This window comes from Pseudomonas sp. ICMP22404, assembly GCF_006227205.1.
In the GTDB taxonomy this organism is placed as follows: Bacteria; Pseudomonadota; Gammaproteobacteria; order Pseudomonadales; family Pseudomonadaceae; genus Aquipseudomonas.
Map to the genome: position 1 here is coordinate 285615 of NZ_VCNG01000001.1, position 55974 is coordinate 341588.

At 61.3% G+C, this 55974-nt stretch carries 56 protein-coding genes and 1 other RNA gene (2 of these 57 running past the window's edge); 23 read left to right on the forward strand and 34 right to left on the reverse strand.

The features are described from left to right. Window positions 1-497 carry the 3' end of a dihydroxy-acid dehydratase gene (gene ilvD / locus FGE05_RS01305; protein ID WP_139640934.1) on the forward strand. It extends 1345 nt beyond the left edge of the window, so only the last 497 of its 1842 coding nucleotides appear in the window; its start codon lies beyond the left edge, outside the window; its stop codon occupies window positions 495-497. Window positions 498-671: 174 nt separating this feature from the next. Here the strand turns inward: ilvD and FGE05_RS01310 are convergent, their stop codons facing one another. Continuing rightward, window positions 672-1727 (reverse strand): haloacid dehalogenase-like hydrolase, encoded by a 1056-nt coding sequence (locus FGE05_RS01310; RefSeq protein ID WP_139640936.1) that lies wholly within the window; start codon window positions 1725-1727, stop codon window positions 672-674. A 242-nt stretch (window positions 1728-1969) separates the two neighbouring features. Here FGE05_RS01310 and FGE05_RS01315 point away from each other — a divergent pair, with 242 nt between their 5' ends. Beyond that, on the forward strand, window positions 1970-3361 hold the full coding sequence (locus FGE05_RS01315; protein ID WP_139640938.1) for an L-cystine transporter: 1392 nt from the start codon (window positions 1970-1972) through the stop codon (window positions 3359-3361). Between the two features lie 139 nt (window positions 3362-3500). Here FGE05_RS01315 and FGE05_RS01320 read toward each other — a convergent pair whose 3' ends face one another. After that, on the reverse strand, window positions 3501-4013 hold the full coding sequence (locus FGE05_RS01320; RefSeq protein ID WP_139640940.1) for a dihydrofolate reductase: 513 nt from the start codon (window positions 4011-4013) through the stop codon (window positions 3501-3503). Between the two features lie 96 nt (window positions 4014-4109). Here FGE05_RS01320 and FGE05_RS01325 point away from each other — a divergent pair, with 96 nt between their 5' ends. Then, on the forward strand, window positions 4110-5477 hold the full coding sequence (locus FGE05_RS01325; RefSeq protein WP_373682425.1) for a DUF2868 domain-containing protein: 1368 nt from the start codon (window positions 4110-4112) through the stop codon (window positions 5475-5477). After that, the gene (locus FGE05_RS01330) at window positions 5470-6843 is read left to right on the forward strand and encodes a GTPase/DUF3482 domain-containing protein (protein WP_139640944.1); all 1374 of its coding nucleotides are present in this window, start codon (window positions 5470-5472) and stop codon (window positions 6841-6843) included. The genes FGE05_RS01325 and FGE05_RS01330 overlap by 8 nt, the downstream gene beginning before the upstream one ends. Window positions 6844-7016: 173 nt before the next feature. Here the strand turns inward: FGE05_RS01330 and FGE05_RS01335 are convergent, their stop codons facing one another. Together FGE05_RS01335 and FGE05_RS01340 are read right to left on the reverse strand one after the other, a co-directional pair. After that, window positions 7017-7520, reverse strand: coding sequence for a DUF523 domain-containing protein (locus FGE05_RS01335; RefSeq protein ID WP_139640946.1), 504 nt, complete (start codon window positions 7518-7520; stop codon window positions 7017-7019). A gap of 2 nt (window positions 7521-7522) precedes the next feature. After that, window positions 7523-8155, reverse strand: coding sequence for a 2OG-Fe(II) oxygenase (locus tag FGE05_RS01340; protein WP_139640948.1), 633 nt, complete (start codon window positions 8153-8155; stop codon window positions 7523-7525). Window positions 8156-8295: 140 nt separating this feature from the next. Between FGE05_RS01340 and FGE05_RS01345 the strand changes: the two genes are divergently transcribed. Then, entirely contained in the window at window positions 8296-9039 is a 744-nt protein-coding gene (locus FGE05_RS01345) for a DUF2059 domain-containing protein (RefSeq protein ID WP_024780467.1), read from the forward strand. A 131-nt stretch (window positions 9040-9170) separates the two neighbouring features. Here FGE05_RS01345 and FGE05_RS01350 read toward each other — a convergent pair whose 3' ends face one another. Next, a complete protein-coding gene (locus tag FGE05_RS01350) occupies window positions 9171-10118 on the reverse strand; it encodes an alpha/beta hydrolase (RefSeq protein WP_139640950.1) in 948 nt (315 codons plus the stop codon). 107 nt (window positions 10119-10225) lie between these two features. Between FGE05_RS01350 and FGE05_RS01355 the strand changes: the two genes are divergently transcribed. The 3 genes from FGE05_RS01355 (at window position 10226) to FGE05_RS01365 (ending at window position 13674) form a co-directional block, all read left to right on the forward strand. Then, window positions 10226-10810: a DUF6436 domain-containing protein gene (locus FGE05_RS01355; protein WP_139640952.1), complete on the forward strand. Its 585-nt coding sequence runs from the start codon at window positions 10226-10228 to the stop codon at window positions 10808-10810. Between the two features lie 9 nt (window positions 10811-10819). Then, the gene (locus FGE05_RS01360) at window positions 10820-13228 is read left to right on the forward strand and encodes a penicillin acylase family protein (RefSeq protein ID WP_139640954.1); all 2409 of its coding nucleotides are present in this window, start codon (window positions 10820-10822) and stop codon (window positions 13226-13228) included. A gap of 104 nt (window positions 13229-13332) precedes the next feature. Then, window positions 13333-13674 (forward strand): carboxymuconolactone decarboxylase family protein, encoded by a 342-nt coding sequence (locus FGE05_RS01365; RefSeq protein ID WP_139640956.1) that lies wholly within the window; start codon window positions 13333-13335, stop codon window positions 13672-13674. 1 nt (window position 13675) lies between these two features. On the opposite strand, the gene FGE05_RS01370 is transcribed toward FGE05_RS01365, so the two are convergent. After that, the gene (locus tag FGE05_RS01370) at window positions 13676-14641 is read right to left on the reverse strand and encodes a GlxA family transcriptional regulator (protein ID WP_139640958.1); all 966 of its coding nucleotides are present in this window, start codon (window positions 14639-14641) and stop codon (window positions 13676-13678) included. Between the two features lie 192 nt (window positions 14642-14833). Between FGE05_RS01370 and FGE05_RS01375 the strand changes: the two genes are divergently transcribed. Then, on the forward strand, window positions 14834-15472 hold the full coding sequence (locus FGE05_RS01375) for an HD domain-containing protein (protein ID WP_139641641.1): 639 nt from the start codon (window positions 14834-14836) through the stop codon (window positions 15470-15472). A 108-nt stretch (window positions 15473-15580) separates the two neighbouring features. Here the strand turns inward: FGE05_RS01375 and FGE05_RS01380 are convergent, their stop codons facing one another. The 7 genes from FGE05_RS01380 to FGE05_RS01410 form a co-directional block, all read right to left on the reverse strand. After that, window positions 15581-16468, reverse strand: coding sequence for an ABC transporter permease subunit (locus tag FGE05_RS01380; RefSeq protein WP_139640959.1), 888 nt, complete (start codon window positions 16466-16468; stop codon window positions 15581-15583). Continuing rightward, window positions 16465-17385, reverse strand: coding sequence for an ABC transporter permease subunit (locus FGE05_RS01385; protein ID WP_139640961.1), 921 nt, complete (start codon window positions 17383-17385; stop codon window positions 16465-16467). The genes FGE05_RS01380 and FGE05_RS01385 overlap by 4 nt, the downstream gene beginning before the upstream one ends. Next, window positions 17382-18524 (reverse strand): ABC transporter ATP-binding protein, encoded by a 1143-nt coding sequence (locus tag FGE05_RS01390; protein WP_139640963.1) that lies wholly within the window; start codon window positions 18522-18524, stop codon window positions 17382-17384. Before FGE05_RS01390 ends, FGE05_RS01385 begins: the two co-directional genes overlap by 4 nt. 60 nt (window positions 18525-18584) lie before the next feature. Next, window positions 18585-19682 carry a polyamine ABC transporter substrate-binding protein gene (locus FGE05_RS01395; RefSeq protein ID WP_139640965.1) on the reverse strand — a complete coding sequence of 366 codons (1098 nt, stop codon included), beginning with the start codon at window positions 19680-19682 and terminating at the stop codon, window positions 18585-18587. 184 nt (window positions 19683-19866) lie between these two features. Continuing rightward, the gene (locus tag FGE05_RS01400) at window positions 19867-20964 is read right to left on the reverse strand and encodes a polyamine ABC transporter substrate-binding protein (protein WP_139641643.1); all 1098 of its coding nucleotides are present in this window, start codon (window positions 20962-20964) and stop codon (window positions 19867-19869) included. Window positions 20965-21144: 180 nt separating this feature from the next. Next, window positions 21145-22509 carry an aspartate aminotransferase family protein gene (locus tag FGE05_RS01405; RefSeq protein WP_139640967.1) on the reverse strand — a complete coding sequence of 455 codons (1365 nt, stop codon included), beginning with the start codon at window positions 22507-22509 and terminating at the stop codon, window positions 21145-21147. A 59-nt stretch (window positions 22510-22568) separates the two neighbouring features. Beyond that, window positions 22569-23927 carry a glutamine synthetase family protein gene (locus FGE05_RS01410; RefSeq protein ID WP_024780478.1) on the reverse strand — a complete coding sequence of 453 codons (1359 nt, stop codon included), beginning with the start codon at window positions 23925-23927 and terminating at the stop codon, window positions 22569-22571. Window positions 23928-24543: 616 nt separating this feature from the next. Here FGE05_RS01410 and FGE05_RS01415 point away from each other — a divergent pair. Next, window positions 24544-25920, forward strand: coding sequence for a glutamine synthetase family protein (locus tag FGE05_RS01415; protein ID WP_024780479.1), 1377 nt, complete (start codon window positions 24544-24546; stop codon window positions 25918-25920). Window positions 25921-26131: 211 nt separating this feature from the next. Beyond that, window positions 26132-26767, forward strand: coding sequence for a TetR/AcrR family transcriptional regulator (locus FGE05_RS01420; RefSeq protein WP_139640968.1), 636 nt, complete (start codon window positions 26132-26134; stop codon window positions 26765-26767). Between the two features lie 63 nt (window positions 26768-26830). Here FGE05_RS01420 and FGE05_RS01425 read toward each other — a convergent pair whose 3' ends face one another. The 7 genes from FGE05_RS01425 to FGE05_RS01455 all read right to left on the reverse strand — a co-directional run bounded on the left by FGE05_RS01425 (window position 26831) and on the right by FGE05_RS01455 (window position 32424). After that, entirely contained in the window at window positions 26831-27046 is a 216-nt protein-coding gene (locus FGE05_RS01425) for a molybdopterin-binding protein (RefSeq protein WP_024780485.1), read from the reverse strand. Between the two features lie 25 nt (window positions 27047-27071). Next, window positions 27072-27878 carry an aliphatic sulfonates ABC transporter ATP-binding protein gene (gene ssuB / locus FGE05_RS01430; RefSeq protein ID WP_139640971.1) on the reverse strand — a complete coding sequence of 269 codons (807 nt, stop codon included), beginning with the start codon at window positions 27876-27878 and terminating at the stop codon, window positions 27072-27074. Then, window positions 27875-28657 (reverse strand): aliphatic sulfonate ABC transporter permease SsuC, encoded by a 783-nt coding sequence (gene ssuC, locus FGE05_RS01435; protein ID WP_139640972.1) that lies wholly within the window; start codon window positions 28655-28657, stop codon window positions 27875-27877. The genes ssuB and ssuC overlap by 4 nt, the downstream gene beginning before the upstream one ends. A 7-nt stretch (window positions 28658-28664) precedes the next feature. Continuing rightward, window positions 28665-29813: an FMNH2-dependent alkanesulfonate monooxygenase gene (gene ssuD, locus FGE05_RS01440; RefSeq protein ID WP_139640974.1), complete on the reverse strand. Its 1149-nt coding sequence runs from the start codon at window positions 29811-29813 to the stop codon at window positions 28665-28667. 24 nt (window positions 29814-29837) lie between these two features. Continuing rightward, window positions 29838-30803, reverse strand: coding sequence for a sulfonate ABC transporter substrate-binding protein (locus FGE05_RS01445; protein ID WP_139640977.1), 966 nt, complete (start codon window positions 30801-30803; stop codon window positions 29838-29840). 88 nt (window positions 30804-30891) lie between these two features. Continuing rightward, on the reverse strand, window positions 30892-31485 hold the full coding sequence (gene ssuE / locus FGE05_RS01450) for an NADPH-dependent FMN reductase (RefSeq protein ID WP_139640979.1): 594 nt from the start codon (window positions 31483-31485) through the stop codon (window positions 30892-30894). 300 nt (window positions 31486-31785) lie between these two features. Beyond that, a complete protein-coding gene (locus FGE05_RS01455; protein WP_024780487.1) occupies window positions 31786-32424 on the reverse strand; it encodes a peroxiredoxin in 639 nt (212 codons plus the stop codon). Between the two features lie 333 nt (window positions 32425-32757). Here FGE05_RS01455 and FGE05_RS01460 point away from each other — a divergent pair, with 333 nt between their 5' ends. Both FGE05_RS01460 and FGE05_RS01465 read left to right on the forward strand, forming a co-directional pair. Continuing rightward, a complete protein-coding gene (locus tag FGE05_RS01460; RefSeq protein ID WP_139640981.1) occupies window positions 32758-33153 on the forward strand; it encodes a nucleotidyltransferase domain-containing protein in 396 nt (131 codons plus the stop codon). Then, the gene (locus FGE05_RS01465; protein WP_139640983.1) at window positions 33143-33565 is read left to right on the forward strand and encodes a DUF86 domain-containing protein; all 423 of its coding nucleotides are present in this window, start codon (window positions 33143-33145) and stop codon (window positions 33563-33565) included. The genes FGE05_RS01460 and FGE05_RS01465 overlap by 11 nt, the downstream gene beginning before the upstream one ends. Window positions 33566-33627: 62 nt before the next feature. Here FGE05_RS01465 and FGE05_RS01470 read toward each other — a convergent pair whose 3' ends face one another. The 3 genes from FGE05_RS01470 to argE all read right to left on the reverse strand — a co-directional run bounded on the left by FGE05_RS01470 (window position 33628) and on the right by argE (window position 38020). Next, complete coding sequence (locus tag FGE05_RS01470) at window positions 33628-34947, reverse strand: OprD family porin (protein ID WP_139640985.1); 1320 nt, start codon at window positions 34945-34947, stop codon at window positions 33628-33630. Window positions 34948-35428: 481 nt separating this feature from the next. Then, entirely contained in the window at window positions 35429-36727 is a 1299-nt protein-coding gene (argA, locus tag FGE05_RS01475; protein WP_139640988.1) for an amino-acid N-acetyltransferase, read from the reverse strand. 132 nt (window positions 36728-36859) lie between these two features. Continuing rightward, on the reverse strand, window positions 36860-38020 hold the full coding sequence (gene argE, locus FGE05_RS01480) for an acetylornithine deacetylase (protein WP_139640990.1): 1161 nt from the start codon (window positions 38018-38020) through the stop codon (window positions 36860-36862). 158 nt (window positions 38021-38178) lie between these two features. Between argE and FGE05_RS01485 the strand changes: the two genes are divergently transcribed. Beyond that, a complete protein-coding gene (locus FGE05_RS01485) occupies window positions 38179-39546 on the forward strand; it encodes an inorganic triphosphatase (protein WP_139640991.1) in 1368 nt (455 codons plus the stop codon). A 126-nt stretch (window positions 39547-39672) separates the two neighbouring features. Here the strand turns inward: FGE05_RS01485 and FGE05_RS01490 are convergent, their stop codons facing one another. Then, on the reverse strand, window positions 39673-40143 hold the full coding sequence (locus FGE05_RS01490; protein ID WP_024780492.1) for an Lrp/AsnC family transcriptional regulator: 471 nt from the start codon (window positions 40141-40143) through the stop codon (window positions 39673-39675). Window positions 40144-40268: 125 nt separating this feature from the next. Between FGE05_RS01490 and FGE05_RS01495 the strand changes: the two genes are divergently transcribed. The 3 genes from FGE05_RS01495 (at window position 40269) to FGE05_RS01505 (ending at window position 42932) form a co-directional block, all read left to right on the forward strand. Continuing rightward, window positions 40269-40598 carry a hypothetical protein gene (locus tag FGE05_RS01495; protein ID WP_139640993.1) on the forward strand — a complete coding sequence of 110 codons (330 nt, stop codon included), beginning with the start codon at window positions 40269-40271 and terminating at the stop codon, window positions 40596-40598. Window positions 40599-40742: 144 nt separating this feature from the next. Further along, window positions 40743-42527: a GspE/PulE family protein gene (locus FGE05_RS01500; protein ID WP_139640995.1), complete on the forward strand. Its 1785-nt coding sequence runs from the start codon at window positions 40743-40745 to the stop codon at window positions 42525-42527. Between the two features lie 84 nt (window positions 42528-42611). Beyond that, window positions 42612-42932 carry a DUF2388 domain-containing protein gene (locus FGE05_RS01505; RefSeq protein ID WP_173668678.1) on the forward strand — a complete coding sequence of 107 codons (321 nt, stop codon included), beginning with the start codon at window positions 42612-42614 and terminating at the stop codon, window positions 42930-42932. A gap of 162 nt (window positions 42933-43094) precedes the next feature. On the opposite strand, the gene gcvH is transcribed toward FGE05_RS01505, so the two are convergent. The 8 genes from gcvH to FGE05_RS01545 all read right to left on the reverse strand — a co-directional run bounded on the left by gcvH (window position 43095) and on the right by FGE05_RS01545 (window position 52251). Beyond that, window positions 43095-43481, reverse strand: a complete 387-nt coding sequence (gene gcvH, locus FGE05_RS01510) for a glycine cleavage system protein GcvH (protein ID WP_139640997.1) — start codon at window positions 43479-43481, stop codon at window positions 43095-43097. 52 nt (window positions 43482-43533) lie between these two features. Further along, window positions 43534-44616, reverse strand: coding sequence for a glycine cleavage system aminomethyltransferase GcvT (gene gcvT, locus FGE05_RS01515; RefSeq protein WP_139640999.1), 1083 nt, complete (start codon window positions 44614-44616; stop codon window positions 43534-43536). Window positions 44617-44812: 196 nt separating this feature from the next. Next, the gene (locus FGE05_RS01520; RefSeq protein ID WP_139641001.1) at window positions 44813-46426 is read right to left on the reverse strand and encodes an iron ABC transporter permease; all 1614 of its coding nucleotides are present in this window, start codon (window positions 46424-46426) and stop codon (window positions 44813-44815) included. A gap of 196 nt (window positions 46427-46622) precedes the next feature. Beyond that, window positions 46623-47627 (reverse strand): extracellular solute-binding protein, encoded by a 1005-nt coding sequence (locus FGE05_RS01525; RefSeq protein ID WP_139641003.1) that lies wholly within the window; start codon window positions 47625-47627, stop codon window positions 46623-46625. A 238-nt stretch (window positions 47628-47865) separates the two neighbouring features. Further along, complete coding sequence (locus tag FGE05_RS01530) at window positions 47866-49083, reverse strand: 2-octaprenyl-3-methyl-6-methoxy-1,4-benzoquinol hydroxylase (protein ID WP_175385260.1); 1218 nt, start codon at window positions 49081-49083, stop codon at window positions 47866-47868. Window positions 49084-49150: 67 nt separating this feature from the next. Continuing rightward, window positions 49151-50338 (reverse strand): 2-octaprenyl-6-methoxyphenyl hydroxylase, encoded by a 1188-nt coding sequence (gene ubiH / locus FGE05_RS01535; RefSeq protein ID WP_139641008.1) that lies wholly within the window; start codon window positions 50336-50338, stop codon window positions 49151-49153. Next, a complete protein-coding gene (gene pepP, locus FGE05_RS01540; RefSeq protein WP_139641010.1) occupies window positions 50335-51669 on the reverse strand; it encodes a Xaa-Pro aminopeptidase in 1335 nt (444 codons plus the stop codon). Before pepP ends, ubiH begins: the two co-directional genes overlap by 4 nt. Window positions 51670-51696: 27 nt before the next feature. Next, on the reverse strand, window positions 51697-52251 hold the full coding sequence (locus FGE05_RS01545; protein ID WP_041024470.1) for a YecA family protein: 555 nt from the start codon (window positions 52249-52251) through the stop codon (window positions 51697-51699). Between the two features lie 128 nt (window positions 52252-52379). On the opposite strand from FGE05_RS01545, the gene FGE05_RS01550 reads away from it, so the two are divergent. From FGE05_RS01550 to FGE05_RS01565, 4 genes are all read left to right on the forward strand, one after another. Further along, on the forward strand, window positions 52380-52589 hold the full coding sequence (locus FGE05_RS01550) for a TIGR02449 family protein (protein ID WP_003177365.1): 210 nt from the start codon (window positions 52380-52382) through the stop codon (window positions 52587-52589). Next, a complete protein-coding gene (locus FGE05_RS01555; protein ID WP_024780504.1) occupies window positions 52586-52903 on the forward strand; it encodes a cell division protein ZapA in 318 nt (105 codons plus the stop codon). Before FGE05_RS01550 ends, FGE05_RS01555 begins: the two co-directional genes overlap by 4 nt. A 30-nt stretch (window positions 52904-52933) precedes the next feature. Beyond that, window positions 52934-53113: non-coding RNA, 6S RNA (gene ssrS / locus FGE05_RS01560), on the forward strand. 106 nt (window positions 53114-53219) lie between these two features. Next, a complete protein-coding gene (locus FGE05_RS01565; RefSeq protein WP_139641012.1) occupies window positions 53220-53825 on the forward strand; it encodes a 5-formyltetrahydrofolate cyclo-ligase in 606 nt (201 codons plus the stop codon). 35 nt (window positions 53826-53860) lie between these two features. Here FGE05_RS01565 and FGE05_RS29750 read toward each other — a convergent pair whose 3' ends face one another. Then, on the reverse strand, window positions 53861-54007 hold the full coding sequence (locus tag FGE05_RS29750) for a hypothetical protein (RefSeq protein WP_175362779.1): 147 nt from the start codon (window positions 54005-54007) through the stop codon (window positions 53861-53863). Between the two features lie 195 nt (window positions 54008-54202). Between FGE05_RS29750 and FGE05_RS01570 the strand changes: the two genes are divergently transcribed. Beyond that, the gene (locus FGE05_RS01570; RefSeq protein ID WP_139641014.1) at window positions 54203-54655 is read left to right on the forward strand and encodes an EVE domain-containing protein; all 453 of its coding nucleotides are present in this window, start codon (window positions 54203-54205) and stop codon (window positions 54653-54655) included. Window positions 54656-54773: 118 nt separating this feature from the next. Here FGE05_RS01570 and FGE05_RS01575 read toward each other — a convergent pair whose 3' ends face one another. Beyond that, window positions 54774-55190 carry a flagellar basal body-associated protein FliL gene (locus FGE05_RS01575; RefSeq protein ID WP_041024473.1) on the reverse strand — a complete coding sequence of 139 codons (417 nt, stop codon included), beginning with the start codon at window positions 55188-55190 and terminating at the stop codon, window positions 54774-54776. A gap of 150 nt (window positions 55191-55340) precedes the next feature. Between FGE05_RS01575 and FGE05_RS01580 the strand changes: the two genes are divergently transcribed. After that, window positions 55341-55974, forward strand: partial view of an NADPH:quinone oxidoreductase family protein gene (locus FGE05_RS01580; RefSeq protein WP_139641016.1) — the 5' portion only. 344 nt of this gene lie beyond the right edge of the window; only the first 634 of its 978 coding nucleotides appear in the window; it begins with the start codon at window positions 55341-55343; its stop codon lies beyond the right edge, outside the window.

The window sequence follows — 55974 nt, forward strand, 5'->3', positions numbered from 1 at the left end:
ACGCCAAGATCTTCGAAAGCCAGGACAGCGCCGTGCGCGGGATCCTTGCCGATGAAGTGAAGGCCGGCGATATCGTGATCATCCGTTACGAAGGTCCGAAAGGTGGTCCGGGCATGCAGGAAATGCTCTACCCCACCTCCTACCTCAAGTCCAAGGGCCTGGGCAAAGCCTGCGCCCTGCTGACTGACGGTCGTTTCTCCGGCGGCACCTCGGGCCTGTCCATCGGCCACGCTTCGCCTGAAGCGGCCGCTGGCGGCGCCATCGGCCTGGTGCGTGACGGCGACAAAGTGCTGATCGATATTCCGAACCGCTCGATCAACCTGTTGATCAGCGACGAAGAACTGGCCGCGCGCCGCGTCGAACAGGACAAGAAAGGTTGGAAGCCGGTGGAAGTGCGTCCACGTAAAGTGACCACCGCACTCAAGGCCTATGCCCTGCTCGCCACCAGCGCCGACAAGGGCGCGGTGCGCAACAAGGCGATGCTGGACGGGCTGTAAGCGTTTAGCGCCGCAATAAAAAAGCCCCGCAAGTGCGGGGCTTTTTTATTGCCTGTGGCAAATGGTGATCAACTGTGGGAGCGAGCCTGCTCGCGATGGCGTTGGATCAGTTGCATCGATGTGCCTGACACACCGTTATCGCGAGCAGGCTCGCTCCCACAAGGGTTACTGGGCTTACTGAATGTCCTCAGGCTTCACGATCACCCAGTTCTTGTCCGCCGTAACCGTCAGCCCTTCCTTGGCCTGGGCGGCAGCGTGCTTGGCCATCATGCCGTTGATCTGGGTCATGTACTTGTCCTTGCGGTTGACCCACAGGTGGATGCCGCCCTTGGCCACATCCACATCGTGAAACAACATGTAGCCGTCGCTGCTCGGCGTATCGCCACCCACCAGGACCGGTTTCTTCCACTCATCGATGTACGTCAGGATCGCCGCATGCTTGCCGGCCATCCAGGTCGCCGGGGTCCACAGGTAAGGTGTGTATTCCAGGTCCAAGTTGGCCTTCTCGTCATACTTGCCGGCGGTGATCTGCTTGCGAGCGGTGGTCAGCTCGCCGGTCTTGCGATCCTTGAGCAGCGTGGTCACGCCGATGACGTTCTGCGGCTTGAGGTTGTAGCCGTATTTCGGATCGGCGGCGACCATGCGCACCAGCTCTTCCGACGCCGCGGTCATGACATAGACCTCGATGCCGTTTTCCATCAGTTTGTTGTACAGCTCGGCCTGGCCAGTGAAGACTTTCGGTGGGTTGACGTTGTAGTTGACCACCTTGTCGCCGTCGTAATACGTGGTCGGTACAGGCTTGCCGGACGCCATCAGCTCGTCGACGTAGCCCTTGAGTTCCTTGAGAGTGAAGCCGGAGAACACCTGGGCTACCCATGGGTAGCAGACCATGTCGTCCACTTCGCAGAGGCGGTAGTAGTAACTGAACAGGCTTTCCTTGTGATCAGCGGTGTCCTTGAACGGAATCAGCTTCAGGGAAGGATCCAGGCTTTCCCGGGTGATGAGGCCCTTGTTCTCCATGAACGGCAGCAACGACTCTTCCAGGTCATAGCGGTAACTGGTGTTGTCCATGTCGAACACCGCAAAGTTACCCTTGTTGGCGTTGGCCGCGATCATCGCCTCCAGCGCCTTGGCCTGTTCCGCAGGCCAGTGCTTGAGTTCGGTGGCAAGTGCCTGGCCGGCGAGACCAAGGCTCAAGGCAACAGCGAGAAAACGAGGTACGAGCTTCATCGGCATTTCTCCCAGGTTCAAAGAACCCGACGCTAACAAATGCTTGTGACAGTCCTCGCCTGTCCACGACCGCTTGCGTCTCGATAACGTCAGCGACGTGTCTGCAAACGCCACGTCCTTATTCCATAAACGACATTCAACATGCTTTTTTAATATTAATTCATTAGTTTTCAGGCTGTTAGGCTTCCCTGCTCGCAGTCGCAGCTTCAGGCGACTGGCAAGTCTTAACGGAGCTCTTTTTGATGAATCTGCCGCTGTTCCTCAATCTGCTGGTGTTCCTCGCCTTGCTGTTCGGCCTGGCGCAAACCCGTCACCGCAACTGGAGCCTGGCGAAAAAGGTGCTGCTGGCGCTGGTGCTCGGGGTGGGGTTCGGGATAGCCCTGCACACGGTCCATGGCGCTGGCAGCCCGGTGCTCAAAGCCTCCATCGGCTGGTTCGACCTGGTGGGCAACGGTTACGTACAGTTGCTGCAAATGATCGTGATCCCGCTGGTCTTCGCCTCGATTCTCAGCGCCGTGGCCCGGCTGCATAACGCCTCGTCCCTGGGCAAGATCAGCTTCCTGACCATCGGCACCCTGCTGTTCACCACCGCCATCGCGGCCCTGATCGGTATCGGTCTGACCAACCTGTTCGGTCTCACTGCCGAAGGCCTTGTGGCTGGCACCCAGGAATTGGCACGACTGCAAGTGATCCAGAGCGATTACGCCGGCAAGGTCGCCGACTTGAACGTCCCGCAATTGCTGCTCTCGTTCATTCCGCAGAATCCCTTCGCCGACCTGACCCGGGCCAAGCCAACCTCGATCATCAGCGTGGTGATCTTCGCGGCATTCCTGGGTATCGCGGCACTGCAACTGCTCAAGGATGATGTCGAGAAAGGTCAGAAAGTGATCAATGCCATCGACACCCTGCAAAGCTGGGTCACGCGCCTGGTGCGTCTGGTGATGAAGCTGACTCCGTATGGTGTGCTGGCGTTGATGACCAAGGTGGTGGCCGGCTCCAACCTGCAGGACATCATCAAGTTGGGCAGTTTCGTGGTGGTATCCTACCTGGGCCTGGGCCTGATGTTCGTGGTCCATGGCCTGCTGGTGTCCGCCGCCGGGATCAACCCCCTGCGCTTCTTCCGCAAGATCTGGCCGGTGCTGACCTTTGCCTTCACCAGCCGCTCCAGCGCCGCGACCATCCCCCTGAGCATCGAAGCCCAGACCCGTCGCCTTGGCATTCCTCGAGCCATTGCCAGCTTCAGCGCATCATTCGGTGCCACCATCGGCCAGAACGGTTGCGCCGGCCTCTACCCCGCCATGCTCGCTGTGATGGTTGCGCCAACGGTGGGCATCAACCCGTTGGATCCGGTGTGGATCGCAACCCTGGTTGCCATCGTGACCTTGAGCTCGGCCGGTGTGGCCGGCGTCGGTGGTGGCGCGACGTTCGCCGCGTTGATCGTGTTGCCGGCCATGGGCTTGCCGGTTTCGCTGGTGGCGTTGCTGATTTCCGTCGAGCCTCTGATCGACATGGGCCGCACGGCATTGAATGTCAGCGGCTCGATCACCGCAGGGGCGATTACCAGCCAGGTGATGCAGCAGACCGACAAGGCGCTGCTGGATTCCGATGAGCATGGGGAGTTGGTGCACGCTTGATGCCTGATGCCTGATACCTGTGGGAGCAAAGCTTGCTCGCGATGACGGTTATGCGGTTTGACCAATAGACCGCATCGCCTGACTCGCGGGCAAGCCTTGCTCCCACAACCAGCTCGGCACTTTGCTTGGAGCCTGAACTTTAAAGCTTCTCCCACACCTCAAAACTGTACGCCGGCTTATCCCCCTCTGCCGGGTTCGGCAGGTTCGAAACCAGTTCCCACCGGCTCGAATCAAACTCCGGAAACCACGCATCCCCTTCCGGGCTTAACGCCACGCGGGTCAGGTACAGCCGATCCGCCTGCTCCAGGGCCTGGGCATACAACTGGGCACCGCCGATCAACATCAGCTCATCGACGCCTTGCGCCAGCGCCCACGCCTCGGCCCGCTCCACCGCTGCCTCCAGCGAGGGGAAGACTTCCGCGCCTTCGAGCGTCAGGCCCGGCTGACGACTGACCACGATGTTCAAGCGCCCCGGCAGCGGTCGGCCGAGGGAGTCCCAGGTTTTGCGACCCATGATGATCGGCTTGCCCAGGGTGGTGGCCTTGAAATATTTGAAATCCCCCGGCAAGTGCCAGGGCATGCTGTTGTCGATGCCGATCACACGGTTTTCACCGAGGGCTGCGATCAGGCTTAAGGGGAGAGTTTTTTTCATGGTGCCGAGGATAGCAGAGGCTCAACGTACCCCGACAGGCGCTCCAGCGGTTATCCTCAACCCTCATTTGCGACGGAAGCGCCTGTGACTGCTCCCCTGACTGAACTGCAGACCCTCTGGCTGACCGAGACGGTACGCCTGCGTGAAGAACACGCAGGTCCGCTCCAAGACCAGGAAGCCAATCGCCAGGCCCGCGCGGCAGGCGGCGATCTCTCGACCCGCATTCACCATCGTGCCCACCGGTTGGCCGAGCGCGACGGTCTCACCAAAGCCCTGCGCCACTGGCTACAAGGGGCACGCCTGGCGCTGATCGTCTTGGCAGTCTTCGCCCTCATCAGCGGCGCCGGCCTGGGGTTTGCCGCGCTTGGCGACGGTCGAACCCCCGTCAACGTATTCTGGGCCCTTGGCAGCCTGTTGGGGCTGAACCTGATCCTGCTCGTCGGCTGGGCCCTGGGCCTGATCTTCGCCGGGGAACAAGGCGCGGCCCTGGGACGCCTGTGGCTGTGGCTCAGCGAAAAACTCGCCCGCGATGCCAAGGCTGCCCAACTGGCGCCGGCCTTGCTGCTCTTGCTGCAACGACACAAGCTCAATCGCTGGGCCCTCGGCATGCTGGTCAACGGCCTGTGGCTGCTGGCGATGCTCAGTGCGCTGGTCATCGTACTGCTGCTGATGGCGACCCGACGCTATGGTTTTGTCTGGGAAACCACCATTCTCGGTGGCGAAACCTTCGTCACCCTGACCCGCACCCTTGGTGCCTTGCCGGCGCTGTTGGGTTTCAGTGTCCCGACCGTCGAGATGATCCGCGCCAGCGGTGATGGCGCCCTGAACATCGAAAGCGCCCGTCAGGCCTGGGCTGCGTGGCTGGTGGGCGTGGTGCTGGTGTATGGCGTGCTGCCGCGCCTGAGCCTGGCACTGCTGTGCCTGTGGCGTTGGCGCCGCGGCCGCGTCTCCCTGCGCCTGGATTTGAACCTGCCGGGCTACGCACAATTGCGCGAACACTTGATGCCCAGCAGTGAACGGCTGGGGATCAACGACGCCGCGCCCGGACAATTGCATCAGATTGAGCGCTCTGTCGGCACGATGGACAGCGCAGGGGCGCTGCTGGTGGCGATTGAACTGGACGAGCGGCCCTGGCCGCCGAAGCTGCCGGATTCAGTGAAAAACGCCGGCGTCCTCGACAGCCGCGAGTCACGTCACAAACTCCTCGAACAGCTGTCGCGCTTTCCTCCGGCGCGCCTGGCGATTGCCTGCGACCCACGGCGCTCTCCCGACCGCGGCAGCCTGGCGTTGATCGCCGAACTGGCCCGCAGCGCCAGTGCGACCCGTGTCTGGCTGTTGCAGGCGCCCCCCGGCGAGGCCCTGGACGCCGAGCGCCTGGGCGACTGGCACAACGCATTGCAACAGTTGCAGTTGCCCTTCGCCGACTGTGCGCCCTTGAACTGGCTGGAGACCGGCCATGACTGAGCCCATGAAACCGCTGAAGTTGGCCGTGGTCGGCCACACCAACGTCGGCAAGACCTCACTGCTGCGCACCCTGACCCGGGATGTCGGCTTTGGCGAAGTGTCCCATCGCCCGAGCACCACCCGGCACGTCGAGGGGGCGCGCCTGTCGGTGGACGGCGAAGCACTGCTGGAGCTGTACGACACGCCGGGCCTGGAGGACGCCATTGCCTTGCTCGATTACCTTGAGCGCCTGGAACGTCCCGGTGAACGCCTCGACGGCCCGGCGCGTCTGGCCCGTTTCCTGGAGGGCAGCGAGGCGCGACAACGTTTCGAGCAGGAAGCCAAGGTGCTGCGACAACTGCTGGCCAGCGATGCCGGGCTCTATGTGATCGATGCCCGGGAGCCGGTGCTGGCGAAATACCGCGATGAACTGGAAGTCCTCGCCAGCTGCGGAAAACCGCTGCTGCCGGTGCTGAATTTCGTCAGCAGTACCCACCACCGCGAACCCGATTGGCGCGAGGCCCTGGCCCGGCTGGGGCTGCACGCCCTCGTGCGTTTCGACAGCGTGGCCCCGCCCGAAGATGGCGAGCGGCGCCTGTATGAAAGCCTTGCGCTGTTGTTGGAAAACGCTCGCGGCCAGCTGGAACGGTTGATCGCCGACCAGCAAGCCCAACGTCTGGCTCGCCAGCAGAGCGCGGCGCGCTTGATCGCCGAGTTGCTGATCGATTGCGCCGCCTGCCGACGCAGCGTGACCAGCGACACCGAGCTGGAGCGCCAGGCCATCAGCGAGCTGCGTCATGCGGTGCGCCAACGGGAACAGCGCTGCGTCGAGGCCCTGCTCAAGCTCTACGCCTTCCGTCCCCAGGACGCCGCGGCCAGTGACCTACCGCTGCTCGATGGACGCTGGGGCGATGACTTGTTCAACCCGGCCACCCTCAAGCAACTGGGCGTACGGGTCGGCGGCGGAATCGCCGCCGGTGCTGCCGCCGGTGCCGGTGTGGATTTGCTGGTGGGCGGCCTGACCCTCGGCGCCGCCGCCCTGGCCGGCGCCATTGCCGGCGGCGCCCTGCAAACCGCCCGCGGCTATGGCAACCGATTGATGGGCAAGCTGAAGGGGCAGCGGGAACTGACTGTGGACGACAGCGTGCTGCGCCTGCTGGCCCTGCGCCAACGGCAACTGCTGCAAGCGCTGAACCAACGCGGCCATGCGGCGCTGGACAGCATCAGGATCGACACGTCCCAGGACAAGAGCTGGCGCGAAGGCAAACTGCCCGAAGCCTTGAACAAGGCTCGGGCGTATCCGCAGTGGTCATCGCTCAATGCCCATCCAAGGTTGAGCCAGGCCGAGCGGCAGGAGCAGATCGAGCAGTTGGCCGCGCAGTTATAGGCGATCCGGTCCCTGTGGCGAGGGGATTTATCCCCGCTGGGGTGCGAAGCGCCCCCAAAAGGATTGAGGCGGTCTACCTGACGCACCGCGGTGCCAGTTTTTAGGGGCGCTGCGCACCCCAGCGGGGCGGTGCGACGGTTCGCTAAATCCCCTCGCCACAAAAAGCGGTTGTGTCAGGTAGGGATTCTGCCATCGAGCAAGATTTCGAGCGCCGCCGCAGCCTCAGCCAATTCCAACTCGCTGAACACCCGCACCCCGTGACGCTTGAGCAACGCCGCCGTCACGCCTTCACCAGGGACCTTCACGCCGCCGAACGTCCCATCATAAGTCAGCAGATTGCCGCAGGAGGGGCTGTTGGCCTTGAGCACGGCGATCCGGATACCGTGTTCACGCACCAGCTCCAGGGCCTGGTACGCACCCGACAGGAACTGCGCACTCACATCCTCACCCTCGGTGGTCATCACCGCCGCCTGGCCATCGAGCACCTGTGCGCCCTGCCCGCCGGGAATTTCCGCCGCCGCCCGAGGCGTGGGCAAGCCCCCCGCGACTTCCGGGCACAGCGGCACGACACGGCCCTCATCGACCCACGACTGAAGTTGTTCGAACGGCCCGCTCGCACCTGCGTCGTAACGCACGCGGTGTCCGAGCAGGCAACGACTGACCAGGATCTTTTCCATGCTCAGAACAACTCGTTGCCACGACGTCGGAACCAGCCGGTCAAGGACAAGCGATCCCGGGTGGCCGGCAGGACTTCATGGGGGATGTTCCCCGACAGGAATACCACCAGGCAGCCGCCAGTGGGCACCACGTCCTGCTCCCTCCCTTCATCCAGGTACATGCGCAACTGGCCGCCATGCTCCGGCAACCAGGCGTCATTGAGGTAGAGCACCGCGGACACCATACGCCGGTCATCATCGCGAAAGCGATCGACGTGCTTGAGGTAGAACGCGCCGGGCGGGTACAGGGCGAAGTGGCTTTCGAAATCCTCAAGGCCCAGGAAGAGACCACGGTTCAGCGCCTCGCGCAGGCTGTCCATCAGCTTCAGGTAACGATCGCAGGCCTCGGCCTGGCCGGGTTCGATCCACTGGATGCGATCACCCCGTATGCCTTCGCGGATCTCCGAAGACAAGCCGCGCCCGACCGCAGCCGGGGCCAGTTCGCCTTCGGCAGCACGCTGGCGACACTCGGCCGCCAGGGCACGGGTCAGCGCATCCGGCAGGAAGATGTTCTGCTGCGACCAGCCGCGCTCGGCCAGGTCGTCGACGATACGTAACAGCAACGGGTGATCAGAAGGTATTTGCATGGCGCGCATAGTATGCCTGTACCTGCAAAACCGACAGCGCCACGCAGCGGGTTTGCGGCGCCAGGTGGCACCGCAGTACGAACTTGATACGAATTCTCGACAAGTCCCCACACCCCACGGAGAATAGTCGGCTGCTGACAGGAGTCCCTATGCGCCGTTTGCTTTTCTCACTGTTGATGTTCTGCGTTTTGCCCGCCTGGGCAGACAGCTACGACCAGTTGTACAAGGTCGCCGGCTGGCCGGAACAGCGGGCGCATTTCAACGATGCCTTGAGCGCCGCGCAGCAGCGTTACCAGAACAGCCTGCCGCCGGCGGTGTTCCAGGCCCTGGTGAACAACAGCAATCAGCGTTTCGCCCCCCAGGCCATGGACCAGCGGGCCGAGGCGCAAATGCGCAGGAATCTTCGTGATCCGAACCCGGCCCTGACGTTCTTCCAGTCGCCGCTGGGACGCAAGGTCGTGGCCGCCGAGCTACTGGCGACCCGTCGCGACCAATTGGCAAAGAACGCCAAGGGCCTGCCCAAGATGCAGGCCAGCGATAACCGCCTGCTGATCATCGGCCACCTGGCCCAGGCCCTGCCCGCCCGCGAGGCTGGCGCCGAAGTCAGCCTGGCCATCGCTGGCGTGGCGGCCGACAGCCTCAGCTCGATGATCCCCGGCCTGCTGGGCGGTGGCCAGGCCCAGGGCATGCTGAACGGCCAGCGCCAGCGGCTGATGGATCAGATCGGCGCCGACCTGAACAACACCCTGCTGTACGTCTACCGTGACCTGACCGATACCGAGCTGGAGGAGTTTTCCACGTTTGCCGAATCGGCCGAGGGCCAAGCCTATTACCAGGCGGCCCTGGCGGCGATCCGGGCGGGGTTGGCGGTGGGGCAGAACCTCGGGCAGTAGATACTTCAGCGCCTGATGTTCCGCCATCGCGAGCAGGCTCGCTCCCACAGGGGATCGGCTGTGTACACGGATTTTGTGACCCGCCGAGGTTCATTGTGGGAGCGAGCCTGCTCGCGATAGGGCCCTTGAAGTCACCGCCGGACCCGGCTCATCCGCTTGGTCAGGAACCCAAACATCTCCTGCCGCATCGCCAGCACTTCATTGGCCAGGTGATGCCGGCCCTCGGGCAGCATCAACACTTGGGGCCGGTCGAATTTGCCGCGCAGCACTTGCAGATTGTGTTTCCAATCCACCGTCATGTCCGCCTGCCCCTGCACGATCAGCGGCTGGCGCGGGCTGCTCGGAGCGGCTTCGATACGCTTGATCCAGCGCCCCAGTGCGCCCACCCAGGCGGTAGGCAGGCGTAGCGGTTGCAGCGGGTCGGCTTGCAGGAACGGCAGGAACTGCGGATCGGTGGAGTTTTCGCTGAAGCGCCGGGCGATGCCGGTCACGAAGGGCTTGAGCAGGTAATAACTCAGCCGTGACCAGCCCCAGGCCCGAGGGCGCACCAGGGGCGACAACAGGATGACCTGGCCCTGGGCCGGGCTGCTCGCCCCTTGGTTGAGCACATGATCGACCACGATGGCGCCGCCGGTGCTTTGTCCGCAGAGGTGCCAGGGCTGTGGCAGGTCCAGCGTCCCGGCCTCAGCCAGCAGCTTCTGCAGCGTGGCCTGGTACTCGGCGAAATCACCGATGCTGGCGCGTTCGCCGCTGGACAACCCATGGCCCGGAAGGTCGCAGGCGATCACCGCGAACTGCTGCTCCAGCGCCCACTCGATCAGGTGCCGGTAAAGCCCCATGTGATCGTAGTAACCGTGGAACAGGAATAACGTCGCCACGGCTTTTTCCGGCCACCAGACCTGGCCGACCAACTCATACCCCTCGATTTCGAAACGCCCAAGGCCCTTGCGCAAGGTCCGCTGGGGGAAATCCAATCCGTAGAAACGCTGATAGGCCTGCGCCTGCGCAGACAACGGTTGCCACTGGGCCAACGGTTGCAAGCTGGCACGCAGGCGATCGGGGTCGAAAGTGGCAGGCATCGATATTTCCAGGCAAATGCGCAAGGCGCGAAACAGACTTTGTAGACCTGCGATATTCATCTGTCGCGACAGGCATGGCAAGCTAGGCGGCTTAAGAGGATGAATCCATGCGCCCGTCCCACCGCACAACGCTGCTTGCCGGTCTGCTTGCCCTTGGGTGCGCCGCCGTATTGTGGATCGCCTACGACTGGTTCCAGGGACGTTTCCTGCGCGCTTTCAGCCAACACACGGCGGTATTTTCCGGCGACCCTCTGCGCCTGCCGCCCGAGCTGGCAGGGCCCGGCCCGATCCGCCTGGTGCACTTCTGGGATCCGGCCTGTCCGTGCAACGTCGGTAATCAGCAGCACCTGTCCGAACTGGTCGACAAATATGCCCCACAAGGTGTCGAGTTTTATGCGATACAGAAAAGCGGCACTCAAGGCCAGCTACCGGCCACACTGAGCAGCCTCAAGCCGCTTCCGACATTGCCCGGCTCGGAGCAGATTCCCGCCAGCCCCGCCGTGGCGATCTGGAATCGCACCGGCGAACTGGCTTACTTCGGTCCCTACAGCGAAGGCTTGACCTGTAATTCGAGCAACAGCTTCATCGAACCGATTCTGGAGGCCTTGAACGTCGGACGCGCAGTCAATGCCACCCACACACTGGCGGTAGGCTGTTATTGTCCGTGGGGCAAGGATGCATCATCCAAATAAGGGAACACCATGAAACGCAGCCTCATTGCCTTTCTGTCATTGGTCGTCACCGCTATTATCGTCACCGGCGGCTATCTCTACAGCAAGCAGCCCACCCGCCAGGGCACAGTGCAGTTGCAGGGGCTGCAAGGCTCGGTGACCGTGCGCTACGACGAACGCGGCGTGCCCCATATCCGCGCCGAGAACGAAACCGACCTGTACCGTGCGCTGGGTTATGTCCATGCCCAGGACCGGTTGTTCCAGATGGAGATCATGCGTCGCCTCGCCCGTGGTGAGCTCGCCGAGGTGCTGGGGCCGAAACTGCTCGACACCGATAAACTGATGCGCAGCCTGCGTATCCGCGAGCGCGCCGCCCGCTACGTGGCGGAACAGGACCCACAATCTCCGGCCTGGATCGCGATGCAGGCTTATCTCGACGGCATCAACCGTTACCAGGACAGCCACGCCCGGCCAGTGGAATTCGATGTCCTGGGCATCCCCAAGCGCCCGTTCACCGCTGAAGACACGGTGAGCATTACCGGTTACATGGCCTACAGCTTCGCCGCCGCCTTTCGTACCGAACCGCTGCTGACCTACGTGCGCGATCAACTGGGCGCTGATTACTTGAACATATTCGACCTCGACTGGCAGCCCAAGGGTGTGCTGGGCGAGCACCACAAGACCGCCCTGCCCCTGGCCGACGCCGATTGGAAAGGCCTCGACGCCCTGGCCCGTTTGAGCGAACAGGCCCTGGTCGGGAGCGGCCTGCCACAATTCGAAGGCAGCAACGCCTGGGCCGTTGCCGGAAGTCATACCCGCAGCGGCAAACCTTTGTTGGCGGGTGATCCGCACATCCGCTTTTCCGCCCCCTCGGTGTGGTACGAGGCCCACCTTTCGGCACCGGGCTTCGAACTCTACGGGCACTACCAGGCATTGTTGCCGTTTGCGACGCTGGGCATGAACAAGGATTTCGGCTGGAGCATCACCATGTTCCAGAACGACGACCTGGACCTGATTGCCGAGAAGATCAACCCGGACAACCCCGAACAGGTCTGGTATCGCGACCAATGGGTGGACATGACCCGCAGCGAACAGCAGATCGCGGTAAAGGGCCAGGCACCGGTAACGCTGGTACTGCGCCAGTCACCCCATGGCCCGATCGTCAACGATGTGCTCGGCGCCAATGCCGGTCACACGCCGATTGCAATGTGGTGGGGCTTCCTGGAAAGCCGTAATCCGATCCTCGAGGCCTTCTACCAGCTCAACCGTGCCGACACACTGGCCAAGGCGCGCGGAGCGTCAGCCAAGATCCACGCACCGGGGCTGAATATCGTCTGGGCCAATGCCAAGGGTGATATCGGCTGGTGGGCCGCAGCCCAACTGCCCAAACGGCCGGCGGGAGTGAAGCCCGGCTTCCTGCTCGATGGCAGCAGCCCAGAGGCTGAGAAGGAAGGCTTCTACCCTTTCAGCAACAATCCCCAGGAAGAGAACCCTGCCCGCGGCTATATCGTTTCGGCGAATGTCCAGCCGGTTTCACCCGGTGGTATCGAGATTCCGGGCTACTACAACCTCCCCGACCGTGGGCAGCAACTCAATCTCCAGCTCAGCGACAAACAGGCAAAGTGGGACATCGAAACCGCCCGCAAGCTGCAACTGGGCACCACCACCGCCTATGGCCCGCGCTTGCTGGCACCTTTGCTGCCGGTGTTGAGGAACGTGGTCAGCGATCCGCAGGAACGCAAGTGGGTGGAACAACTGGCGCAGTGGCAGGGTGATTACCCTCTGGATTCCGTCAGCGCCACGCTGTTCAACCAGTTCCTGTTCAACCTGGCGGATGCCGCCCTGCACGATGAACTGGGGGACGTTTTTTTCGACACCGCCCTGTCCACCCGAGTGATCGACGCCGCACTGCCGCGCCTGGCCGCCTCGGCGGATTCGCCCTGGTGGGACGATCGCACAACCCTGAGCAAGGAAACCCGTAGCAACATCGTCAAAACAGCCTGGAACAAGAGCCTGGCGCACCTGAAGACCACCTTCGGTGACGATGCCACGCAGTGGCAATGGGGCAATGCCCATACCCTCACACACGGGCACCCATTGGGCATGCAAAAACCGTTGGACCGGATCTTCAATGTCGGCCCGTTCGCCGCACCCGGCACCCATGAAGTGCCCAACAATCTTTCCGCCAGGATCGGCCCGGCTCCCTGGCCGGTCACCTACGGCCCGTCCACCCGGCGCATCATCGATTTCGCCGACCCGACCCACAGCGTCACCATCAACCCGGTCGGCCAGAGCGGCGTGCCGTTCGACAAGTATTACGCTGACCAGGCCGAGGCCTACATCGAGGGCTTGTATCACCAGGCGCACCTGGCCGAGGAAGAAGTGACCGCCAACACCCATGACACCCTGAAGCTGTTGCCGGCCAGGGCAGCGCCCTGAGTCGGCCGGCCTTCAATTTTTTCCGTCACCGACAGGCTTGATCGGCATTGTTGGTCAAGACTACAGAGGGTTCCTCTCCGTCCACCCCCAATGGAGTCATCGCGATGTTCAATAACTGGTCCGAACTGCTGCCCACCATCAAGAGCGCCTTTGGTGCCCTGGGCAAGAGCAACCCGAAAATGGTCAAGGCCTACATGGCCCTGGATGAAGCCGCGGCCGAGAACGACGTGCTCGATGCCAAAACTCGGGAGCTGATTTCCATCGCCGTGGCGATCACGACCCGCTGCGACGGTTGCATCGGCGTGCACACCGACGCCGCCATCAAGGCCGGTGCCACCCGCGAAGAAATCGCCGCGACTCTGGCTACCGCAGTGTCCTTGAATGCCGGCGCGGCCTACATCTACTCGCTGCGAGCGCTGGAAGCCCATGACACGCTGAAGAAATGACCTAGGCCATTGCTGCGAAATTGAGTCTGAACTGTTGCGGCGTCACGCCCAGCCTGCGATTAAAGACATTGCGCATGTGTTGAGCATCGCGAAAGCCGCATTGCCAAGCCACGGTCTTGAGCGGGGCCCGGGTGCTTTCCAGTATTACGCGCGCTGCGTCTACCCGGGCCCGCTCGACGAATTCCGCCGGGGTGACCTTGGCCTCCCGAGTGAACACCCGGGAAAAGTTGCGCTGGCTCATGTTCGCGGCATTGGCCAGATCGGCGAGTCCCAAGTCACCGTTCAGGTTCGCCAGCACATAGGCCTGGACCCGGGCCACGGCAGACGTCGGCGCGGCATGGGGCGCAAGAAAAGGACTGAACTGCGATTGCCCGCCTGAACGCTGGGTAAATACCACCAGCCGCTTGGCTACACTCAACGCCACGTCCGCCCCATGATCCTGCGCCAGCAGGAACAACGACAGATCGATCCCTGCGGTGACACCGGCCGAGGTATAAAGCGCGCCGTCCTGCATGTACAGGCGATCCGCTTCGACCCGGGTCGAAGGACACAATTGCGCCAGCGCCCCGGCATCGCCCCAATGGGTAGTGACGGTCCGCCCCTCCAGCAAACCGGCCCGGGCGAGCATGAACGCGCCGTTGCAGATCGAGCCAAAGCGCCGCGCCCGCCCACAGGCCCCACGTAACCAGGCATCGAACGTCGCGCCGAAATCCATGAACGGCAAATGCGGCCCGCCAGCCACCAACAGCAGGTCATACGCCTGTGTAGCTTCACTGAATTGACGATGGGCATTGAGGGACAGACCGTTGGAACAGGGAACCGCCCCCGGCTCGATCCCGATGACCTCAAGCCGATAGTGATCCTCCGGCGCCAGAAACCGATTGGCCTCACAGAACACGTCCATGGGACCGCTCACGTCCAGCGACTGGACGCCAGCGAATACCACGACCGCAACTGTTTTTTCCATGGGTGCCTGCTTGCCTTCGAGTTGAACGAGATCACAGCCTACGCTAGCCAATCCATCAGCAGGACGCCACCTGGCACGAAACCGAGGTTCATTGGCATGGATCGCAGCCGCGGGGAGATTGTTGCCGTGTATCCCGGCGACCAGACTTGTACCCTCGGCGCCGCCCTGGCGCATCGTCAAGAGGAGAGCAGCATGAACAGCATCGCCGGCGTCAAGATCCCCGACAGCACCCTTGCCCGCGCCACTACCGAATACATCCGCGACGTTGAGTCCGATCTGCTGTACCACCATTCCCGGCGGGTATTTCTGTTCGGCGCCTTGAGCGGCCAGCGTCGGCAATTGGCCTACGAGCCGGAGTTGCTGTACGTCGGTGCGATGTTCCATGACATTGGCCTGGTGGAAGGCCATCGCAGCGACGATGAGCGCTTTGAAGTGGATGGTGCAAATGCTGCCGCAGCGTTTCTCAAACCCTATGGGCTGAGTGATGACGATATCGAACAGGTGTGGCTGTCCATCGCCCTGCATACCACGCCGGGCATACCGAAACACCTGCGTCCTACCGTCGCCCTGGTGACCGCCGGGGTGGAGATGGATGTATTGGGCATGGACTACGCCGCCTTCCCGGCAGCGCATCGCGAAGCCGTGGTGCATGCCCATCCACGTGGGGAGGGGTTCAAGGAGTGCATCATCTGCGCATTCGCCAACGGCTTGCGGCATCGCCCGCAGACGACCTTCGGCAATGTGAAGACCGATGTCCTGATGGATCAGGAGCCGGGGTTCAAACCGACGAACTTCGTGGAAATCATCCGCACATCCCCTTGGAACTCATGAGCCTTGTGGGAGCGAGCCTGCTCGCGATGACGGATGGACAATCGACATTTTTGTCGACTGTCACACCGCCTTCGTGAGCAGGCTCGCTCCCATAAGGCCTGCGTGCGGTCAGACTGGCTCAGCCACCGCCCGGCGGACTTCCGGCTGCTTCCAGGAGTCGGCGGCGCTTTCTTCGATAGCTTGCTGGATCGCCCGCTTGCGGTTTTCTTCAGCGCGGCGGCTGAAGTACCAGACCAGGAAGGTCACCAGCGACACCGCCAGCAGGATCAGGCTCGCCACGGCGTTGATCTCCGGCTTCACGCCCAGGCGCACCGCCGAGAACACTTCCATCGGCAAGGTCGTCGACCCGGGGCCCGACACGAAGCTCGCCAGTACCAGGTCATCCAGCGACAGCGCGAACGACATCATGCCCCCCGCCGCCAGCGATGGCGCGATCATCGGGATGGTGATCAGGATGAACACCTTCCACGGCCGTGCACCGAGGTCCATGGCCGCTTCTTCGATGGACAGGTCCAGCTCACGCAAGCGTGACGAGACCACCACCGCCACATAGGCCGCGCAGAACGTGGTGTGGGCAATCCAGATCGTGACGATGCCACGCTCCTGAGGCCAACCGATCATCTGCGCCATGGCCACGAACAGCAGCAACAGCGACAGGCCAGTGATCACTTCCGGCATCACCAGCGGCGCGGTGACCAGGCCACCAAACAGCGTGCGCCCCTTGAAGCGGGTGATGCGGGTCAGCACGAAGGCCGCCAGCGTACCCAGGGCCACCGCGGCCACCGCCGTGTAGCAGGCGATTTCCAGCGAACGCACCACCGAGCCCATCAATTGGGTGTTGTCCAACAGGCCGACGTACCACTTGATCGACCAGCCGCCCCACACCGTCACCAGTTTCGAGGCGTTGAACGAATAGATCACCAGGATCACCATCGGCGCATAGATGAACAGCAATCCCAGCACCAGCATCAGGCTTGAAAAACTGAAGCGCTTCATTCCTTGCCCTCCATTTCTTTGGCCTGACTACGGTTGAACAGGATGATCGGCACGATCAGGATCGCCAGCATCACCACCGCCAGGGCGGACGCCACCGGCCAGTCACGGTTATTGAAGAATTCCTGCCACAGCACTTTACCGATCATCAGGGTTTCCGGGCCGCCCAGCAGTTCCGGGATCACGAACTCGCCCACCACCGGGATGAACACCAGCATGCAGCCGGCGATGATGCCGTTCTTGGACAACGGCACGGTGATTTTCCAGAAGCTGTTGAAGGTGCTCGAACCCAGGTCGGAGGCAGCCTCCAGCAGGCTGGGGTCATGTTTGACCAGGTTGGCGTACAGCGGCAGGATCATGAATGGCAGGTACGAATAGACCACGCCGATATAGACCGCCAGGTTGGTGTTGAGGATCTGCAGCGGTTCGCTGATCCAGCCCATGCTCATCAGGAAGCCGTTGAGCAGGCCGTTGTTGCTGAGGATGCCCATCCACGCGTAGACGCGGATCAGGATCGCGGTCCAGGTCGGCATCATGATCAGCAGCACCAGTACCGTCTGCGTCTCTTTGCGCGCATTGGCGATGGCGTAGGCCATCGGGTAGCCGATCAGCAGGCACAAGGCGGTGCTGATCAGGGCCATTTTCAGCGAGCCCAGGTACGCGGCGATGTACAGCTCGTCCTCGCTGAGCATCGCGTAGTTGGCGAGATTGAGCAGGATTTGCAGCTTCTGGTCGACGTAGCTATAGATCTCGGTGTACGGCGGAATGGCCACGTCGGCTTCGGCAAAGCTGATCTTCAGGACGATGAAGAACGGCAGCATGAAGAACAGGAACAGCCAGATGAAGGGCACCCCGATGACCAGTTGACGGCCACCGGGCGTTATTCGATCCAGTCGGCGTTTGAATTTGCGCATGTTCATGAGCGAAGCACCACGCCGCTGTCATCTTCCCACCAGACGAACACCTGGTCGCCCCAGGTCGGACGCTGGCCACGGCGCTCGGCGTTGGCGACGAACGACTGCACCAGCTTGCCGCTCGGCAGTTCGACGTAGAACACCGAGTGTCCACCCAGGTAGGCGATGTCATGGACCTTGCCGCTGGACCAGTTGTGCTCGCAGGTCGGTTGTTCGGCGGTCACCAGCAATTTTTCCGGGCGAATGGCGTAGGTCACCGACTTGTCCTGCACCGAAGTGCTGATGCCGTGGCCCACGTAGATGTTGCGGTCCAGGTCCTTGCAGGTCAGTACCGCGTGGCCCTCGGCGTCGTCCACCACTTCGGTTTCGAAGATGTTGACGTTGCCGATGAACTCGCAGACCAGGCGGCTGGTCGGGGTTTCGTAGATATCGATCGGGCTGCCGATCTGGGCGATCCAGCCCAGGTGCATGATCGCGATACGCTCGGCCATGGTCATGGCCTCTTCCTGGTCGTGGGTCACCATGACGCAGGTCACGCCGACTCGCTCGATGATCTCGACAAGCTCAAGCTGCATCTGCGAGCGCAGCTTCTTGTCCAGAGCACCCATCGGTTCGTCGAGCAGCAACAGCTTCGGACGCTTGGCCAGGGAACGGGCCAGGGCCACGCGCTGACGCTGGCCGCCGGAGAGCTGGTGCGGCTTGCGCTTGGCGTACTGGCTCATCTGTACCAACTTGAGCATTTCGGCCACACGGGCTTCGATGTCGGCCTTCGGGATCTTGTCCTGTTGCAGGCCGAAGGCAATGTTCTGCGCCACGGTCATGTGCGGGAACAAGGCGTAGGACTGGAACATCATGTTGATCGGCCGCTCATAGGGCGGCATGTCGGTGATGTCCTCACCGTCGAGAAAAATCCGCCCCTCCGTGGGCCGCTCGAAGCCGGCAAGCATGCGCAGCAAGGTGGATTTGCCCGAACCCGAACCGCCGAGCAAGGCGAAGATTTCGCCTTTCTTGATTTCCAGGGACACATCGTCCACGGCAATCGTCTCGTCGAACTTCTTCGTGACCCGGTCGATTTTGACCAGCACCTGCTTGGGTGTCTGGTCGCCCTCGAGGGCTTTCTTATAGGCGCCGGAGGCAACAGCCATTTACGAAACTCCCACAGAATTTACAGTTCGCCCCATGCGGGCGAACCTTGGTTAGAGCGGTTATTTACCCGACTTGACCTTGGTCCAGCTGCGGGTCATCAGTCGTTGAATCTTGGGCGGCAACTCGGAGTTGACGTAGAGCTTGTCGACGACCGCTTGCGGTGGGTAAACCGCCTCGTCGGTGCGGACTTTCTGATCCATCAGATCGCCAGCCTTTGGGTTCGGGTTGGCATAACCGACGGTGTCGCTGACCTGGGCGATCACCTCAGGCTTGAGCAGATAGTTGATGAATGCATGGGCTTGCTTGACGTTGGTGGCGTCGCGCGGGATCGCCAGCATGTCGAACCAGAGGTTGCCGCCCTCCTTGGGAATCACGTAGGCAATCTCGACACCCTTGCCGGCCTCGCTGGCACGCGAACGGGCCTGGAAGATATCGCCGGAGAAACCGGCTGCCACGCAGATCTCGCCGTTGGCCAGATCGGAGATGTACTTGGAGGAGTTGAAGTAGGTCACGTAAGGCCGGATCTTGAGGAGCTGGGCCTCGGCCTTCTTGTAATCTTCAGGGTCTTCGCTGTTGGGATTCAGGCCCAGGTAATTGAGCATCGCCGGGATCATCTCGTCTCCCGAGTCGAGGAACGAGACGCCGCAACTGGAGAGTTTCTTGATGTTCTCCGGCTCGAACAGCATGGCCCACGAATCGATCTTGTCGACACCCAGGACCGCCTTGATCTTCTCGACGTTGTAGCCGATACCGTTGGTGCCCCACAGGTAGGGCACCGCGTACTGGTTGCCTGGATCGTTACGCTCCAGGCGCTTGAGCAGCGCAGGGTCGAGATTGGCATAGTTGGACAACTGCGCCTTGTCGAGCTTCTGGAAGGCCCCGGCCTTGATCTGCTTGCCCAGGAAGTGGTTGGACGGCACCACTACGTCGTAGCCGGTGCGACCGGCCAGCAACTTGCCCTCCAGGGTTTCATTGGAATCGAACACGTCGTAGACCGGCTTGATCCCAGTGGCTTTTTCGAAATCCGCCAGGGTGGTCTCACCGATATAGTCCGACCAGTTATAAATATGCACGGTGGAAGCAGCCTGGACGCTGACCGCGAGCGTCAGGCCTGCACCGACCAGCAAGGCGTTGCGTAACAAAGAAAAGACTGGCACGTGGAGGTCCTCTTAAATAGTCGGGCCCAAGTTGCCCCCGTTACCTGGCCGCGCTGGGCCCTGCAACAAAACCGGCGCGCAACTTACCCTCGATAAACCGATCCAGCAAAACTTTTAGTTATTTAATTGTTCCTGTTGCCGCCGCCGCGATGACCGCGACAACAGGAAGATGCCTCAGGCCGGTTTATTTACCGGATTTGATCTTGGTCCAGCTGCGGGTCAGGAGCCGCTGCGTGGCCGGCGGCAAGTCGCTGATCGCGTAGAGCTTGGCTTTCACGGCGTCCGACGGATAGATGTTCGGGTCACCGGAGATTTCCTTGTCCACCAATGGCGTCGCTGCCTTGTTGCCGTTCGGGAAGCGCACGTTGTCAGTGATCTCAGCCATGATTTCCGGCTGCATCAGGAAGTTCATGTACTTGTAGGCAGCCTCGACGTTCTCGGCATCCTTTGGAATAGCGACCATGTCGTAGAACGAACCGGCGCCTTCTTTTGGAATGGCGTAGGCCACCTTGACCTTGCCACCCGCTTCGGCCGCACGGGACTTCGACTGCTCGATATCACCCGAGTAACCCACGGCGACGCAGATGTTGCCGTTGGCCAGGTCGGAGATGTACTTGGACGAATGGAAATAGCTGATCGAAGGACGGATCTTGAGGAACAGCGCCTCGGCGTCAGCCAATTGTTTCTTGTCCTGGCTGTCGGTCGGGTAGCCCAGGTAGTGCAACGCCACCGGGATCATTTCGGTCGGCGAATCGAGGAAGCTCACGCCGCAGCCCTTGAGCTTGGCGATGTTTTCCGGCTTGAGCAGGGTGTCCCACGAGTCGATCTTGTCGACGCCCAATGCCGCCTTGACCTTCTCGGGGTTGTAGCCGATGCCGATGGTGCCCCACATGTAAGGGAAGGCATGCTGGTTACCCTTGTCGCTGGCATCGCCCACGGCCTTGAGCAGGTCGGTGTCGAGGTTTTTCCAGTTCGGCAACTTGGACTTGTCCAGTGGCTGGTAGACGCCGGCCTTGATCTGCTTGGCCAGGAAGTTGTTCGACGGTACCACGATGTCATAACCCGACTTGCCGGCCAGCAACTTGGCTTCCAGCGTCTCGTTGCTGTCGAACACGTCGTAGACCACTTTGATCCCCGACTCTTTCTCGAACTTGGCGACCGTGTCCGGTGCAATGTAGTCGGACCAGTTATAGACGTGCAGCACTTTATCGTCCGCCTGAACGGCACTCGCCATCACGCCCATCAGGGACATGGCGAGGAGGGTCTTGCCAGCTATCTTCATACCTATTGCCTTCATGGATGATGCTCCAGTTATTCTTTTTAGCCACAGTTCAGCAGCCGGCTCGCGGGCAACTTGAACAACGGTAGTCTGGCAAGTTACAGGGCTGGCTTTCAACACAAGCCCGACCTTTTGTTCAGACTGGGCGAGGCCCTTGGAAGTGCCTCGCACAGAGCCTAGCACTTAGCCTTGCAACGCACTGAGGGTCAGGTCCAGGCACTGCCGTGCCTTGGTCACCAGCTCATCCACCTCGGCCTTGCTGATCACCAGCGGCGGCGCAATGATCATGGTGTCGCCGACGGCACGCATGATCAGCCCGTTATCGAAGCAGAACTGCCGGCAGATCATGCCTACGCCCTTGCCTTCGTAGCGCTGGCGCGTGGCCTTGTCCCGGACCAGCTCGATTGCCCCCAGCAGACCGACACCGCGCACCTCACCCACCAGCGGGTGGTCGTTCAGTTCCCTCAGACGTTTCTGCAAATAGGGTGCCGTTTCGCTGCGGACCCGCTCGATAATCTTTTCTTCCCGCAGGATACGGATGTTTTCCAGGGCCACCGCGGCGGCCACCGGGTGACCGGAATAGGTGAAACCGTGGTTGAAGTCACCGCCTTCGTTGAGCACCTCGACCACGTCATCACGCACGATCAGGCCGCCCATGGGGATGTAGCCAGACGTCAGGCCCTTGGCGATGGTCATCAGGTGCGGCTTCAACCCGTAGAAGTCGGTACCGAACCACTCACCGGTGCGACCGAAGCCGCAGATCACCTCGTCGGCCACGAACAGGATGTCGTACTTGGCGAGGATCTCCTTCATGCGGGGCCAGTAGCTGTCCGGTGGCACGATCACGCCGCCCGCGCCCTGGATCGGTTCGGCGATGAAAGCACCGACGTTGTCCACGCCGATCTCCAGGATCTTCTCTTCCAGTTGATTGGCCGCCCACACGCCGAACTCCTCCGGGCTCATGTTGCCGCCTTCGCCGTACCAGTAAGGCTGGGCGATGTGGACGATGCCCGGGATCGGCAGGTCGCCCTGCTCGTGCATATAAGTCATGCCACCCAGGCTCGCGCCGGCCACGGTGGAGCCGTGGTAACCGTTCTTGCGGCTGATGATGACCTTCTTGTTCGGCTGGCCCTTGATCGCCCAGTAGTGGCGGACCATGCGCAGCATGGTGTCGTTGCCTTCAGAACCGGAACCGGTGAAGAACACATGGTTCATGCCTTCAGGGGCAATGTCGGCGATGGCTTTGGACAACTCCAGCGCCGGCGGGTGGGCGGTCTGGAAGAACAGGTTGTAGTACGGCAACTCACGCATCTGCTTGCTGGCGGCGTCGGCCAGCTCATCGCGGCCGTAGCCGACGGCCACGCACCAGAGGCCGGCCATTCCATCGAGAATCTTGTTGCCTTCACTGTCCCAGAGATAGACGCCCTTGGCGTGGGTGATGATGCGCGGGCCTTTCTCTTTGAGCTGCTTGAAATCGCTGAACGGGGCCAGGTGATGATCGCTGCTCAGGGCCTGCCATTCACGGGTTTGCGGGTTGTTGCCGGTCATGCGAATTCTCCTTTATATCGATGGGGGCGAGGCTGCCGGAGGCAACCCCGCCCGGCGCCTCAGACGGCAAAGAGCAGGAATTCCCGCTCCCATGAACTGATGACGCGCTTGAAGTTTTCATGCTCGGCCCGCTTGACTGCGACGTAGCCCGTGATGAATTTCTTGCCCAGGTACTTCTCGATGGTGCTGCTGTTTTCCATGCGTTCCAGGGCGTCTTCGATGGTCAGCGGCAAGCGCAGGTTGCGACGCTCGTAACCACGCCCTACCACCGGTGCGCTCGGATTGATGCCTTCGACCATGCCGATGAAGCCGCACAACAGGCTGGCGGCAATCGCCAGGTATGGGTTGGCGTCGGCACCCGGCAAGCGGTTTTCCACCCGGCGGTTCTGTGGCCCGGCATCCGGCACCCGCAGGCCCACGGTACGGTTCTCCTCACCCCACTCCACGTTCACCGGCGCCGACGTGTCCGGCAGGAAGCGACGGAACGAGTTGACGTTGGGGGCGAACAACGGCAGCAGCTCGGGAATGAATTTCTGCAGGCCACCGATGTGATGCAGGAACAGCTCGCTCATGGTCCCGTCTTCATTGGAGAAAACGTTCTTGCCGGTCTCCTTGTCGATGATGCTCTGGTGCAGGTGCATCGCACTGCCGGGCTCGCCGGTCATGGGCTTGGCCATGAAGGTCGCGGCTACGTTGTGCTTGAGCGCCGCCTCGCGCATGGTGCGCTTGAACACCAGGATCTGGTCAGCCAGGGACAGCGCATCACCGTGACGGAAATTGATCTCCATCTGCGCCGTGCCGTCCTCGTGGATCAGGGTGTCGAGGTCCAGCTCCTGCAACTCGCACCAGTCGTAGACGTCTTCGAACAGCGGGTCGAATTCGTTGGCCGCTTCAATAGAGAAAGACTGGCGCCCGGTTTCCGGACGGCCGGAACGGCCTACGGGCGGTTGCAGCGGGAAGTCCGGGTCGTCGCTGCGCTTGGTCAGGTAGAACTCCATTTCCGGCGCGACAATCGGCTGCCAGCCCTTGTCGGCATAGAGCTTGAGCACCTTCTTGAGCACGTTGCGCGGCGACAGCTCGATGGGGTTGCCCTGCTTGTCGTAGGAGTCGTGGATCACCTGGGCGGTGGGCTCGATGGCCCAGGGCACGAGGAACACTGCGTTTTCGTCCGGGCGGCACATCATGTCGATGTCGGCAGGGTCGAGCAGTTCGTAATAGATGTCGTCTTCGACATAGTCGCCCGTAACGGTCTGGAGCAGGACGCTCTCGGGCAGGCGCATGCCTTTTTCGGCAATGAACTTGTTGGTCGGCGAGATCTTGCCCCGGGTAATGCCGGTCAGGTCGCCAATCATGCATTCGACTTCTGTGATCTTATGGTTTTTCAACCAATCGGTGAGCTGGTCGAGGTTGTTACTCATAAATGCCTCTAGGCGTGGGTTTCCTGGCTGCTTTCAGTAGCCAGGCGTTGTTTGACGCATCGGCGTCGCGTTGTGTTGCCCTTGCCCAACCATCGGCCGGAAAAAGGTTCTAAAGTTGAAGGAGAGCCGCTAAAGGGAAATTCGTCCAGGGCGTCCAGAATATTGGACGAAGATGACGACTGATCCGCCGGGAGCGACATCAGCATGGACAGGCACTTGGCGGCCCTCGTCATGGCCGGGGAGCAGATGTCGCCACTGATGCGATGAGCATTGCGACGAGCATGCCAACCGATCTGCCGGAACAGTTGGTGAGGCCGTTGGTACGGCAGGCGAGACATGAAGCACCCCGGTATTATTGCTGTTATGGGTTTGAATCGAGCTTAGCCTTGTTCATTTTTTTACACAACACCCCCGTAAAAAATACAACACGGCCCGCTCAAGCTTGCGGGCGCCAGGTCCCTCAAAGGGAAAAAAACGCCCCAAACTGCCTCAAAAAAGCCCCCCAGGTGCTTTTTTAGGGCAAAAAAGGCCCTGCTTGACTTCGGCATGCCGTTCGGGTTGACTGGCTTTCGAAGAGATCAATGATTGATATTTTTAACAACAAAGGTGTTGCATCATGTCGGTACCCCCGCGTGCCGTTCAGCTTAACGAAGCGAACGCGTTCCTTAAGGAACATCCTGAGGTTCTGTACGTTGACCTTCTGATTGCGGATATGAATGGTGTGGTGCGCGGCAAGCGCATCGAACGCACCAGCCTCCACAAGGTTTACGAGAAAGGCATCAACCTGCCGGCCTCCCTGTTTGCCCTGGATATCAACGGTTCGACGGTGGAAAGCACCGGCCTGGGCCTGGACATCGGCGATGCCGATCGGATCTGCTATCCAATCCCGGGCACCCTTTCCAACGAACCCTGGCAGAAGCGCCCTACCGCGCAACTGCTGATGACCATGCACGAACTGGAAGGCGAGCCTTTCTTCGCCGACCCTCGCGAAGTCCTGCGCCAGGTCGTGACCAAGTTCGACGAGCTGGGCCTGACCATCTGCGCGGCATTCGAGCTGGAGTTCTACCTGATCGACCAGGAGAACGTGAATGGGCGTCCACAACCGCCCCGCTCGCCGATCTCCGGTAAACGCCCGCACTCGACTCAGGTCTACCTGATCGACGACCTGGATGAATACGTCGACTGCCTCCAGGACATCCTGGAAGGTGCCAAGGAGCAAGGCATTCCCGCCGACGCCATCGTCAAGGAAAGTGCCCCGGCGCAGTTCGAAGTGAACCTGCACCACGTGGCCGATCCGATCAAGGCTTGCGACTATGCGGTATTGCTCAAGCGCCTGATCAAGAACATCGCCTACGACCATGAAATGGACACCACCTTCATGGCCAAGCCGTATCCGGGCCAGGCAGGCAATGGTCTGCACGTTCACATTTCGATTCTGGACAAGGATGGCAAGAATATCTTTGCCAGCGAGGATCCCGAGCAGAACGCCGCGCTACGTCACGCGATCGGCGGTGTGCTCGAGACCCTGCCCGCGCAGATGGCGTTCCTCTGCCCGAACGTGAACTCCTACCGTCGTTTCGGCGCGCAGTTCTATGTGCCGAACTCGCCGACCTGGGGCCTGGACAACCGCACCGTGGCCCTGCGCGTACCCACCGGCTCCGCCGACGCCGTACGCCTGGAACACCGCGTGGCGGGTGCCGATGCCAACCCATATCTGCTGATGGCCGCCGTACTGGCGGGCGTGCATCATGGCCTGGTCAACAAGATCGAGCCGGGCGCACCGGTGGAAGGCAACAGCTACGAGCAGAACGAGCAAAGCCTGCCGAACAACCTGCGCGATGCCCTGCGCGAGCTGGACGACAGCGAAGTCATGGCCAAGTACATCGATCCGAAGTACATCGATATCTTCGTGGCCTGCAAGGAAAGCGAGCTGGAAGAGTTCGAGCACTCCATCTCCGACCTTGAGTACAACTGGTACCTGCATACCGTTTAAGCGGTTGCAGTAAAAAGAAACGCCGCCGCCCTCAGGGCCGCGGCGTTTTTTTATGGCCGCCTCCGGCGGATCGCGAGCAGGCTCGCTCCCACAGGGTATTGAGTGCTTCGCCAAAGATCCCTTGTGGGAGCGAGCCTGCTCGCGATGGCGGCCGGGCAGACAACCCACGTCCCTGCTCGTACAATGCCCGGCAGTCCCGCAGGAGCCACCCATGACACGCACCGCCACCCCTCGCAAACCTCGCGCACGCAGCCAGGCCCGGATCGATTCGATCCTCGATGCCGCCCGCACGCTGCTGGCGACGGAAGGCGTGGCCAGCCTGTCGATCTACAGCGTGGCCGAGCGCGCCGAGATCCCGCCCTCCTCCGTGTATCACTTTTTCGCCAGCGTTCCAGCCCTGCTCGAAGCGCTCACCGCCGATGTCCACGCCGCCTTCCGCGCCTGCCTCCAGGCACCGATCGATCACGACGCGCTGCACCATTGGCACGATCTGTCGCGGTTGGTGGAACAGCGCATGCTGACGATCTACGACCAGGACGCCGCCGCCCGCCAGTTGATCCTGGCCCAGCATGGGCTGACCGAAGTCACCCAGGCCGACCGCCAGCACGACCTCGAACTCAGTGAGCTGATGCACAAAGTCTTCTCCCGGCATTTCGAGCTGCCGACACTGCCCAATGACGTCGACGTCTTCGCCCTCGCCATGGAGCTGGGCGACCGGGTCTACGCCCGCTCGGTGCAACAACACGGCCAGATCACCCCGCGCATGGCCGAAGAAGGCATGCGGGTGTTCGATGCGTACCTGGGGTTGTACCTGCCTCCGTATCTGCCCAAGCGCGAAGCGGTCTGATCTTCAGCCTTTAAGGTGAGCCCCAAAAGGCCAATGCCATTCGGGGCATCGGGTGCACACCGTTCACAATTTGGCGATAGACACCTCCGTGGATTTGACGAAGGCGATCACTTCGCTGCCGATCGCCAGTTCCAGCTCCTTGACCGAACGGGTGGTGATGACCGAGGTGACGATGCCGGAGGCGGTCTGGACGTCGATTTCCGAGAGTACGTCGCCTTCGACGATTTCCTTGATGATGCCTTTGAACTGGTTACGCACGTTGATGGCTTTGATGGTCATGGTGTCGATTCCTATCTGGGTGGTGTTATTGCGCCCAACGCAGTTGCGTGGGCAAGGGTGAAACGGGTTCGGGTTCCGGCGGTTGGCCGGGCAGGGACAGCACGCGGTTGAGGACTTCGGTCTCCAGGGTCGCCAGGCGATGGGAGCCGCGAACCCGCGGGCGTGGCAGGTCGATGGGCAAGTCGAGACCGATCCGGCCGTCTTCGATCAGGATCACCCGGTCGGCGATTGCCACCGCTTCGCTGACGTCGTGGGTCACCAGCAGCACGGTAAAGCCGTGTTGCTGCCACAGACGTTCGATCAGTTGCTGCATCTCGATGCGGGTGAGGGCGTCGAGCGCTCCCAGGGGTTCGTCGAGTAGCAACAGGCGCGGCCGATGAATCAACGCGCGGGCCAGGGCCACCCGCTGTTTCTGGCCGCCGGACAACGCCGCCGGCCACTCATCGGCACGGTCGGCCAGACCGACGGCGTCCAGCGCCTGTAACGCCTGGACTCGCCAGTTGCCTTTGAGCCCCAGGCCGACGTTGTCGATGACCTTTTTCCAAGGCAACAGGCGCGCCTCCTGGAACATCAAGCGGGTGTCCTGTTGCGCAGCGCTCAACGGCGCCGAGCCTGCCAGCAGTTGACCATCCGAGGGCTGATCGAGACCGGCCAACAAGCGCAACAAGGTGCTTTTACCGCAGCCGCTGCGACCGACCACTGCCACGAATTGTCCGGCCGGAATGTGCAGGTCGATGTCCCGCAGCACCTGGCGCGAGCCGAAGGTTCTCTGCAGTTTGCGCACCGCCAGCGGAATGCCTCGCAACAGGCGCGGGGGTTGTTGGGCGGTCATGGGGCATTCCCCTTGTTCACCTGATACGCCGGATGCCAGCGTAGCCAGACTCGCTCAAGCCCGCGGGCCGCAAGGTCGGCCAGCTTGCCGAGTACGGCGTACAACAGAATCGCCAACACCACCACGTCAGTCTGCAGGAACTCCCGGGCGTTCATCGCCAGGTAGCCGATGCCAGAGCTGGCGGAGATGGTTTCCGCAACGATGAGCGTCAACCACATGAAACCCAACGCAAACCGTACCCCCACCAGGATCGAAGGCAACGCGCCGGGCAGGATCACCTGGCGAAACAGACTGAAGCCGGACAAACCGTAGCTGCGGGACATTTCCACCAGCGCCGGATCGACATTGCGGATGCCGTGGTAGGTGTTGAGGTAGATCGGAAATAGCGTGCCAAGCGCCACCAGGAAAATCTTCGCCGACTCATCGATGCCGAACCACAAGATCACTAATGGAATCAACGCCAGGTGCGGCACGTTTCGCACCATCTGCACCGAACTGTCCAGCAGGCGCTCGCCCCATTTCGACAGACCGGTGATAAAGCCCAGCACCAGCCCGATACTCCCGCCGAGCAGGAAACCAACCGTCGCCCGCCAACCGCTGATCGCCAGGTGGGTCCAGATCTCACCGCTGCGCACCAGGCTGACCCCGGCCTCGATCACGGCCACCGGGGCAGGCAGGATTCGCGTGGACAACCATCCCGCCGATACCGACAGTTGCCACACGGCCAGCAATAGCAGCGGCAGTGCCCAGGGTGTCAGGTTGTGGATAAGTTTCTTCATGGCCGCCTCAGCTCTGGGATGCGGCTTTAGGGAGGATGTCATTGGCGACCATTTCCCCGAACGGGCTCACATAGCCCTGGCTTTTCGGCTGCTCCGGGCGCTCCACGTCCAGGTGTGGAAACAACAGCTCCGCCACGCGATACGACTCTTCGAGGTGTGGATAACCGGAGAAAATAAAGGTGTCGATCCCTAGTTCAGCGTATTCCTTGACCCGCGCCGCCACCGTCGGGCCATCGCCCACCAGCGCTGTACCGGCACCGCCACGCACCAGCCCGACGCCGGCCCAGAGGTTGGGGCTGACTTCCAGCTTGTCACGCCGCCCCCCATGCAGCGCGGCCATGCGTTGCTGGCCCACCGAGTCGAAGCGCGCCAAGGAAGCCTGGGCGCGGGCGATGGTGTCGTCGTCCAGATGGGAGATCAACCGATTGGCGGCCTGCCAGGCCTCGGCATTGGTTTCGCGCACGATCACGTGCAGGCGAATGCCGAAGCGCACGGTACGACCGAGCTTCGCGGCCTTGGCACGCACCTGTTGGATTTTCTCTGCCACGGCGGCGGGTGGCTCGCCCCAGGTCAGCACCATTTCCACCTGCTCGGCAGCGAGGTCCTGGGCCGCCTCCGATGAGCCGCCGAAATACAGTGGCGGACGCGGCTGCTGGATGGGCGGATAGAGCAGTTTGGCGCCCTTCACACTGATGTGTTCGCCGTCGTAATCCACGGTCTCGCCTTCCAGCACACGACGCCAGATGCGGGTGAATTCAACCGACGCCTGGTAGCGCGCCTCGTGATCCAGGAACAGGCCATCACCGGCCAGTTCTTCTGGATCACCGCCGGTCACCAGGTTGAACAGCGCCCGTCCGCCGGACAACCGATCCAGGGTCGCGGCCTGACGCGCCGCGACCGTTGGAGAAATAATCCCGGGGCGCAAGGCAACGAGGAACTTCAAGCGTTGGGTCACCGGAATCAACGAAGCGGCCACCAGCCAGGAGTCTTCGCAGGAACGGCCGGTTGGGATCAGCACGCCGCCGAAACCCAGCCGATCCGCCGCCTGGGCGACCTGTTGCAAGTATCCGTGATCGACGGCACGGGCGCCTTCGGCGGTGCCCAGATAATGGCCATCGCCATGGGTGGGCAGGAACCAGAAAATATTGAGGCTCATGGAGTGGTCTCCTAAGGGGTCGGATTACTGCGCTTTCGCAACGGTTGCTGGCGGCGTCCAGATCACGTCCCGGATGCTCAAGGGCTTGGGGATCAGCTTGAGTTGATAGAAGGTGTCGGCAATTTTCTGCTGCGCCGCGACCACCTCAGGCGTGAGGAACGAGGCTCCGAAACCCTGGCGCTTCATTGACGTCAGGGTGACCGGCTCAGGTAGACCGAGCAGCGGCGACACCTGACGGGTCACGTCTTCGGGGTTGGCCTTGGACCACTCCCCCACTGCACGCACTTCCTCCACCAGGGCGGCGATGACCTGCGGATTTTTTTGCGCATAGGGTCGGGTAGCGAGGTAGAACTGATGGTTGTCGACGATGCCTTTGCCATCGCGCAGGGTGCGCGCCTGCAATTGTTGTTCGGCGGCAGCCTGGTACGGATCCCAGATGACCCAGGCATCGACGCTGCCCCGCTCGAACGCGGCACGGGCATCGGCCGGCGGCAGGAACACGGTGTGGATATCGGTATATGCGAGGCCGGCATCCTCCAGCGCCCGCACCAGCAGGTAATGGACATTGGAGCCTTTGTTCAGAACGACTTTCTTGCCCTTGAGGTCCTGCACCGAGTGGATCGGCGAGTCCTTGGGTACCAGGATGGCCTCACTGTTGGGGGCCGGCGGTTCGTAGGCGACATAGAGCAGATCGGCACCTGCAGCCTGGGCGAACACCGGAGGGGTTTCACCCGTCACGCCAAAATCGATGGAGCCAACGTTCAGGCCCTCAAGCAATTGCGGGCCGCCGGGGAACTCGGTCCATTGCACGTCCACGCCTTGGGCAGCGAGGCGCTTTTCCAGCGTGCCTTTGGCTTTGAGCAACACCAAGGTGCCGTATTTCTGATAACCGATCCGCAAGGTCTCGGCTTGAACCTGGGTAATGACGCCGAAGGACACAGCCGCAGCAAACAGAGCGACCAGCCCGCGACGCAAAATGACAGAGCGCATGGCGCTTCTCCTTTTGCTGTGGGGTTTGGCTGCACCTGCTGGGCCGTTGGCGGCTGAGTAAGGTGAGTTGAATCAGAGGTATTGGGGTTCAGATGCTCCAGCGAGCACTCAATAGACGTTCGTTCAACACGCTGGGCTCCAACGGCTTGGGTCGACGGGCCATGGCGCTGAAAAACTGCTCCAGCGCCTCATTCAGCCGCTGCTGCAGGGCCGGCACCAACTGCGCCTGGGCGCCACCTTCGCCATAGGCGATCTGGCTGTCTTCGGCAAAAATCCCCTGGAGCATTTCCTGGGCCTTGAGCGCCGACAGCACCGGTTTGAGGGCGTAATCCACCGCCAGCATGTGGGCGATACTGCCGCCAGTCGCCATGGGCAATACGACCTTATGGCTCAGTGCACGCTCGGGCAGCAGGTCCAACACAGTCTTCAACGCACCGGAAAAAGACGCCTTGTAGACAGGTGTGGCGATCAGCAGGCCATCGGCATTCTCGATCTGCTGGAGCAGGTCGATGACCTTTGGGCTGTCGAAGCGGGCATGGAGCAGATCTTCGGACGGAAAATCGCGCACCTGATAGCTCACCACTTCCACACCGTGTTGCTGCAACCAGCGTTGCGAGCGTTCCAGCAGTACCCCGGAGCGGGAGCGCTGGCTGGGACTGCCACCGAGTGAGACGACCAACATGCCTGCCATTCCTTTAACGTTCTGTGCGATTCGCAGTAGGCGATCTCGCTGGATGGGTCAAACCATAGCAGGGGCTTTCATATACCCATAAATCATATTTATTCATTTGATTATTCAATATAGAAATATGCAGACATCTCTTTTTCAAAGCATAAAAAAAGGCCGTCGAAACGGCCAAAACCCTTGGTGCATGGAAAACCTGTGGGAGCGAGCCTGCTCGCGATAGCGGCGTGTCAGTCAGCATGAATATGGCTGATCTATGGCTATCGCGAGCAAGCTCGCTCCCACAAAGGTTTTGCGTCAGCGATTGGGCTGCGGAGTAAGGCGCAAATACGGCTTCACGGCGCGATAACCTTTGGGGAAGCGCTGCTTGAGTTCTTCCTCATCCTTGAGCGACGGCACGATCACCACCTCATCACCGTCCTGCCAGTTGGCCGGCGTGGCAACCTTGTAGTTGTCGGTCAGCTGCAAGGAATCGATCACCCGCAGGATTTCATTGAAGTTGCGCCCGGTGCTGGCCGGATAGGTGATGGTCAGGCGAATCTTTTTGTTCGGGTCGATCACGAACAGTGAACGCACGGTCAAGGTATCGCTGGCATTGGGGTGGATCAGGTCGTACAGGTCGGACACCTTGCGATCGGCGTCAGCCAGGATCGGGAAGTTGACGACGGTATTCTGGGTTTCGTTGATGTCGTCGATCCATTTGTGATGCGAATCCACCGGGTCGACCGAGAGGGCAATAGCCTTGACGCCGCGCTTGGCGAATTCATCCTTGAGCTTGGCGGTGAGGCCCAGCTCAGTGGTGCAGACCGGCGTAAAGTCCGCCGGGTGAGAAAACAGCACGCCCCAGCTGTTGCCAAGCCATTCGTGGAAGCGGATTTTGCCGGCGCTGGATTCCTGTTCGAAGTCGGGGGCGATGTCGCCCAGTCTGAGGCTCATGGTGTGGCTCCTGGATGAGATCTTGTGGAGCCTGACTGTGCCTCGGTTCTGGCGGTTTTAAAAAGAATGAATATTGATCTGTCTAGACTTTTTGTGAATATAAAAAACTGTTCACTGGCCCTGATGTACCTATGGGCTCAACATCCTCGATGAGGTTCGAGAAGGCCTCGAGTTGCTGTAAAGAGGAGAAGCTTCGAGGAGGGCTACAGGGGTGGGCCTGACTCGAAACGTAAAGCCCCGCCCGGCGTGTTGTCGGGCGGGGCTTTTTTGTTTCGTATCCACATTATGGAAATTATTGCCGCGATTTCAGGACGAACAGCTAGGATAGGCTGCATGAACATTCAAGCCTTGCTGACGTATCTGCAAAACCATCTGCCTGATTTATTGGCAGTGTACCTGTTCGGCAGCCATGCACAGGGAACCTCCGGGCCTGATAGCGATGTCGATATCGCCGTGCTGGTACCTGGTCATGTCGACCCGGTGTTTTTATGGCAGCTTTCGGGAGACCTGGCGGATATCGCCGGGAGCCCGGTCGACCTGATCGATCTGCGCGCGGCAACCACCGTGATGCAATACCAGATCGTGACTCGTGGTCAGCGCTTATGGGCCAAAGACGTACAGGCGGGGTTGTTCGAGAGTTTCATTCTCAGCGAGAAAACCGCTTTCGACACAGCCCGGGCGGCCCTACTCAAGGATATTCACGAAGAAGGCACCGTGTATGGTCGATGATGTATTGATCAACAAAGCGGCAAGCATAGAGCGTTGCGTCGCCAGGGTACGCGAGGAGTACGAGAAAGATCCCTCCACCTTCGCCACTGATTTCACCCGTCAGGATTCGGCCGTCCTGAATATTCAGCGTGCATGTGAAGCGGCGCTGGATATGGGGCAGCATTTGATTCGCCGCGAACGCCTAGGAGTCCCGCAAAGCGCTCGGGACGTGTTCGAGTTGCTTTTTCAAGGCGGCTGGGTGGCGGAAGGCCTGGTGAAGCATCTGAAAAACATGGTGGGTTTCAGAAATATCGCCGTGCACGACTATCAAGCCCTGCAGCTGCCGATCATGGTCGCAATCATTACCCAGCACCTGGATGATTTTCTGGCGTTCAGCGCATTCATCCTGCGTAAGGACTCTACAGACGCCTGACCCGAAAACGCAAAAGCCCCGCCCGGCGCGTGCCGGACGGGGCTTTTTTACGGCTCTACGTCTTACATGAAGTTGTAAGTGTAGTTGAAGATCAGACGGGTCTGATCCTGGCTGTCGCCCACGCCGCTGCTGCGGTAGGTACCCTGACGCAGGGTAGTGCCGAAGCCTTTCAAAGCGCCTTGCTGGATGACGTAATCCACACGCACGTCGCGTTCCCACTCGGAGTAATCGCTTCCGCCAGCAGTGGCGGATTTGACATCGTCACCACGCAGGTAGGCAATCGACGCTTTCAGACCCGGAACGCCAGCCGAGGCGAAGTCATACGAGTACTGACCGAACGTGGTGTTTTCACCGGCGCGGACAAAACCGTTGATCATGCTGTCGGTGAACAGGTAGAAGCTCGAGCCGCCGGCGCCTTCAGGACGACCGTTGCTGTTTACCACGTTGCCCTGGTTCAGGTAGACGAAGCCACCGTCATCACCGACTTGCTGGTGACCCAACAGGAAGGCACTGCCACCCAGGGTGTAGGTGAACATGGCGCTCCAGGTCTTGTTATCGACCTCGCCAGGTTTTTTGGCATAGCCACTGTTGTTGTTGAAGCGATAGCCGGCGTCGCCATTACGGCCATCCGAACTGCTGTCAAAGTAACGCAGGTCAGTCTTGAACGATTGGCCTTCGCTGATCGGGAAAACGTGTACCGCACCCAGGAAGTGCTGCTTGTAGTAATCCTGCAGGTTGGCGTAGTAGTACTGCAAAGTCAGGTCTTTGGTGACCTTCCAGTCGGCACCGCCAAAGCGGAACTGGTTGCTGTCCTCGGTACCACCTGCGATCGCCAGACCGGTGCTGTTGCTCGATGCACGACCGGTAGCGTGTTCCAGCTGACCGGCGTTGAAGGTCACATTGTCGATTTCCTTGGAGGTGATGGTGCCACCTTCAAAGGTCTGCGGCAGCAGACGGCTGTCGTTGGCGACCAGGATCGGCAGGTTTGGTGCCAGTGCGCCACCTACATGAGCCTCGGTCTTGGAGAACAGCGCCTTGACGTTGCCCGACAAACGGCTCCAATCGTGTACTGCCGAACCATCAGTATCGCTTGGCATATAGGAACCAGCGTTACGGCCCCGGCCCCCATCGAGACGAATACCCACCAGCGCCTGAGCATCGATACCGAAACCAACAACGCCTTGCGTGAAGCCAGACTTATAGTCGAACTTGAGGCCGGTGCCCGTTTCGCGCAGATCCTCATTACCATCATGGTTATCGTTATTGAAGTACAGCGTACGAGAACTGACAGACGCCTTGCTGTCTTCGATAAAACCGGCGGCGCCTGCCTGCTGCGCCAAAACCCCAACGGCCACAGCCAGGGCCAAGGTGGACTTGTTCATGCTTCGCTCCTCTCGTTTTCTAATTCTTGTGTTTCTTTGGTTCTGGATCGAACGTCCGGAATCCGCGGATGCGCGATTAGCGCCAGACCGTGACCGACAAGTCAATCGTAACCATTTATGACTACGACCAAGGTCTAACCCCACGACACCGGGCGGAAGAATAATGGATTATTTATAATTCCAAAAAGAATTGTTTCATAAGTTTTCAGTCAATTTGGACATATAGATGTCATCAGCGCATCTTCACTCCAGACCTGGCATATCGGCCAGCCTGCGAATTACTGAACGGCTAATTTTTGTGCACTTTTTCAGGGCAAAAGACTTGGATATCGAGGCTCGGAGTGCGAGCCTCGCTGTCTGTCTCAATGCGTCCGAAGCAGCATAGACCAGGATTGTGAAGTTTTTGAGACAAAAATCTTATTGTTTGAAATCAAGAAAAGTGCAATCCATCACCCCAAATGGGGCGCATGGTTGACTGGACCTATAGGGCCTTCTCGAAGATCTTCGAGTTGCGTTGATAGTTGTACAGTGATGCCCGGGCCGCCGGCAGACGCTCAACGCTGCTGGGTTCGAAGCCCCTTTCACGGAACCAGTGGGCAGTACGGGTGGTGAGCACGAACAGGGTCTTGAGCCCTTTGGCACGAGCACGGGTCTCGATCCGCTCCAGCAGTTCATCACCCCGGCCACCGTGGCGGTACTCAGGATTTACCGCCAGGCAGGCCAGCTCCCCAGCGTCCGAATCGGCGATCTGGTAGAGCGCCGCGCAAGCGATGATCATGCCTTCGCGCTCGACCACGCTGAACTGCTCGATTTCCCGCTCCAGCACTTCGCGGGAGCGACGCACCAGAATGCCCTGCTCCTCCAGCGGACTGATCAGGTCCAGCAAGCCACCGACGTCTTCGATGGCCGCTTCGCGCACCACTTCGAATTGCTCCTGGGCGACCAACGTACCGCTGCCATCGCGGGTGAACAGCTCGGCCAGCAGCGCACCGTCTTCGGCGTAGCTGACAATGTGACTGCGAGCCACGCCGCCACGGCAGGCCTGGGCTGCAGCATCCAACAGTTCAGCCTGATAGTCGCTGCCCAGGCGCTGCATATGGGACGGGACCTGTTGTGGGCGCAACTCACGCACCAGACGCCCGTCTTCGCCGATCAAGCCCTGCTCGGCACCGAACAGCAACAGCTTGTCGGCCGCCAGGTCAATGGCAGCCCTGGTGGCGACATCTTCACAGGCGAGGTTGAAGATTTCTCCGGTAGGCGAATAGCCCAATGGTGACAGAAGAACTATGGAGCGCTCGTCCAGCAGACGGTTGATACCCTTGCGGTCAACCCGGCGCACTTCGCCGGTGTGGTGATAGTCCACGCCTTCCAGTACGCCGATGGGCCTCGCAGTGACCAGGTTGCCGCTGGCGACCCGCAACCGCGAACCCTGCATCGGCGAAGAAGCCATGTCCATCGACAGGCGAGCCTCGATGGCAATGCGCAACTGACCAACCGCATCGATCACGCACTCCAGGGTCGCGGCATCGGTGATGCGCATGCCGTGGTGATAATGCGGGGTCAGCCCTCGCGCGGCGAGACGGGTCTCGATCTGCGGGCGCGAACCATGGACCAGCACCAGCCGCACACCGAGACTGTGCAACAGCACCAGGTCATGGACGATGTTGCCGAAATTGGGGTGCTCCACCCCGTCGCCGGGCAGCATGACGATGAAGGTGCAGTCGCGGTGGGCATTGATATAGGGCGAAGCGTGACGAAGCCAATTGACGTATTCGGGCATGAACCTGGACCTGTAATAAATAACAGCCGAAAAAAGACGAAACGGAACGCACAGCAGGCTGCTGGTTATCGTCGGAACAGGCTTGGCGACACGCGCGCTCTCCTTATGAATACGGGCCCGGATAAAGGCAAACTAGTAGCCGGCGGTGGCCGGTGTCAGGCAATAGTGCTCGATCAGCTGCCGCAACAATTGCACGGTAGGTTGCAGACGTGACATTTCAAGGTGCTCGCCCGGCTGGTGGGCACAGGCGATATCGCCAGGGCCCAACACCAGGGTTTCGCAACCGAGGCGCTGAAGATAAGGCGCTTCGGTGCCGAACGCCACTGCTTCGGCACGATGGCCGGTGAGCCGCTCGGCCACGCGCACCAGTTCGGCGTCCTCGGGCTGTTCGAACGGCGGCACCTCAGGGAACAGCGGCGCATAGTCGATCTTGACCTTGTGCCGCTCGGCGATAGGGTTGAGCTTTTGCAGGATGGCCGCCCGCAACACCTGCGGATCCATGCCCGGCAAGGGACGCAAGTCGAACTCCATGGAGCATTGGCCGCAGATCCGGTTGGGGTTGTCTCCGCCGTGGATACACCCGAAGTTCAGGGTCGGTTGCGGCACCGTGAACTGCGGGTTACGGAATTCACGCTGCCATTGCAGGCGCAGGCCGCGCAGCTCGCCCATGGCGTCGTGCATGGCTTCAAGCGCGCTATGCCCCAGGCTCGGATCGGAGGAATGACCGCTGCGCCCGAGAATGTCGATGCGCTCCATCATCACGCCTTTGTGCAGGCGAATCGGTCGCAGGCCGGTCGGCTCGCCGATGACGGCGGCGCGCCCCAAGGGACGTCCGGCCTCGGCCAGCGCACGGGCGCCGGCCATGGAGCTTTCCTCGTCGCAGGTGGCGAGAATCAGCAACGGTTGCTTGAACGGCTGGTCCAGCAATGGCTTGAGCGCTTCGATGGCCAGGGCGAAAAAGCCTTTCATATCGCAACTGCCCAGTCCGACCCAGCGCCCATCGACTTCGGTGAGCTTCAACGGATCGGTCTGCCACAATGCGCCGTCAAACGGCACCGTATCGCTGTGCCCGGCCAGCACCAGGCCGCCGGGGCCACTGCCGAAACTCGCCAGGAGGTTGAACTTGCCGGGGCTGACCTGTTGGATATCACAGGAGAACCCGAGGTCGCCGAGCCAGCCCGCCAGCAGCTCGATCACCGCGCTGTTGGACTGGTCCAGCCCAGGCTGCGTGCAACTGACCGAAGGCGCGGCGATCAGGGCAGCGAACTGATCTTTCATGGACGGCAAAGGCATCGCTGGCTCCGGACTCACAAATTGACACCCATCATAGAACCATCCGGTGCCAGGAATAAACCGTCGCGGCGCGTAGGACGGAGGACTCCTGTACACTGCACGGCCTTGGCAGCCACACCTTCCCCCGGCTGCGCACCCGATCCCTGGATTTTCCGGCCATGCAGAAAGAAACCGAAATCAAACTCCGCGTCAGCCGCGAGACCCTGACAGCCTTGCGCGAGCATCCGCTGCTGAAAAAACGCAACAAAGGCGGCTGGGAACGCCGTGAGCTGATGAACCAGTATTTCGACACCCCCGAGCGAGACCTGGCCCGGGCCAAGGTCGCCCTGCGCCTGCGCCGCGACGGTGAAGAGGTGATCCAGACCCTCAAGACCCGTGGCCAGAGCATCGCCGGCCTGTCCGAGCGCAATGAATACGACTGGCACCTGCCCAAAGCCAAGTTGGACCTGAAGAAGCTCGACGGCGAATGCTGGCCCGAGGCCTTGGCCGAACTGGACAAGAAAACCCTCAAGGCCATCTTCACCACCGATTTCGTCCGCGAGCGCGCCGAAATCGCCTGGGGTCGCGGCAAAAGCAAAGTGGTCATCGAAGCGGCACTGGACCTGGGTCATGTCGTGGTCGGCAAGCAGAAGGAAGAAATCTGCGAGCTGGAGTTGGAACTGCGCGAAGGCGAGCCCGCCGCGCTGCTGGAGCTGGCCGCCGAACTGGCCGCGACCCTGCCCTTGATGCCCTGCGACATCAGCAAGGCCGAACGTGGCTACCGCCTGTACGATGCAAACAGCTACGCCCTGAGCCTGCCCGCCCCGCAATTGACCGCCGAGATGCCGCTGGACGACGCCTTCGCCGCGCTGAGCTGGCATTTGCTGGGCAGCAGCCAGCGCCTGGCCGAGCAGTACCGCTTCAATGGCCACTGGCGCCTGCTGTTGGACTGGGTAGAGAACCTCGCCGAACTGCGAGCCTTGCTCAGCAGCCTTGGCCAGGCCGCACCGCGTCAATCGACCCACGACTTGCGCATCGCCCTGGACGCCCTGCTGGAAGACTGGCGTCCACTGGTCCAGGCCGGCCTGGACGACGAAGACGTGCGCAAGGCGGCACCGGAGCAGTTCCTTGAGGAGTTGCAGGACCCGCGTTGGGGCCTGTTCTCCCTGAACGCTTCGCGCTGGCTGCTGGCCCGCGGCTGGACGACCGAGCGCAATACCCGTGGCAATCGCCAGGGCGCGGCGCAACTCAATAGCTGGCTGCCTCGACTGCTGGGCGAGGAAGCCTCGTCCCTGCAACTGCAACGCTACCAGCAGCAACCGGAAGACCTGGCTGAACAACTGCCTCGCATCGAGCGAATCCAGGTCTGGCTGCACCATGCCCGTGCGGTGCTGGAGATACCGGAGATGGACCGCCTCTACGGCGAGCTGAACAAACTGGCGCAACTGGCGAACGAGCCCATTACCGACGAAGCCCTGGATGCACGCAAGCATCAGGCGATTGCGGTGTACCAGAATCGGGCCTGGAAGATGTTGTTGCGTCTGTAATACCGCCATCGCGAGCAGGCTCGCTCCCACACCGGATCTTCAGCGGACACAGTTGATGTGTACGAACATGGCATCAATGTGGGAGCGAGCCTGCTCGCGATGGGGCCGGAACAGACACAGCAGACGTCAGCGCATCACCGGTAAACTCGTCGTGGACTTGATCTCCGAAAGCGCCACGATCGAGTTCACTTCCTGTATCCCCGGCACCAGCGACAGCTTCTCGAAAAAGAATCGCTCATACGCCTCGATGTCCGCCGTGACGATGCGCAGCAGGAAATCCACCGACCCCATCAGCACATAACACTCCAGGACTTCGGGAAAGCCGCGAATCGCCTCGGTGAATTCGGTGAAGTTCGAACGCCCGTGGGCGTTGAGTTTGATTTCGGCGAAGATCTGCGTGTTGAGTCCGATTTTCTTGCGGTCGAGCAGCGTCACCTGACCGCGAATGATCCCTTCCTCCTTCATCCGCTGGATCCGTCGCCAGCACGGCGACTGCGACAGGCCCACCTGTTCGGCGATCTGCGCGCTGGACAGCGAGGCATCCTCTTGCAGAAGCGCCAGTATCCTGCGGTCGTAGCCATCCAGCTCACTGTGCATAAATAAACCCATAAAGAATCAAATATAGAATTGGATAATTCATTGAACCGCCATTTACGTTCATCTTAGATAAGAAATACCCCTTCGCGCATGTAAACATTTCTCTCCAGCCCAGGAGACCGTCCATGCCCGTATTCGAAGCCCTCGCCCCCCGTGCCGATGTCTGGCATACCGCCAACGCCCATTGCCGTGTGCAATACCGATTGCTGGCCGAAGCCGAAGCCGATTTGCTCTGCCGGGCCCTGAATCTGTTCGCCTTGCAGGGCTTGATGCCAGAGCAGGTCCACGTCGAGCGCCAGGACGAGCTGCTGACAATGGAAATCCTCATCGAAGGGCTGAGCTGGCACCGTGCCCAGGTGCTTGCGGAAAAATTACGCAACCTGATCAGCGTTTGCTCGGTGGACCTGCGCAACACTGACGATGAGTGGTTCGAGCCAGTCCAGGCGACCGCTTGAAAGGCGAAATGCAAGAATTCGAAACGCATTGGTCGGGTAGTGGCCCAACGGTTCATAGGGTCGGGACTATTCTTTTGCAGACCGACTCAGGACGCGCAAGCGTCTGTATCGCGGCTTTGCTGCAATTGTCCAATAGGAACCCGCATGTCCACCAAACACGCCACTCAGGACCGCTGGCTGGACCTCAATGAGCTGCTGCGCCAACTGGTCGCCCAAGGCTTCATCAGCCAGGATTCGGCCGAAACCGCGCTCAATGCCCGGCGACGCCACAACACCAATAGCCAGTTGCACCCGTTGGAGTTCATCGCCAACCAGCATCTTGACGACCTCAGCCGCCCCGGCAAGCGCCTGGACCTGGAGAGCCTGACCCTGTGGCTGTCACAGCAGGCCGGCCAGCCGTACATGCGCATCGACCCGCTGAAGATCAATGTCGCGGCCGTCACGCCATTAATGTCCTATGCCTTTGCCCAGCGCCACAAGATCCTCGCGGTGGCCGTCGATCGCGACGCGGTTACCGTCGCCAGCGCCCAACCGTACGTCAGCAGTTGGGAATCGGACCTGACCCATGTGCTCAAGCTGCCGATCAAGCGGGTAGTCGCCAACCCCGTGGATATCCAGCGCCTGAGCGTGGAGTTCTATCGACTCGCCAAATCGGTCAGTGGAGCCACTACTACCGACCAGCAACCGAGCAACCTCAGCAACTTCGAACAACTGCTCAATCTGGGCGCCAGCGACCAGGAGCCGGACGCCAACGACGCGCATATCGTCAATATCGTCGATTGGCTGTTCCAGTACGCCTTCCAGCAGCGCGCCAGTGATATCCACATCGAGCCGCGTCGCGAACAGGGCACGGTGCGGTTTCGCATCGACGGGGTGCTGCACACCGTCTATCAGTTCCCGCCCCAGGTGACGATGGCGATCATCAGTCGCCTGAAGAACCTGGGACGGATGAACGTCGCGGAAAAACGCAAACCCCAGGACGGCCGGGTCAAGACCAAGACCCCGGACGGTAACGAAGTGGAGTTGCGCCTGTCGACATTGCCCACGGCGTTCGGCGAAAAAATGGTCATGCGGATCTTCGACCCCGAAGTCCTGCTCAAGGACTTCGACCAACTCGGCTTCTCCGCCGACGACCTGCGCCGCTGGCAGGACATGACGCGTCAGCCCAACGGCATCATCCTGGTGACCGGTCCTACCGGCTCCGGCAAGACCACCACCCTCTACACCACCCTGAAGAAACTGGCGACGCCGGAGGTGAACCTCTGCACCATCGAGGACCCGATCGAGATGGTCGAGTCGTCCTTCAACCAGATGCAGGTGCAACACAACATCGACCTGAGTTTCGCCGCCGGCGTACGCGCACTCATGCGGCAAGACCCGGACATCATCATGATCGGCGAAATCCGTGACCTGGAAACCGCCGAGATGGCGATCCAGGCGGCACTCACCGGACACCTTGTGCTCTCGACTCTGCACACCAACGATGCGCCGAGCGCCATCAGTCGCCTGCTTGAACTCGGCGTGCCCCACTATCTGATCAAGGCCACGGTCCTCGGGATCATGGCCCAGCGCCTGGTGCGCACGCTGTGCCCACATTGCAAGGCGCCCCTGACCCTGGACGAGGACGATTGGCAAACCCTGACCCGGCCCTGGCAGGCCCCGTTGCCGAGCAATGCCCAACAAGCCGTCGGTTGTCTGGAGTGCCGTGATACCGGTTATCGCGGACGCGCCGGGGTGTACGAAATACTTCAACTGAGTGACAGCATCAAGGGACTGATCCATGCCGACACCGACCTGCTGGCAGTACGCCGCCAGGCCTTCAAGGAAGGCATGCGCAGCTTGCGGCTGTCCGGTGCGCAGAAAATCGCCGCAGGGCTGACGACCGTAGAGGAGGTGCTGCGGGTGACACCGCAAAGCGAGCACAAGTAGGCCCGATGACGCTTGGGCGGCAGGTCACGGAACTGAATACAGGCGCAGGTAATCCAAATTCATAGTTAACCCAGTGGAGTCACCATCATGCGTCTCAAACTTGCTGTCGCTACCCTAGCCTTGCTGTCTCTTCCTGTTGGCTCGGCAATGGCCGACACGTTTTGGCGTAACGTCATCTCTTCCGGTGCAACCACCGGTTCCACCTATCTGACTTTCAAGGACCACAAACTGATCGTCGCCGCTCAGGACGATGCCGGTAGCTTTGTCGCCAGTGACGGCAACATCCGCGGTCCATACCTGGAAGCCGCGATGCAGAAGGTCCGTGCCGATAACCCAGGCCTGCAGGCTACCGACATGGAACTGGCCAATGCGATCCTAGCGAAAAACGCCGTCGCCCAGGACTGATACAGCCCCATGAAAAATGCCGCTCGATCGAGCGGCATTTTTTTGCCTTGCAAGTCATCTCTTGTGGGAGCGAGCCTGCTCGCGATAGCGGTAGGTCAGTAATATTCATGCTGACTGACACACCGCCATCGCGAGCAGGCTCGCTCCCACATTAGCGGTTCATCATTCGCCGATGGCAGCCTTGTAGCCAGCCGCATCAAGCAGCTTGCCGAGATCAACAGCCGCATTGGAAGGCTTGAGCTTGAAGATCCAGGCGTCGTACGGCTCGGAGTTCAACAGCTCCGGCGAACCGGCCAGCTCTTCGTTGACAGCGATCACTTCGCCGCCGACCGGGGCATAGATGTCCGAAGCAGCCTTGACCGACTCCACCACACCCGCCGCTTCAGAGGCCTCAAAAACCTTACCGATTTCCGGCAGTTCGACGAACACCACGTCACCCAGCGCTTCCTGTGCATGGTCGGAAATGCCCACGATGACGTTACCGTCAGTGTCCAGACGCGCCCACTCATGACTTTCGGCAAAACGCAGTTCGGCAGGGATATCACTCATATTCTGTGTCCTCAAGAGAAAGTGTCAGCGGCCAGCGGCCCGCCGTGAAAGGTTAAATCAGGGTCTTGCCATGGCGGACGAAGGTCGGCTTGACCACCCGTACCGGGTACCACTTACCACGAATTTCCACCTCGGCACGGTCGGCGGTAGCCATCGGAACGCGTGCCAGGGCGATTGACTTGCTAAGCGTAGGAGAAAAACTGCCACTGGTGATCTCACCTTCGCCCACATCGGCAATGCGAACCACCTGATGGGCGCGCAAGACGCCGCGCTCTTCCAGCACCAGGCCAACCAGTTTGTGCTGCACGCCCCCCGCCAATTCGGCTTCCAGCGCACGGCGCCCGATGAACTGGCGGCTCGCCGGCTCCCAGGCAATGGTCCAGGCCATGTTCGAGGCCAATGGGGAAATGTCCTGGTGGATGTCCTGGCCGTAGAGGTTCATGCCAGCCTCCAGACGCAAGGTATCGCGAGCACCGAGACCAATGGGCGAAATGCCCGCCCCCACCAGATCATTGAAAAAGCTTGGTGCTTCGTGGGCAGGCAGGACAATCTCCAGGCCGTCTTCACCGGTGTAGCCCGTGCGCGCGATGAACCAGTTACCGTCGGCGCGGCCTTCGAAGGGCTTGAGTTGCTGGATCAATTGACCGCGCGATTGGGAGACCAGCTCGGCAATCTTGTGCCGGGCCTGGGGCCCCTGGATGGCCAGCATCGCCAGTTCGGGACGTTCGCGCAGTTGCACGGCGTATTCCCCGAGCTGCGCCTGCATCCAGGCCAGATCCTGGTCACGGGTCGAGGCGTTGAAAACCAGCCGGTAGCCCTCGTCGACACGGTAGACAATCATGTCGTCGACGATGCCGCCCCGCTCGTTGAGCATGGCGCTGTAGAGAGCACTACCCGTGTCCTGCAAGCGATCGACGTCGCTGGCGAGCAAGCGCTGCAGCCAGGCCTTGGCCTGGGTACCGGCAACATCGATCACCGTCATGTGGGATACATCGAACACACCGCAGTCGCGACGCACCTGGTGGTGCTCCTCGACTTGCGAGCCGTAATGCAGAGGCATATCCCAACCGCCAAAATCGACCATCTTCGCGCCAAGGGCGAGATGAAGGTCATACAGAGGCGTACGCTGTCCCATGGGTTTCTCCTTCCGGGCTTGGCGAAGGTGCGGACTGTCCGACAGACGGAGCACACCGAATGCCGCGCATTGTAGCCGCATGATCCGGTGTCCTGTATCACCAATCCTGTTCTTTTTTGATGGTGGCCGTTGCCGTCAGAAAAGGAACGTATTGGCGAAACAGGACACTCGTACTGACACCTGGGGACTCGCTCTATCAGCTCCGATGAGCCGAACGTCGTATCAATCCGATGACCGGCAACAATCCCACCAGTACCAGGGTCAGCGCCGGCAGCGCGGCCCTGGCCCACTCCCCTTCGCTGGTCATTTCGAAGATCCGCACCGCCAGGGTGTCCCAACCGAACGGACGCATGAGCAGGGTCGCGGGCATTTCCTTGAGCACATCCACGAACACCAGCAACGCGGCACTCAGGGTGCCGGGCAACAGCAGCGGCAGATACACGTTGAAAAACAATCGCGGCCCGCTGACACCGAGACTGCGTGCGGCTTCTGGCAACGACGGACGGATTCGTCCAAGACTGCTTTCCAGAGGCCCGTACGCCACGGCCAGGAAACGCACCAGATAGGCCAGCAACAGGGCTGACAGGCTACCCAGCAGCAGGGGCTTGCCCGCGCCGCCGAGCAAGGTCGACAGCGGGATAACCAGTTCACGGTCCAGGTAGCTGAATGCAAGCATGATCGAGACTGCCAGCACCGAACCCGGCAAGGCGTACCCCAGGTTCGCCAGCCCCACGCCGGCGCGAATAGCCCGGGTCGGGGCCAGGCGCCTGGCGAAGGCCAGCAACAAGGCCACGCAAACGGTGACCAACGCCGCCAGCCCCCCCAGGTAAAGGGTATGGATAATCAACCCGGCATAGCGCTCGTCCAGATCGAAACGGCCCCGCTGCCAGAACCACACCACCAGTTGCAGGACCGGGACGACAAATGCGCAGGCGAATACCAGCAGGCACCAACCGCTGGCTGCCGCGGCCTTGAGGCCATGCAAGGTGTACAAGGCCTTGACCCTGGGCCGTTCGTTACTGGCCCGCTGGGCGCCCCGGGCCCGGCGTTCGCCGTAGAGCACCAGCATCACCGCCAGCAACAACAGGCTGGCCAGTTGGGCAGCACTGGATAAGCTGAAGAAGCCGTACCAGGTCTTGTAGATGGCCGTGGTGAAGGTGTCGAAGTTGAACACCGACACCGCTCCGAAATCCGCCAGGGTTTCCATCAACGCCAGCGCTACGCCCGCCCCGATGGCCGGCCGGGCCATCGGCAATGCCACGCGCCAGAAAGCCTGCCACGGCGACTGCCCGAGCACCCGCGCCGCCTCCATCAAACCCTTGCCCTGGGCCAGGAATGCACTGCGCGCCAGCAGGTACACGTAAGGATAAAAGACCAGGACCAGCACCAGGATGACCCCGCCGGTGGAGCGGACCCGGGGCATGCGCAGGCCGCTGCCGAACCAGTCACGCAACAGGGTTTGCACCGGACCGGCAAAGTCCAGCAGGCCCACGAAGACAAACGCCAGCACGTAGGCAGGAATCGCGAACGGCAGCATCAATGCCCAGTCGAGCCAACGTCGGCCCGGGAACTCACACAGACTGGTGAGCCAGGCAAGGCTGACGCCCAGCACAGTCACACCGACCCCCACGCCCACTATCAGCGTCAGGGTGTTGCCCAACAAGCGCGGCATCTGGGTTTCCCATAGGTGGGACCAGATCTGCGGGTCGATGCTTTGCCAGGACAGCAGCAGCACACTCAAGGGCAACAGGACCAGCGCGGCGATGACGAAGACCAGGGGATACCAGCGGCGTTGGGCGGGGTGGGTCAAGGAAGGTGCTCGTTCAAATGATGCATGGGCAGGCTCACACAGAACCTGTGGCGAGGGGAATTATCCCCGCTGGCTTGCGAAGCAAGCCCATGGAAAACGACTCAGTCCGCCTGACACACAGCATGGCTTCCATCAGGGTCGCTCCGCGACCCTGCGGGGATGAATCCCCTCGCCACAGGGGACCTCGTCCCGTATATCAGTTCCAGCCCGCCCGATCCATCATGCGAATGGCTTCGGCCTGGCGCTTGCCCGCGACCTCCACCGGCAGCGTGTCGGCCTTGAACTTGCCCCAGGCCGCGACTTCCTTGGACGGCTGCACTTGCGGATTGGCTGGAAACTCCTGGTTCACGTCGGCAAAGATACTTTGGGCCTCTGGCGTAGTCATCCACTCCACCAGTTTCTTGGCCGCCTCGGGGTGCGGTGCGTGCCGGGTCAGGCCGATGCCCGACAGGTTGATGTGCACACCCCGGTCGGCTTGGTTCGGCCAGAACAGTTTCACTTTCAGATCCGGCTTCTGCTGGTGCAGGCGACCGTAATAATAGGTGTTGACGATGCCGACGTCGCACTGCCCGGCGTTGATTGCCTCAAGCAATGCGGTGTCGTCGGAAAACACATCGGTGGACAGGTTCCTGACCCAGCCCTTGAGGATCTGTTCGGTTTTTTCGGCACCGTGGGTTTCGATCAGGGTGGCGGTCAGGGACTGGTTGTAGACCTTCTTCGAAGTGCGCAGGCACAGGCGACCCTCCCATTGATCATCCGCCAGGGCTTCGTAGGTGGTCAGCTCGTCGGGTTTGACCCGCTCGGTGGAGTAGGCAATGGTCCGTGCCCGCAGGCTCAAGCCGGTCCAGGCATGGGAAGAAGCACGATATTGAGATGGGATGTTGGCGTCGATCACCGGGGAGGTGAATGGCTGGAGAATGCCCATCTGCTCGGCCTGCCAGAGATTGCCGGCGTCGACGGTGAGCAGCAGGTCTGCGGTGGCATTTTCACCTTCAGCCTTGATGCGCTGCATCAACGGCGCTTCCTTGTCGGTGATGAACTTCACCGATACACCGGTCTTTTTGGTGTAGGCATCGAAGACCGGCTTGATCAGCTCATCGATGCGTGAGGAGTAGACCACCACCTCATCGGCGGCCTGCACGGCAGTGGAGCCGATCAGGGTCAGGGCGAGGGCGGACAGCAGGCGCTTGGGTGCCAACATGGAAGCGGTCTCTCGGTGGGTGAACGAGCGCAAATGATAAAGACTCACATTTGGCAGCTCAATCAAACAGTGGGTGGAGACATTTCCAAATGTTGCCGTACTGGTAGGCTAGCCATGCAATCGTCATCGCGGGCAAGCCTTGCTCCCACAAGGACAGCTCACTTTCACAGATCCAGGCCAACCTGCTCTGTGGGAGCAAGGCATGCCCGCGATAGGGCCATCTGCCCCACCATAACGCTCAGGCCTTGGCCAGATCCGGCAGATCCCCGATCAACCCCAGTGCTTCGCGCACGAACAGCGCTTTGGCCTCGGGCAGGCGGTCCACCAGCTTCAACCCGGTATTGCGCAACCAGCGTACCGGCAATGGATCGGCCTGGAACAGCCGCTCAAAACCTTCCATCGCCGCCATCAGCGCCAGGTTATGGGGCATGCGCCGGCGCTCGTAGCGGCTCAACACCTTGACGTCGGCCAGCCGCTCGCCTCGTGCGGCGGCCTGCAGCAGCACTTCGGCCAGCACAGCCGCGTCGAGGAAACCCAGGTTCACGCCCTGCCCGGCCAGCGGGTGAATGGTGTGGGCCGCATCACCGATCAAGGCCAGGCCTTCGGCCACATAGCGCTTGGCGTGACGCTGGCGCAGCGGTACGCACAGGCGCGGGTCGGCGCCGACCACCTGGCCGAGTCGACCTTCGAAGGCCCGCTCCAGCTCGTTGCAGAAACCGGCGTCATCCAGTGCCATCAGGCGCTGTGCCTCGCCAGGGGTCGTGGACCAGACAATCGAACACCAATCGTGTCGGCCGTCGCGTTCCAAGGGCAGGAATGCCAGCGGGCCGTTGTCGGTGAAGCGCTGCCATGCCGTCATTCGATGAGGCCGGGCGCTGCGAACGCTGGTGACGATGGCATGGTGCAGGTAATCCCACTCGCGGGTGGCAACCCCCGTCAGGCGGCGCACGGCGGAATTCGCGCCGTCGGCGGCGATGACCAGCGGTGCCCGCAGGGTGCGGCCATCAGCCAGGGTCAGCAGCCAGTCATCGCCGGAGCGACGCATCTGTTCGAGTCGCGCATTGGCGAGCAAGCCCAGGTCGCAATCATGCAGCCGGTCCAGCAATGCGTCCTGTACCACACGGTTTTCAACGATATGCCCCAGGGTGTCGGCATGCAGGCTCTCAGCGGAAAAATGAATCTGCCCGGTGCCACTGCCGTCCCATACGTGCATGTCGGTGTAGGGACTGGCGCGGCGCGCAACGATGCCGTCCCAGACGCCAAGGCGCTCGAGGATGCGCTGGCTGGCCGTCGACAGCGCACTGACCCGGGGCTCGAATGCCGCCTGTGGATCGAAGGGTTTGACGCTCATCGGGCTGCCGTCGAGCAACAACACCTGCAAGCCGCTACCCTGCAACGCCAGCGCCAAGGCGCTACCCACCATACCGGCGCCGACAATCAGCAGATCTGCACGCAATTCCATGCCTTAAGCCTGTTTTGCGGGCGACAAGAGCCGCCCATGAAAAGAATGTCCAACCCCATGCCTATACATCGGGCCGGGTCCCAAGGCCCATGGCCTGACGGGCGAACCAGCGCTTGGCGGGGGGCAACGCGTCGAGACCGAGCAGGCCGAGGTTACGGGCCACCGACACCAGTGGCAGGCGACTGCTGAACAGCCGCGTGACCTGGTCAGAGAAACCCACCGTCAAGGCCTGATCCATCCGCTGGCGCTCGCGATAGGCCTGCAGCACGGCAAAATCCCCCGGTGCGCTTTCACTGTCCAGCAAGGCGTCCGCCAAGGCCTGGGCGTCGCGCAGCGACAGGTTGAAGCCCTGCCCGGCAATCGGATGCAAGCTGTGGGCGGCGTTGCCGAGGATCGCCAGATGCGGGCGCACCTGCTCTTCGGCCTCCACCAGCGCCAACGGGTACAGATGTCGCACGCCCACCTGCTTCAACGTCCCCAGGCGATAACCGAACACGCTCTGCAATTCACTGAGGAAACTGCGCTCGTCGAGGTCCGCCAGCCGTTGCGCATCCATGCCCTGGCGGGTCCAGACCAGGGCACAGCGATTCTCCGGCAGCGGCAACAAGGCCATCGGACCGTCATCGGTGAAGCGCTCGAAGGCCATGCCATCGTGGGCTTCGCTGGGGGTGATGTTGGCGATCAACGCGCTCTGGTCATACGGGCGCTTGCGTACACCGACGCCCAGCTGCTCCCGAAGACCGGAACGACCACCGTCGGCCAACACCGCGAGGTCGCATTCCAGGAGCGTTTCGTCATCCAGGGTCAGGCGATAACCGTCAACCAGTGGCTCCATTCGAGTGACTTGCGCCGGGCAACGCCAACTGACCACGTCCTTGTCCAGGCCTTGCCACAGGCACTGGCCAAGCCAGGCGTTTTCCACCACGTAGCCCAAGGCCGGGACGCCTTCCTCGGCGGCCGACAGCCGAGCCGTGGAAAACCGTCCGCGATCGGACACATGGATCTGTTTGATGGGCTCGGCACGCTGGGAAATCTCCTGCCATAGCCCCAGGCGCTGATAGATCTGCCGGGAGCCGAAGGACAATGCCGAGGAGCGGGCATCGTAGCTCGGTTGCCAGGCATGACCTGGGGCGAAGGGCTCGATCAGGACGATCTTCCAGCCCCGGGCCTTGGCCCCCGCCTGCAGGGCCAGGGCCAGGCTCGCACCCACCAGGCCACCGCCGATGATCGCCAGATTGACCCGACTCATGCCACTTGATCCCGTGCGTTGGCCATCAGGGCCTCGATTTCGGCAACGGTCTTGGGTACGCCTCGGGTCAGGATTTCACAACCGCTTCTGGTCACCACTACGTCATCCTCGATGCGCACGCCAATGCCGCGCCATTTTTTCGCTACGCTGCGGTTGCCCGGCGCAATGTAGATGCCCGGCTCCACGGTCAGTGTCATGCCGACTTCCAATACCCGCCATTCACCGCCGACCCGGTATTCACCCACATCATGCACATCCATGCCCAGCCAGTGACCGGCGCGGTGCATGTAGAACGCACGGTAGGCTTCGCTGGCGATCAACTCGTCAACCTCCCCCTCCAGCAGCCCCAGGCGCACCAGCCCCTCGGTAATGACCTGGACCGTCGCCTCATGGGCCTGGTTCCAGTGTTTGTCCGGCGCGATCTCGGCAAACGCCGCTTCCTGGGCCGCCAACACCAACTCGTAGATCGCCTTCTGTTCAGGGGAAAACCTACCGTTGACCGGCCACGTACGCGTGATATCGCTGGCGTAGCAGTCGATTTCACAACCGGCGTCGATCAGCACCAGGTCGCCATCCTTGAGCAGCGCGTCGTTCTGCTGGTAATGCAGGATGCAGCTATTGCGGCCCGCCGCGACAATCGAGCCATAGGCCGGCATTTTCGCCCCACCCTTGCGGAACTCGTAATCCAGCTCGGCTTCCAGGCTGTATTCGTAGAGCCCGGGACGCGCCGCCTGCATCGCCCGGATATGCGCCAGGGCGGAGATCCGCGCCGCTTCACGCATGACCTTCACTTCCGCCGCCGATTTATACAAGCGCATGTCGTGCAGCAAGTGATCCAGGGCAACGAATTCGTTCGGCGGCTGGGCACCGAGGTTGGCCTTGGAGCGAATCACGTTGATCCACTCCATCAGGTGCCGGTCGAATTCCGGGTTGCTGCCCATGGCCGAATACACCCGGTCGCGGCCTTCGATCAGGCCCGGCAGGATGTCGTCGATGTCGGTGATGGGGAATGCGTCGTCGGCACCATAATCACGGATCGCGCCTTCCTGACCGGCGCGCAGGCCATCCCACAACTCACGCTCGGCGTTGCGCTCGCGGCAGAACAGGATGTATTCGCCATGGGCCCGGCCGGGCATCAGCACGATCACCGCCTGCGGCTCGGGGAAACCGCTGAGGTATTGGAAGTCGCTGTCCTGGCGGTAGACATGCTCGACGTCGCGGTTGCGGATCGCAACGGCGGCGGCGGGCAGGATTGCGATGCTGTTGGGTTCCATCTGCGCCATCAGGGCCTTGCGGCGACGGCTGTATTCCGATTTCGGGATATGAATCATGGGCAGACGGTGTTCCCTTTCAAGCAATCAGTGCAAGGACGGTTTGGCGGCCGGTTCAGCGGTTTTTTTCGTCTCGGTGAACAGCAGCAGTGGCGCGACTCGCAGGTATTCCATCACTTCCATATAGTCGCTTTCGCCGTCATCGGACTCTTCCAGGGCATCCTGGACCTGCGAGATCGCGGCCAGATCCTGCAACACCTCATTGGCCTCGGCGCTCAGCGCATAGGCACGGCGGGTCAGGCCAAAGCCGGCGAGGAAGCCCTGGCACCACTGGCCCAGGGCCGCGGCACGCTCGGCCAGCGGCGCATCGTCGGTGGGTAGCAGCAGGACGACGGTCATGTCATCGCTGGTCAGCTCGCCCTTGACCATTTCCTGCAGGCCAATGAGAGCATTGCGGACATTGTCCGCCGGCTCGCCTTCGAGCAGCTCGGCGGCATCGGCCAGCCAGCCTTCGGCGTCGAAGCCGGCACCCGCGCAGCTACGGCCGAGCAACAGGCCGTGCAGTTCGGCAGGCGATACGGGGTGGCCGCTGGTGCTCAGCAGGGTGGCGAACGCTTGATACGGGGAATTCTGAATGGGCATGGGCAGCTAGGCGCCAGACGGCGCTATGTCTAGAATGGAGGCCTTGTATCCTACATCGACAGACTCGCCAAGACTATCAGAGGCTGTGCGACACACCTCCCCATCAGACACAATCTTCAGTGGACACAATGGAAGACACCGACCTGCAAGCGCTGATGGCCAGACTCGAATTGCTAATTGACCGGGTCGAGCAACTAAAGAGCCAAAACGGACTCTTATTAGCTCAGGAAAAAACCTGGCGCGAGGAACGCGCTCACCTCATTGAAAAAAACGAAATCGCCCGGCGTAAGGTCGAATCAATGATTTCGCGCCTCAAGGCCCTGGAGCAAGACTCATGAGTTCAAGCAATAGCGTTACCGTGCAGATCCTCGACAAAGAATATTCGATCATCTGCCCCCAGGAAGAGCGCAGCAACCTGGTGAGCGCTGCCCGTTACCTGGATGGCAAGATGCGCGAGATCCGCAGCAGCGGCAAAGTCATCGGCGCCGACCGCATCGCCGTAATGGCCGCCTTGAACATCACCCACGACCTGCTGCATCGCCAGGATACACCTGATGTGCAGGTCAGCGGATCGACCCGTGAACAGGTGCGCGACCTGCTGGAACGGGTGGATCTGGTACTGGCCACCGATCCAGACGTCAGCAAGGGCTGATTCGCGAAGCTGCCTGGGGTATACTTGCGTCACTCCCTGGGGTGCTTGCCAGTTGGTGATGTCCCTGAGCCGATACGCACAACCACGGGGGTTGCACGTTGGGGCCGGTGTGCATGTCCGCTTGACGGAAAGCCTTAACGCCTCCTGCAACTTCCACCTTGAACTCTCGGGTTCAAGGGCTAAGCCGGCAGCGGTTCATCCGGGGAGCCTGATTTTCCAGACAATGCCAGTCTTCAAGACTGGCATTGTCGTGTCTGGCGCAGGCATTTCTGGGCGGTTACGCTGTGTCATCCAAGCCAGACTCGAAGCATCGACCATGTCCGAACCCGCGTTGCTGCCCCGCCCCCAACTTCGACGCCTGCTGCGCCAGGCCCGTCGCGCCCTGACGCCAGCCCAACAACGGCAAGCCGCCCAAGGGCTCTACCGGCAACTGGCCCAGCATCCAATGTTTCGCCGCGCCAGGCACGTCGCCCTGTACCTGCCCAACGATGGCGAGATTGACCCGCGCCTGCTGCTGCGCGCCGCCCAGCGCCGGGGCAAGGCCACTTACCTGCCGGTGCTCAGCCCATGGCCGCGGACCAAGATGGTTTTCCAGCGCATCCGTCCCGGTGAGCAACTGCACCCCAATCGTTTTCGTATTCTCGAACCACGGATCGATGTCGCCCGGCAACGCAAGGTCTGGACACTGGACCTGGTATTGCTGCCACTGGTGGGGTTCGACGATGTAGGCGGCCGACTGGGCATGGGGGGCGGGTTTTATGACCGCAGCCTGGCGTACTTGGCGCGACGCAAGTCATGGCGCAAGCCAACGTTGCTGGGACTGGCCCATGAATGCCAGAAAGTCGAAAGACTCGCGCAGGCGAGCTGGGATGTACCGCTGCAAGGAACGGTCAGTGACAGGCATTGGTATATCGCAGGATAGGCGCCGCGCAACTCAGCGGCGCCTGGGAAACAGACTCAGCGTTTAAGCGGTGGCGCAGGTTGGGTGATGTCCATCGGTGCCTCGGTCTTGTTCGCCCACAGGCTTTGAGCATAACCCGTGGTCACGACACCCAGGCCGAACAGAATGACCAGAATCCACAACAAATCCGGTTTGCGTTTCATCGATTGCCCCCCTCAAGGCATATCACACACGATGACAGCAGCGGTTTTCTTATTTGGCCGTGCAGCAGCGTCAAGCTTGGAAGGCCGGCATTTTGCGACAACCTCGACCGCCACGCAAACTCTGGCGTCAACCGACTGTCGGTTTGTCATAAAATCGCTGAACTATTTTTAGCACACCGCCCAGGAGTAGACGTCATGGCCTATTGGCTGATGAAATCCGAGCCCGACGAATTGTCCATCCAGGACCTGGAAAAGCTCGGCCAGGCCCGCTGGGACGGGGTTCGCAACTACCAGGCACGCAATTTCCTGCGGGCCATGGCGCAAGGCGATTCCTTCTTTTTCTACCACTCCAGCTGCCCGGAGCCAGGCATTGCCGGAATCGGGCAGATCGTCCGGACGGCCTACCCGGACCCCACGGCGCTCGAGCCCGACAGCCACTACTTTGATCAGAAGGCCAGTCCGGATAAAAACCCCTGGACCGCGATCGACGTCACCCATATCGAAACCTTTTCCCGCGTGCTGAAACTCGACTACCTCAAGCAGCAAACCGCCCTGGCCGAAATGCCGCTGGTACAGAAGGGCTCACGCCTGTCGGTGATGCCGGTGACGGCAGAACAGTGGGCAGCGGTGATGGCGCTGAGGCCCTAGCACTATCGGCGCCCCTCGGTCCGCCATCGCTAGCAGGCTCGCTCCCACAGGGGATCTTCATCGATTCAATGTGGGAGCGAGCCTGCTCGCGATGAGGCACGCTCGGACAGCAGGCGACTTACTGAATGATCAGGTTGTTGAACAACAGATCATCCACCATCGGCTTGCCGGTCTCGTCGTTCATCACTTGCTGGGTCTGCTTCAACGCTTCCTGGCGCAACTTTTCCTTGGCTTCAAGGCTGTTCATGGTCTCGCTGGTCTGCTGGGCGAACAGCGCAACCAATTGGTTACGAATCAGTGGTTCATTGGCCTTCACCGCGGCTACAGCGGCATCGCCGGTGACGCGCAGGGCCACGTCGGCCTTGTAGACCTTCAGTTTCGCCGTGCCATCCAGACCGTAGTTGCCCACAAAGGGCGGGCTCAGGGTGATGTAGCTGACCTTCGGCGCCTCACCTTCTTTTGCTTCCTTGGCTTCTTCGGCCATGACTGCCGCAGGCAACGACAGGGCTAGCATCAACACGATCCACGCTTTCACATTCGACTCCTCATCCGGTTTGCGGCCCAGCATACCGACCCGCCGTTCAAGCACAAGCTTATGGCCGGCTATCAGGGCGGGGCATGCTCGTTGACCCGTTGTCTCTCACACCTACACTTATCGGCCATCACTCCCAAAGGAATAGCCCTGATGAAAGCCGTGCTGTGCAAAGAATTCGGCCCTGCCGAATCGCTAGTGCTGGAAGAGGTCGCCAGCCCCGTCGCGAAGAAGAACGAAGTGCTGCTGGACGTGCACGCCGCCGGGGTGAACTTCCCTGACACGCTGATCATCGAGGGCAAATATCAATTCAAACCGCCCTTCCCGTTTTCTCCCGGCGGCGAAGCGGCGGGGGTCGTCAGGGATGTGGGTGAAAAGGTCAGTCACCTCAAGGTCGGTGACCGAGTGATGGCGCTGACCGGCTGGGGCAGCTTTGCCGAACAGGTCGCGGTGCCGGGCTACAACGTATTGCCGATCCCGGCGTCCATGGACTTCAACACCGCGGCAGCCTTCAGCATGACCTACGGCACCTCGATGCATGCCCTCAAGCAGCGGGCCAACCTGCAGCCCGGTGAAACCCTCCTGGTGCTCGGTGCCTCCGGCGGCGTAGGCCTGGCGGCGGTGGAGATCGGCAAGGCCATGGGGGCCCGGGTGATCGCCGCCGCCAGCAACGCGGAAAAACTCGCCGTAGCCAAGGCCGCCGGCGCCGACGAATTGATCAATTACAGCGAAACCAGCCTCAAGGACGAGATCAAACGCCTCACCGACGGCCAGGGCGCCGATGTCA

Bases quoted from the DNA above. Each gene is read 5' to 3' on its own strand.
- FGE05_RS01565 (WP_139641012.1), top strand. From the start codon at position 53,220: ATGTCCGAACCCGCGTTGCTGCCCCGCCCCCAACTTCGACGCCTGCTG.
- FGE05_RS01400 (WP_139641643.1), bottom strand. From the start codon at position 20,964: ATGAAGATAGCTGGCAAGACCCTCCTCGCCATGTCCCTGATGGGCGTG.
- FGE05_RS01315 (WP_139640938.1), top strand. From the start codon at position 1,970: ATGAATCTGCCGCTGTTCCTCAATCTGCTGGTGTTCCTCGCCTTGCTG.
- FGE05_RS01545 (WP_041024470.1), bottom strand. From the start codon at position 52,251: ATGCCCATTCAGAATTCCCCGTATCAAGCGTTCGCCACCCTGCTGAGC.
- gcvT (WP_139640999.1), bottom strand. From the start codon at position 44,616: ATGGGACAGCGTACGCCTCTGTATGACCTTCATCTCGCCCTTGGCGCG.
- FGE05_RS01310 (WP_139640936.1), bottom strand. From the start codon at position 1,727: ATGAAGCTCGTACCTCGTTTTCTCGCTGTTGCCTTGAGCCTTGGTCTC.
- FGE05_RS01350 (WP_139640950.1), bottom strand. From the start codon at position 10,118: ATGCCTGCCACTTTCGACCCCGATCGCCTGCGTGCCAGCTTGCAACCG.
- argE (WP_139640990.1), bottom strand. From the start codon at position 38,020: ATGCCTTTGCCGTCCATGAAAGATCAGTTCGCTGCCCTGATCGCCGCG.
- FGE05_RS01425 (WP_024780485.1), bottom strand. From the start codon at position 27,046: ATGACCATCAAAGCCATCAACGTGCGTAACCAGTTCAAAGGCATCATC.
- FGE05_RS01470 (WP_139640985.1), bottom strand. From the start codon at position 34,947: ATGAACAAGTCCACCTTGGCCCTGGCTGTGGCCGTTGGGGTTTTGGCG.
- gcvH (WP_139640997.1), bottom strand. From the start codon at position 43,481: ATGAGTGATATCCCTGCCGAACTGCGTTTTGCCGAAAGTCATGAGTGG.
- FGE05_RS01390 (WP_139640963.1), bottom strand. From the start codon at position 18,524: ATGGCTGTTGCCTCCGGCGCCTATAAGAAAGCCCTCGAGGGCGACCAG.
- ssuC (WP_139640972.1), bottom strand. From the start codon at position 28,657: ATGAAGAAACTTATCCACAACCTGACACCCTGGGCACTGCCGCTGCTA.
- pepP (WP_139641010.1), bottom strand. From the start codon at position 51,669: ATGATTCATATCCCGAAATCGGAATACAGCCGTCGCCGCAAGGCCCTG.
- ubiH (WP_139641008.1), bottom strand. From the start codon at position 50,338: ATGAGTCGGGTCAATCTGGCGATCATCGGCGGTGGCCTGGTGGGTGCG.
- FGE05_RS01490 (WP_024780492.1), bottom strand. From the start codon at position 40,143: ATGCACAGTGAGCTGGATGGCTACGACCGCAGGATACTGGCGCTTCTG.
- FGE05_RS01460 (WP_139640981.1), top strand. From the start codon at position 32,758: ATGAACATTCAAGCCTTGCTGACGTATCTGCAAAACCATCTGCCTGAT.
- FGE05_RS01385 (WP_139640961.1), bottom strand. From the start codon at position 17,385: ATGAACATGCGCAAATTCAAACGCCGACTGGATCGAATAACGCCCGGT.
- FGE05_RS01570 (WP_139641014.1), top strand. From the start codon at position 54,203: ATGGCCTATTGGCTGATGAAATCCGAGCCCGACGAATTGTCCATCCAG.
- FGE05_RS01375 (WP_139641641.1), top strand. From the start codon at position 14,834: ATGAACAGCATCGCCGGCGTCAAGATCCCCGACAGCACCCTTGCCCGC.
- FGE05_RS01345 (WP_024780467.1), top strand. From the start codon at position 8,296: ATGCGCCGTTTGCTTTTCTCACTGTTGATGTTCTGCGTTTTGCCCGCC.
- FGE05_RS01445 (WP_139640977.1), bottom strand. From the start codon at position 30,803: ATGCGCTCTGTCATTTTGCGTCGCGGGCTGGTCGCTCTGTTTGCTGCG.
- FGE05_RS01420 (WP_139640968.1), top strand. From the start codon at position 26,132: ATGACACGCACCGCCACCCCTCGCAAACCTCGCGCACGCAGCCAGGCC.
- FGE05_RS01365 (WP_139640956.1), top strand. From the start codon at position 13,333: ATGTTCAATAACTGGTCCGAACTGCTGCCCACCATCAAGAGCGCCTTT.
- FGE05_RS01500 (WP_139640995.1), top strand. From the start codon at position 40,743: ATGTCCACCAAACACGCCACTCAGGACCGCTGGCTGGACCTCAATGAG.
- FGE05_RS01465 (WP_139640983.1), top strand. From the start codon at position 33,143: ATGGTCGATGATGTATTGATCAACAAAGCGGCAAGCATAGAGCGTTGC.
- FGE05_RS01330 (WP_139640944.1), top strand. From the start codon at position 5,470: ATGACTGAGCCCATGAAACCGCTGAAGTTGGCCGTGGTCGGCCACACC.
- ssuB (WP_139640971.1), bottom strand. From the start codon at position 27,878: ATGACCGCCCAACAACCCCCGCGCCTGTTGCGAGGCATTCCGCTGGCG.
- FGE05_RS01485 (WP_139640991.1), top strand. From the start codon at position 38,179: ATGCAGAAAGAAACCGAAATCAAACTCCGCGTCAGCCGCGAGACCCTG.
- FGE05_RS01550 (WP_003177365.1), top strand. From the start codon at position 52,380: ATGGAAGACACCGACCTGCAAGCGCTGATGGCCAGACTCGAATTGCTA.
- ssuD (WP_139640974.1), bottom strand. From the start codon at position 29,813: ATGAGCCTCAATATTTTCTGGTTCCTGCCCACCCATGGCGATGGCCAT.
- FGE05_RS01555 (WP_024780504.1), top strand. From the start codon at position 52,586: ATGAGTTCAAGCAATAGCGTTACCGTGCAGATCCTCGACAAAGAATAT.
- FGE05_RS01455 (WP_024780487.1), bottom strand. From the start codon at position 32,424: ATGAGCCTCAGACTGGGCGACATCGCCCCCGACTTCGAACAGGAATCC.
- FGE05_RS01415 (WP_024780479.1), top strand. From the start codon at position 24,544: ATGTCGGTACCCCCGCGTGCCGTTCAGCTTAACGAAGCGAACGCGTTC.
- FGE05_RS01380 (WP_139640959.1), bottom strand. From the start codon at position 16,468: ATGAAGCGCTTCAGTTTTTCAAGCCTGATGCTGGTGCTGGGATTGCTG.
- FGE05_RS01405 (WP_139640967.1), bottom strand. From the start codon at position 22,509: ATGACCGGCAACAACCCGCAAACCCGTGAATGGCAGGCCCTGAGCAGC.
- argA (WP_139640988.1), bottom strand. From the start codon at position 36,727: ATGCCCGAATACGTCAATTGGCTTCGTCACGCTTCGCCCTATATCAAT.
- FGE05_RS01495 (WP_139640993.1), top strand. From the start codon at position 40,269: ATGCCCGTATTCGAAGCCCTCGCCCCCCGTGCCGATGTCTGGCATACC.
- FGE05_RS01355 (WP_139640952.1), top strand. From the start codon at position 10,226: ATGCGCCCGTCCCACCGCACAACGCTGCTTGCCGGTCTGCTTGCCCTT.
- FGE05_RS01320 (WP_139640940.1), bottom strand. From the start codon at position 4,013: ATGAAAAAAACTCTCCCCTTAAGCCTGATCGCAGCCCTCGGTGAAAAC.
- FGE05_RS01525 (WP_139641003.1), bottom strand. From the start codon at position 47,627: ATGTTGGCACCCAAGCGCCTGCTGTCCGCCCTCGCCCTGACCCTGATC.
- FGE05_RS01340 (WP_139640948.1), bottom strand. From the start codon at position 8,155: ATGCGCGCCATGCAAATACCTTCTGATCACCCGTTGCTGTTACGTATC.
- FGE05_RS01360 (WP_139640954.1), top strand. From the start codon at position 10,820: ATGAAACGCAGCCTCATTGCCTTTCTGTCATTGGTCGTCACCGCTATT.
- FGE05_RS29750 (WP_175362779.1), bottom strand. From the start codon at position 54,007: ATGAAACGCAAACCGGATTTGTTGTGGATTCTGGTCATTCTGTTCGGC.
- ssuE (WP_139640979.1), bottom strand. From the start codon at position 31,485: ATGTTGGTCGTCTCACTCGGTGGCAGTCCCAGCCAGCGCTCCCGCTCC.
- FGE05_RS01335 (WP_139640946.1), bottom strand. From the start codon at position 7,520: ATGGAAAAGATCCTGGTCAGTCGTTGCCTGCTCGGACACCGCGTGCGT.
- FGE05_RS01370 (WP_139640958.1), bottom strand. From the start codon at position 14,641: ATGGAAAAAACAGTTGCGGTCGTGGTATTCGCTGGCGTCCAGTCGCTG.
- FGE05_RS01410 (WP_024780478.1), bottom strand. From the start codon at position 23,927: ATGAGTAACAACCTCGACCAGCTCACCGATTGGTTGAAAAACCATAAG.